Consider the following 55,933-nt stretch of genomic DNA (forward strand, 5'->3'; position numbering starts at 1 on the left):
CGCGGCAGGGCGCGGTGGATGAGGGCCGCCGCCTCGAGTGCGAGCGGCTCGGTCAAGACGTCGCGACCGACGAAGACCGGGAGAACGGCCCTCGCCTCATGGTGCAATGCGCGTGCCGTGAACGATTCGACGGCGTGGACGAATGCATCGATGCCTGCGTGGACGGACACTGCACGCGGAGCAGCCATGGTCAACTCGGGGTCCACCACCGCCATCCGCGGGATCAGGTATGGGCTGGAGATTCCGACCTTCAGCTCACGATCGGGGTCCGAGACGACCGCCACGGGAGTCACCTCGCTTCCCGTGCCTGCCGTCGTCGGCACCGCGACGACCGGGAGGACGGCGCCCGGCACGGCGTTCTCGCCGTAGTAGTCGGGCAGCGCACCACGGTGGGAGCACAGGAGCGCGACCAGCTTCGCCGCGTCGAGCGCGCTTCCCCCTCCATAACCGAGGACGATCGCAGGATCGAACGCGACCGCGGCATCCGCCGCGCGGTGAACGGCGTCGATGGGAAGCTCAGCCGGGATGTCGGAGTAGACCTCGACATGTGCGCAGGCCGCCCGAATCCCCTCCAGCGTCTCGCGGAACTGCTCCGTCGTCACGAGGAACGAGTCCGTCACGACGAAGACAGGTCCACCGAGCATCGCCAGCAGCTCTGGCAGTGCCGCGCGCGCTCCCCAGCCGAACCGCACTTCCGTCGGGAGGCGCAGCAGGCCGAATGCGCCGGTCATGCGGGAATCCCGGTGGTCCGCGCCACGTTCACCATCGACCATCCAATGTCGTTGCCTTGAGAATGTGGGTGCATAATGAACAACTCAACCACATTATGACCGCGGTTCGCCACCTTGCGGGAACCGCTGAGAGCTGAGCGAGTGCGGAGAGCCATACCGTCCACATTCCGAACACTCTGATTGCAATTCGGACGCCCTCTTGCTTTACTAAGAGCACGATGCAGAGTCCAGACCTGTTGCCCGCTGAGGGCGACGAGACCAGCGAGTCGACCACGTCGAGCGATCGCGGTCCGATCCAGTCCATCGACCGCGCAGCCAACGTGCTCGCGCTCTTCGATGAGAACACCCGCACGCTCACGCCAACGTTCGTGGCCGAGCAGTTGGGCCTCAACCGGACGACTGCGCGTCGATACCTCCAGGCCCTCCAGGGTGCCGGCTTCCTGTCAGCAGGATTCGGGCCGGGGCCCCTCATCGACCAGCTGTCCGCGCTCGTCTCGATTCGCCAACAGCTCATCACCCTCGCACCTCCGGTACTCCGCGCACTCTCCGACCGCACGGGCCTGACCGCGGTCATGAGCTTCCTCGGCCGCACGGGTGCCGTGGTCACCCTCGTCGAGGAGGCCACCGAAGGCACGATCCTCCTCACGGTACGCGTAGGCACCGTCCTCGAGCTGCGGGCGGCCCAGTCGCGCGTCCTCTTCGCGTTCCAGTCCGACCCCGAGGTCGTGATGCGAGCACTGGCGGAACTCACGACGGCAGAGGCTCACCTCGAGCAGCAGGAGCTCTCGAAGGTCCGACGCGATGGCTTGGCATGGGCGGATCTCCGCCGTACGGGGCTCGAATCGGTCGCTGCCCCGGTGTTCGGTCACCGGAGCGGGGTGCATGCGGCAATCGCGCTCCTCGGCACGACCGCCCTGCTCACCTCATCCCCCGAAGCGGACCAGCGGGTTCAGATGCTCCGCGACGCCGCCGCCGAGCTCGGCACCATCCTCGGCGGTTGACACCGTCGTGGATGAGCGCGACGCAGAGGTGGACCTGGCCCTGGCCGAGCTCGCTCGCGACGTGGAGCGGGCAGAGTCGGTGCGGGCCGTCAAAGACCTCGAGCGCCACTACGCGCAGGCTCGGCAGGTCGGAAGCTGGAGCACCATGGCGGCGCTCTTCGCCCTCGATGGCACATCGGATCATGGCGACGGTATCGCACGTGGCCGCACGGCGATCCGGCAGGCGCTGAGCGCCGGGCGACCCGACGGACTCCCGTCCGGCGCCGTCGCGGTGGAGCTGATCGATCAGCCGCTCATCACCCTCTCGGCCGACGGCGAACACGCTCGCGGCCGGTGGCTGAGCATCGCCTTCCTCGGGGACGGCGGCGGTCGCACCGGCATCGAAGGCGGTATCTACGAGAACTCCTACGTGCGTGAGGGCGGTGCGTGGCGAATCGCCGAACACCGCTTCCATCTCCAATTCGTCGGCGACCACGCCACTGGGTGGACGAACGTGGGTCAGCGCGATCTGCCGATCGTCCCATTCCACTTCGATGTCGAGGAAGCCGGGACTCCCATCCCTCCGCCGGACGAACCTGCGCCGCCGAGCGATGAGCCGCTCGTCATACTCGAGGATCGCATCGCGACGCTCGCCGACGAGGATGCGGTCCGCAACCTGCAGAACGCCTACGGCTACTACGTGGACCGTCGCATGTGGACCGACGTGGTGGACCTGTTCACGACGGATTGCGTGGTCGAGGTCGAGGGGATCGAGTCCTTTCACGGGCATGACGGACTCCGTCGATTCCTCGAGACGATGGGTCCCGAGGGACTCGGCTACGGGCAGCTCAACGATCGACCGCTCTTCGATACCGTCGTGCGCACCGATCCGCGTCGAGGCGTCGCCGTCAGTCGAGGCATCGAACTCGCGATGCTCGGCGACGTGACCGCGCGAACGGCAGCCTGGGAGGTCTCGGTCTTCCGGAATCGCTTCGTGAAGCGAGAAGGGCTCTGGCGCTTCTCCGAACTGCGTCTGTACCCGGTGATGCGTGCAGATTACTTCGCGGGATGGGGCTCCGGCCACGGCGTCCCGACGAGCGTGACGGTGCCTCCGTTCCTCGCCGAGCGTCGCGCGGCCGAGCACGACGTCGCACCCGTCGACATCGACACGGACGCTGCACGAGGAGAGATGCGCATCGCCGAGGCCCGACGCCGACTGCGTCGATCGCTGGCCTACGACGGCGTGGAGAACGTCTCCGCCGCGTATGGCTTCTACCTCGACGATTTCCAGTGGCCGCAGCTGGCGGCGCTCTTCGCGGCGAGCGGCAACAAGCAGTCTCCGTTCGCCGGCTACTACCTCGGACGTGAGCGGATCGCCGGCTCGGTCACCGCCAACTGGGGAGCACCTCCCTCCACCCGCCCCGGCATCTCCTATCACTGGCGGACCCAACCGGTCATCCATGTCTCCGCCGACGGCCGCTCTGCGCACCTTCGGACGCGGCTGTTCCAGCCGCGCACGTGGAAGGAGCGGAGCCGCCCGGGCGAGTTCTATGCCGCGGGGTTCCACGGCGGGATGTACCCGAACGATCAAGCGGTGCTCGAGGAGGGAGTGTGGCGACTCTGGAGCCTGACCATCGACGAGCCCTACTTCACCTCAATCGATTGGAACGGCGGCTGGGCCAGCGTCCCGCCCCCGCGCCCCGGCGTCACGCCCCGCCCGAGCCCGTTGCTGGAGACGTACCCGCCGGACATCCCGATGACGGCCCTCGGCCGACGCGAAGAGCACTTCCGCGGCGGGACCGGCGAACTCATCGAATGGCCCGGAATCCTCCCCATGTGGTTCCATTACCGGAACCCGGTGAGCGGCCGAACTCCAAGGCATTTCTGGCCCGACTGCGTGCCGAGCGAATACCTCCCGGATTCACGGATGACGGCGCACGGATACCAGATGCCGCCGAATGGGCCGGAGGTCGACGGCGTCGAATTGCAGCCGGAGGTCGACGGCGTCGAATTGCAGCCGGAGGACGCTGCTTCGACGCCGTGACTCAATCGACCGGTGCGCCGAACCGCCCATCAGACCACTGGAAGCGCAGCGCGGGCTCGCGACCGGAGACCGGGTTGGCGTAGTGGTAGCCGACAGGGCCGATCTCGGGGTATGGAGCGAAGGCCAGTCCGCGCAATGGTCCATCGGGGGCAGGACTGAAGGCCGCGATGGTGGCGTCGTCGGGCGCGAACTTGCGCGACAGCCCAGGGCTGACGCCCGCCCACCCGCCGGCCCATTCGGCGACCACGACGTAGTCGAGATCCATGCCGTGAATCCGCCAGATCCCATCCTCGATGATCGCCTGCTCCTCATAGAAGCCGGTCACGATGCTCGCCTCTGTCTCCCATCCGCTGTTGACCTGAAGCATCTTGAGACGGATCTGAACGCGGTCCCCGTCGGGCGACACGCTCATGTACGGCTGCGTCTTCTGGTGAATGGGGAGGAAATCGGGCCGGCGCTGCCGCCGGCCGTATCGAGCGATGAGGGAATCCCGGATGCGCTCGCGACCGATGTACGTGCCGACGAACGAGAGCTCCTTCCAGCCCTCACGGGCGAACAGGTCGGCCGATTCGTCCCAATGCGCCTCATCGAGGAAGTATCCGTACGCCGAGGCCAGGTTCTCGGCGGCATCGAAGGCACGGGCAACGACGAGCGCCCGCTTCGCCTGCTCGAGTCCGCCGTCGGAGGTCTGGCCCGGCACCGGGCGCGTGTCGAGCACCGGGTGGGGGAAGCGGACCGCCGGACCGGGGTGATGAGGATAGGCGGTCGAGTTCGGCGCCAGGCCGGGCAGGTCCCGGTCCCAGCCGATCGCGTGATCGGCCAGGAGTCGGGGCGAGAAGCGCAGCGACGCGAGGACCCATCGTTCGCCGACTCGGCGCAATCGCGCGTCGCTGATCCGCACCCCCCACTGTCCCGAGACGCCATGGCGGCCGAGGATCTGAAGTTCGATGCCGCGCAGCTCGGCGCTCGACCCGTCGGGAGCCAGCGTCACCACGGGCATCAACTGGTAATGGTCGAAGAGTTCGCCATGGCGGAGGCCGGCCGGCCCGAATTCCTCGAGACCCTCCCGGATCGCATGGCGACCCACCCATGCGTGATCCGTGTACTGGAGGACACCGTCCTCGGCGAAGAGGTCGGCGACGTCGTCCCAGAGCTTCCGGTCAAGATAGTGTCCGTAGGCGGCGATCACGTTGTGGATCAGGCTCTCGTCGACCGCCGACTGGGCACGTGCCGCGAGCGTCGATGGGTCCACGTCATCCTCCCCCCGGGCCGGGGGGTTCCGCACGACGGGCCGCCCGGCGTCGTCGGGGGTGAAGTGAAACGGCACGAGCGGCACGGCGTCCGAGACGTTCCGCCACCCATCGGCGTGCGACCCGGCGAACTGCGGATGGTAGTGCAGCTCCGCGATCTTCCAGACGCCGTCCTCGAGGACGTACTCGTTCTCGTGGATGCCGCCGGTCCACGAGGCGCGTCTGCCGAACCTGCCGGTCATCGCCAACTCGTGCCAACGACCACGGGCGCGGCCGTCGGCCGAGACGGTGATGACGGGTGAGAAGAACAACGGCACGTTGAGCCGGTCGGTGGGATAGGACGGCTGCCCGTGGCCCATGACGGAGACGAGGAGCGCGTGGATGGCCGTGCGCCCGGTCGCCTCCCGGGGCGGCAGCACGAGCCTGCCGCCCCGGGAGAACAGCTCGGCCATCGCGGTCAGGTCTCCGGCTTCCGCGTAGTGGGCCCACGCGTGCTGAAGTCTCTTGACCGCACGGACGGCCGCGGCATCCGCGACACCGGCCGCGACGGATCCGCGGTCGTCCGGCGCCACGATCAGCCGACCAGCGTCATCGTCGACCAGGGCATCCGCTCGGCGATGTCGCGCGGATCGTCCTGGCCATCCCACCGTCCCGTGTAGACCGTGGGGAAGGCCCCGTTGAACCAGGCGATCGGCGTGAAGAACATGAGGTCGCGTGCCCGCTGCTGGAGCACCCGGAACGCCTCACCGCGCTCTTCCTGGTCGACCGTCGTGAGCGCTTCCGCTGCCGCGGCCTCGATCTTCTCGTCGCAGACGTCGGAGGGGTTGTAGCCCGAGGTCAGCTTCGGCGCGCAGATGTAGCGAGTGGCGATACCGAGACTGGGATCCGGCCCGATGCTCGCCCGCGAGAAGGCGAGGTCGAAGTCGGAGGTCGAGTACAGCGCCTCGCTGTAAGCGGGGCCGGTGCTCGGCACGAGGGTCGACTCGATCCCGATCTCGTGCAGCATCGACTGCGCGAGTTCGACGGCGCCGACGACCTCGGTGAGGGTCTGGATGTAGACGATCTTGACCGTGAACCGGGTGCCGTCGGCGCCGCGCGGGAACCCGGCGTCGTCGAGCGCCTCCTCGATCGCATCGAGGTCTCGCGGGAAGTCCTCGTCGAAGTCGATGTCGGGGTCACGAGCCCAGTCGAGGGACTCGGGGAAGAACCCGGTCGCAGCCTCACCGACACCGGACATGCCGACCTCGACCAGCTCCTCGCGGTCGAGTGCGGCGAACACGGCCGCGCGAGCCTCAGGGGAGGCGAGTGCCGGGTTGCGGGCGTTGAAGGTCATCGTCACGACCTGCGGGTAGTCGCCGTGCTGAATCAGCTGCAGATCATCGGCGTCGGCAACGCGTCCCTGATGCGACGGCTCGATGATGGCCTGGTCGATCTCTCCGGCACTGAGCGCCTCCATGCGGCTGTTGGGGTCGGGGATGACCGTGTAGACCGCCTCCGCCACCCGCGGGACGGGACCCCAGTACTCGGTGTTCGCCGCGAGCGTGACCGATTCGCCCGGGCTGTACGTCTCGTACTTCATCGGGCCGGTGCCGACCGGCGCCTTGTTCGCGGGGTTGAGGAGGTAATCGGTGCCCTCGTAGAGGTGCCGCGGAAGCATGTACTGGGTCGCGACGGTCTCCAGCAGCGGGCCGTAGGCCTCCGCGAGCGTGAGCACGACCGTGTCCTCGTCGACTCCCTCGACCGACTCGATGTGCGACGCAAGCGCCGCCCCGTACGTCTGGAGTGGAACGATCTCCTCATAGTTGAAGACGACGTCCTCCGCGGTGAACGGCTCTCCGTCGTGCCACGTCACGCCGTCGCGCAGCTCGAACGTGAGTTCCAGGCCGTCTTCGCTGAGCTCCCAACTCTCCGCAAGGCCCGGGTTGAGTGACCCGTCCTCGGGCGAGAGGAAGATGAGCGGATCGAAGAGCTGCGCACTGAACAGGCTGGGCACCGTCCCGGCCGTCAGCTGCGCGTTCATGCCGACGGCCATCGGGTCACCGTTGAGGGCGCGCACCCAGACACCCTGGGGCTCGGTGCTATCGGATCCGGCATCCGGTTCACTGGCGGTGGTGGCGACGCATCCGCTGAGCGTAAGCGCCCCCGCGACGAACGCGGCGACGATCGCGCCACGTCGTACTTGGAATTTCGACATCGTTCTCCTGCTTCCTTGCCTGAGTGGGGGGTGGTGGTTCCGTGCTGGGTGACGGGGTCAGTCGATCGAGAAGATGCTGCGCGCGATGTGGCGCACGCCGCCGTTCGCCTGGATCGCGTCATCCCGTTCGTTCATGTAGTAGATGGCGCCGACCTGGCCGGGCTCGACCTCGAATGCGTTGGGGTAGCCGAGGTCCCAGCTGCCGCCGTCATCGCGGATGATGATCTCCGGACCCCAGGTCGCCCCGCCGTCGTCGCTGACCACGGCACGGATGCCGTAGGGCTTCTGCCGATAGCCGTAGACGACAACGAGCCGACCATCCGACAGGACGACGAGGCTCCCCGGGGCGCCGAAATCGTTGACCCGGGAGAGGAACTCCCACGTGAGCCCGCCGTCGTCGCTGGAGTGCACCTCGGTCCACATGACTCCCCGTGGGTCGCGCTGGCTGCGAAGCGTGCACAGGATGCGGCCGCTGGGCAGCAGCACTCCGCGCGGGTAGAACCACCGGTGGCCTCCGAAACGATAGGTGCTCGTCCAGTCGCCGTCGGCGGCGCCGAACGGGTCCTCCTTCGGCGTGATGAAGGAGAGGAAGTGGAACTCGGTGCCATCGTCGGTGCTGCCGTAGACCAGCGGTCGCCGGGTCCAGCCATCCTTGCTCACCGAGGTGAGGAAGAGGAGCGCCCGGCCGTCGGGCCGCACCAACGCCGAGTTGATCCCGAGGAGCGAGTCCAGACCGTCGAGCGGCAGCTCTGCGGCGGGCGACCAACTGCGGCCGGCGTCCTTCGACACGCGCACGTACGAGCGCCCCTCGGGCTTGCCGAAGTCGGTCGTGCTGTTGCCCAGCAGGGTGTTGCCGTCGAGGTAATCGATCGGTCCGAACTCCGAGAGATCGGCGGGCCGCCCGGTGTCGCTCGCTCGGATCGACGGGTAGACGTCGAACGCCGGCTCGCTCCAGGTGCGGCCCCGGTCGGTGGAGCGCACGGTGACGATGCGGGTGCCGCGCCCCTTCCGCTCGCCGAGCTGGTCGTGACTGACGTTCGCGGCATCGCCGTAGTCGGCATCCAAGGTCATGACGCACTGGACGAGCTCCCCCGAGCCGGTTTCCCAGAAGCCCATCGTGTAGGGCCAGGCGGTGAACTCGTCGTCGCGGCGATACACGACGTCATGCTCGATCTCGCGCGGCACACGGGGCTTGGCGAACTGCCGGATCATGGTCATGCCTCCGAGCGCGCGTTCGTGTAGACGCGCGCGGCGTTGTCGTGGAGGAACCTGCGTGCCTCTTCGTCGGTCAGGAATTCGGCTGCGGCGCGTGCCATCGCGGCCTTCTCGGTGTAATCCCAGAGCATGCTTTGACCGACATCAGAACCCCAGACGAGCCGGTCCGGACCGAATTCGTCGACCATGCGCCGAACCACGTGCGCCGCGCGCACGCCCTCGGCCTCGAACCGCTCCATGTTGATCTCGGTGATCTTGAAAAGCACGTTCGGTGTGTCCTGGAGGAGACCGATCGTGGAGTCGATCCCGAAGTGCGGTGCGCGAGGCAGCACGACCTCGCGACCGGCGGTCTTCGCGAGGCCCACTTCGTATTGCGTCATCCCGTAGGGCATCCCACCGTGATCGAGCAGGATGGGCAGGTCGGGGAATTCGCGGGCGATGATCTTGATGAGCGGCAGCATGTACGGCAGCTGATTCATGAAGAGGATCAACGTCATCGGGGTGCCGAGTTCGGCGCAGACGCGCCACACCTCCATCGCCTGCGCCGAACTCATCCATGCGGTGTCGAGGAACCAGGGCCGCAGACCCGCGAGGCGGAACCCCCTGACGCCCTGGTTGGCGACCATGTCGCGATACACATCCGGCGTGGCCGGGTCCTGTGCGTCGAGGATGACGACCGGGTGAAGACGGCCGGGGTACTTCTGGGCGGACGACAGGATGTAGCTGTTGTCGTAGCCGTACAGGTGCCCGCGCTGGACGAGGGCTGCCTCCGCGACACCCTGCTCGTCCATCATTCTGATGAGGTCCTCTGCCGTGACCCGGTAGTCGGGCTTCTTGGGTTCGGGGAGGTCTGGGCGCAGCGGCTTCGGCGGATAGGTCTCCCAATCGTCCGAGATGAGATGCGCGTGGGTGTCGAAGAGGGGCAAGGCCATGGCGTTCATGCTTTCGGTGGGCGGTTGGCGGATCGATTGGTGTCGGTCGGCGTGGGGCCGGCTTCGGGGCCGGCCCCACGCGCACGGAGCTGGAGCGATCAGTCGACGGGCGTCATCTCGAGCCAGGGCATCCGCGACGTCATCGGCGGCCGCTCGTTCTGGCCGTCCCAGCGCGTCGTGTTGACGGTGCCGTTGGCCCCGTAGTACCAGGCGAGCGTGCCGTAGAACATGAGCTCCTCGGCACGCTCCTGGAGGTCCTTGAGAGCTTCGCCGCGCACCTTCTGGTCGGTCGTCGCCAGTGCCGCGTCCGCCGCCTCGTCGATCTCCGCATCGCAGATGCCCGAGGGGTTCGATGCCGCGAGCTTGTTCGGGTTGCACACGTACCAGCGGGTGATACCGACGCTCGGGTCCGGCCCAAGGCTCGTTCGCAGGAACGCCATGTCGAAGTCACTGTTCGTGTAGGTCTGCTCATTGAAGATGGCCCCGGATGTCCCGAGGACCTCCGTTGCAATGCCCACCTCGGAGAGCATCGACTGCGCCAGTTCCACCGTGGCGCCCACCTCGGTGAGGGGGGTGATGTAGTTCAGTCGGAGGGTGAAGCGCGTCCCATCGGCACCGCGGGGGAAGCCGGCCTCATCGAGCGTCTTCTCGATGGACTTGATGTCGCGCGGGAAGCGCTTGTCGAAATCGACATCGGGGTTCACCGCCCAGTCGATCGAGTCCGGGAAGAATCCGTTCGCCGGTTCCGCAAGCCCGGAGAGGGCCGTATCGGCGATCTCCTGCCGATCCAGGGCCGAGAAGATCGCGGCCCGAACCTTTGCATCCTGCAGGTACGGGGACTGGGTGTTGAACATCGCGACCACGACCTGTCCGAAGAGGCCGCCGTCGAGCAACTCCGTGTTCGGGTCGTCGGTGACCCGCTCCTGCTCAGCCGGGTTGATCGCCGCCTGGTCGATCTCCCCTGCGAAGAGCGAGACGGCGCGGGTGTTCGCATCGGGCAGCGTCGTATAGACCAGTCGATCCACCTCGATGTCGCCGCCCCAGTAGTCGGGGTTCCTGACCATCGTGACCTGCTCACCCGACGAGTACGACTCGAACATGAAGGGGCCGGTGCCCACGGGCTCGTTGTTCGCCGGATTGGAGAGGTAGTCGGTCCCCTCGTAGATGTGCTTGGGAATCATGAACTGCATCGCGACCGCCTCGAGGAGGGGGCCGTACGGGGCACTCAAGCTCACCACGACGGTCGTATCGTCGGTGATCTCCGTCGATTCGATCCGCTCGGCGAGAGGGCCGCCGTAGACCTGGAGGGGCACGATCTCGTCGAAGTTGAATTTCACATCCTCCGCGGTGAACGGCTCACCGTCGTGCCAGGTGACTCCCTCGCGCAGCTCCAGCGTGAGCTCGAGGCCGTCGTCGCTCAGTTCCCAGCGCTCCGCGAGGCCTGGGGTCAGCTGGTAATCATCGGACAGCATCACGAGGGTGTCCATCATCTGGGCGCTCATGAGCTGGGAGATCGGCGCGCTCGAGAACTGCGCGTTCATCCCGAAGGTGACGGGATCGCCGCCGACGGCTTGGACGTAGATGCGTTCGACACCGTCGTCCGCCTTCTCAGTGGCGCCACCGCCGGTGTCACCCGTGCAGGCGGTGACCGCCAGCGCGCTTGCGAGGATGAGCGCGAGCGCCCCACCTCTCTTCCCTGTGTTCTTCATCTCGTTCTCTTGCCTCTCTGCCTGAGTTCGGTGATATCGGTGTTGGATGTGCGTCAGTGGGGCCGCCTGCGGAGCACCGGAGCAGCCGCGAGCAGGGTCTGGGTGTAGGGATGCTCCGGCGCGGAGAAGATCGTCTCCTTGCGCCCCTGCTCGACGATCTCGCCGGAGCGCATGACGTAGACGTAGTCGGCGACCTTCTGCACCAGCGGAAGGTCATGGGTGATGAAGACATAGCCCACGCCCAGGCGGTCCTTGAGATCGACCATGACCCGCAGTACACCGGCCTTGACCGAGGCGTCGAGTGCGGAGACGGCCTCATCGGCGACGATGATCTGCGGGTTGAGCGAGATCGCACGTGCGATCAGAACGCGTTGGCGCTGACCCCCGCTGAGTTCGTGCGGGTACCGGTCGAGAAAGGGCTGGGCGGGGGACATGCCGACCAGCTCGAGCACTTCGAGCACTTTGGCCCGCACGTCTGCGGATCTGCGGGCCATCCCGTGCAGCCGGATGACCTCACCGATCGTCCGCTCGACGCGCTTGCGGGGGTTCAGCGAACCCGCGGGATCCTGCAGCACCGCCTGGACGACCTGGCGGTAGCCCCGGTACTGCTCGCCGCGGAGCGTGCTGATACGCGTACCGTCGAGCTCCACCGTTCCGGTCGAGGGTGGAATGAGGTCGAGGAGGATGCGGGCGAGCGTCGACTTGCCGCTGCCCGACTCCCCGACGATCGCGATGAACTCGCCGGGGCGCGCGCGGAGCGTCGCATCCTTCACCGCATGAACGGCGCCGGAGGAGCGCCGCGATCGGAACGTCTTCGAGACGTTCTTGGCCTCAAGAAGCATGAGCGACCTCCGCATTGAGTTCGTGCCGCAGCGACGCCGGGATCGAGTACAGCTCGGTGTCGGGTTCGCTGATGCTGTGCACGCTGCGCAGCAGCGCCTGGGTGTAGCGGTGCTGGGGACTCTCCAGGACCTGCTCGGTCGTGCCCTCCTCGACGATCTGTCCCGCGTACATGACGTAGACGCGGTCGGTCATTCCCGCGACGACTGCGAGGTCGTGCGAAATGAGGATCATCGCCGTGCCGAGGTCGGCGACCGTCGTGTCGAGCGTGCGGAGGACGCGCTGCTGCACCGTGGCGTCGAGCGCCGTCGTGGGCTCGTCGGCGAGGATGAGGGCGGGACGCTTCGCGATGGCGATCGCGATGAGGACACGCTGCCGCATCCCACCGCTCAGTTCGTGGGGGAAGCTGTTCGCCACCTGCGCGACGTTCTCCAGCCCCGCCTTGTCGAGGAATTCGTGCACCGCAGCCAACTGCGCACGGTGGTCGCCGCTCACGCGGACCAGCGGGATCGATTCAGCGACCTGGCGACCGATCCGCATGACCGGGTTGAGGAAGGTGAGGGGGTCCTGGAAGATCATGCCGACGCGCTCGCGCCGGATCTCGTTCCACTGAGCCACCGGGGCCCCGATCATCTCGGTGCCGGCGAATCGGATGGACCCGTTCACCCGGACGAGCGGCGAGGTCGGCAGCAGTCCAGCGATCGCGCGTCCGGTGACGGACTTGCCCGATCCCGACTCCCCCACAATGCCGACCCGTTCACCGTCGTGAACGACGAGGTCGACATGTCGCACCGCCTCGATCTCACTGCGCCGCCCGGTCGGCAGGAACACGTTGAGGCCGGTGACCTCGAGGAGCGGACTCGTCGCAGTGCTGTTGGACGCGGTCACTTGACCCTCCCGACCGTCGGGTTGAAGGAGTCATTGAGTGCGTCGCCGAGCATGTTGATCGCGAGCACGACGAGGACGATGCAGGCGCCCGGCAATATCGCGAGCCACCAGCCGTCGCGCATGTACGATTGCGCGGAATTGAGCAGCGCTCCCCAACTGGGGCGGCTCGGGTCGCCGATTCCGAGGTACGAGAGCCCCGATTCGATCAGGATGGCACGGCCGACCGTCATCGTGGTGGCAACGAGCACCGGCGGCATCACATTCGGGATGACGTCGGACCAGATGATCCGCACGCCGCGAAAGCCCGCGGCCTTCGACGACTCGACGTAGCCGAGCTGCGAGACGCGCATCGCTTCGGCACGCACGATGCGGGCAACGCCCGGCCACATCGTGATGGCCAGAATGATGACGATGAAGAAGACGTTCGCGCCGAGGAGGGCCGCGATGACGAGGGCGAGGACGATGCCGGGCAGAACCTGGAAATACTCGGCGAGCTTCACCATGATCGCGTCCATGACGCCGCCGTAGTAGCCGGCGAGACCTCCCACGACGAGCCCGATCGTCATGCACAGGATCGCGACCGTGAAGCCGACGAGCAACGAGACCCGGCCGCCGTTGACCAGCCTCGCGAGGAAGTCGCGGCCCAGCTGGTCGGTTCCCAGAAGGTGCTCGGGCGAACCCGGAGGCAACAGCTTGGGGAAGCCCGCCGCGATCGGGTCGCCGACGAAGAGGGGCCCGAAGATGGAGAGCAGTACGAAGAACATGATGACGGGGATGAAGACCCGGGTCGACGGCTTCGTGAGGAAGACCCTCCACCCCGAGCGCTCGGTGGGACGGTCGCGCACCACCGCGGTGATCTGCTCGGTCGGGGTCGCGAGTCGTGTTTCCTCATCGAGCTGGGGGTTGGGAATCGACGTCTGGTCCGAGAGCGTCATGCTGCGACCTCCTTCTTCTTCGGTGAGAACCGCGCGCGCAATCGTGGATCGACGAGGCCGTAGACCACGTCGGTGAGGATGTTGACGATGAGGATGGTGACGGTCAGTACGATCACGATGCCGAGGACGACCATGTTGTTCTGCCGGTCGATCGAGTCGATGAACAGCAGTCCCATGCCGGGCCATCCGAACACGCGCTCGACCAGGGCGGAGCCGGCGAAGATGAAGCCGAGGCTGTAGCCCGAGATCGTCACCATGGGCAGAAGCGCGTTCGGGAGGGCGTGGCGCCACAACACCTGTGACGACGTGAGTCCCTTCGAACGAGCGGTGTCGATGAAGTCCTGCCCGAGGGATTCGATCATCGACGACCGCATGATGCGGGTCTTGTAGGCGAGTTCGGTCGACGCCATCGTGATGACCGGGAGGATCGCGTACCGCCAGTCGATGCCGCTCTGGCCGAACGGGGCACTCCCCTGTGTCGGGAGCCATCCCAGGGTGATCGAGAACAGCAGGATGAGCAGCATGCCGAACCAGAAGTTGGGCACCGAGAACAGGCCGACGGCGAGTCCGGAGATCCCACCATCAAGCCAACGCTTGCGAGTGCGAGCCGCGACGGAGCCGAGCAGGATGCCGCCCGTCGTCGAGATGAGGAACGCGGGAACCGCGAGAGCCAGCGTCTTGCCGGCTCGACTCATGATGATGTCGAGCACCGGCTCGTTGTTGGTGCCGACCGAGAGCCCGAGGTCGGCCGTGAGCACGTTGCCGACGTAGGTGAGGTATCGCTCGAACACCGGCCGGTCGAGCCCGTAGGCGACCGTGAGTCGTTCGCGGAGTTCGTCCGAGAGGGCGACGTCGCCGACCAAGGCCTGGATCGGATCGCCGGGAGCGATCTCCAACAGGAAGAAGAGCGTCGTGATGACGGCGATGAAGAGGATGAACGACGAGCCGAGCAAGCGGCCGTAATGCACCAGACGTGCCTTCATCGACGGACCCCCCGCTCCACGGGACCCTCGGCCACGCGCTGGGGGCGAACAGCCTGGGGCGCGATCGACGATCGCGGATCCGCGGTGCTCTCGGCCATCCGATTACCTCCTTGTGGTCGGAATGCGTGCTGCTGGTTCATAATACGGTCCATCATTCTTGTTTGTCCAGCCTCAACTGAAGTACGCATACAGCCCTCTCAAGGCGTGCACGCAAGGGAGGAACCGCAGGGTGCCCGCAGCAGGATCGCTCAGGCCGCAACCCTGGCACTGGCTCGTTGAATCACGATGCACCCACATGTTTCGCGATATGACCGCCGGCAGCCGATTGCGGTATCGCAGCGGTAGCCATTCGTTCTCGACGAAGACCGCCTTACGGCGCAGCCGGATCGACGTCAGGCGGTCATGCCGCCTTCCACGGGGAGCACGACGCCCGTCACGTGACTCGCCCGGTCGCTCAGCAGCCACGCGACAGCGTTCGCGACCTCCGCGCCAGTGCCGACCTTCCGGAGCGGCATCGCCGCAAGGCGCTTCGGGATGGCATCGGGATCGGCGGCGCGCATCTGGTCGAGCATCGCCGACTCAGTCGGTCCGGGTGCTACAGCGTTCACCCTGATGCCGAGCGGTCCATTGTCATGCGCCGCAGCGCGTGTGAGGCCGATCACCGCATGCTTCGACGCCTGATAGGCGCCGAGTCCGGTTGCGCCCTTGTACCCGCCGACGCTCGATGTGTTCACGATCGAGCCCGACCCCTGTGCGCGCATGACTCGCAGCTGCTCGCGCAGGCACAGCCACACGCCTTTGACGTTGACGGCCATCAGTCGGTCGAAGTCCTCCTCGCCGACCTCGTGCAGGAGGCCGACCTGACTGAGTCCGGCATTGTTGAAGGCCGCGTCGAGTCGGCCGAAACGCGCGACCGTGTCATCCACCATTCGCGCGGTGTCGGCCGCGATGGTCACATCGGCGCGGACGAAATCGGCCTCGTGACCGGCATCCGTCAGATCGGTGGCCAACCTCTCGAGTGGTTCCTCCGACCGAGCGGCGAGCATGAGTCGGGCGCCCTCCTGCGCGAAGACTCGAGCGGCTTCGACACCGATCCCCGCGCTCGCGCCGACCAGCAGCAGCGTCTTCCCGTCGAGTAGTCCCATGGTCATTCGGCTCCTTCGGTCGGTGCGGATGCTCCTGGGGCTCCGCGCGCGTCTTACGTCGTAGCACCTTCAGGTTGTCTCGCATAGCCCACAGTTCGCCCTGCGGAAACTGCAGCCGTCGCGGCGCTGGCGAGCAGGGTGGCGTCGTTGCTCATCATCGTGAATGTGAAGCCCGCATCGACGGCCGCCTGCACGGACGTGACCGTGGCGCCGCCGGCGTTGCCGATCGGAACACCGGAGGCGACGGTATCGCGGACGGCACGGGCGATGATCCCGGTCACGTGGGGATCATCCTCCGACGTGCCTTCACCCGTCGACAGATCAGCGGCACCGATGAGAAGGGCGTCGACTCCCTGGACGCGGGCGATCGCGCCTGCGTTGCGAGCGGCTTCAGCAGACTCGATCTGCGGTATGAACACGACTTCGTCGTTGCCGTAGCGGAAGTACTCCTCGCGCGGCAGCCCGCCCCACGCGCCGGCTCGGCTCGTGCTCCCGACACCGCGCGTCCCGTGGGGTGGGAAGCGGGCGAGTTTCGCGGCCTCACGTGCCTGCGCGACGTCGTCGACGTGGGGCAGCATGATGCCCTCTGCGCCGGCGTCGAGAACCCTCTGGACGATGCCACCGTCAAGGCCGGGAACGCGCACGATCGGCGATACTCCGGTGAGCAACGCGACGCCGATGTGCCGGTAGGCGGACTCCAGGCTCATCGCGGAATGCTCGAGATCGATGACCGCGAAGTCAAACCCGGCGAGCGCGACGATCTCCATGCTCTCGACAGCCGGCAGCTTCACCCATGTACCGAGCGCCGGGCCATCCGACTTCCGCAGGGCAGCGCGGAAGAGACTGTGGCGGAGCGGCAGTGTGGACACCGCTAGTTCCCCTCGGGGATGCCCGACCCGGGCTTCGCCGGATAGTCGGCCGCGTTGAGCACCCATCCGGATGTCGAGAAATCGACGCGTGGAGGGGAGAAGATGTCGATGAGCTGCTGGTGGTCACCGACCCCCTGGGTGGTGTGGATCGTCGGCGGTGGGATGATGCAGATCGAGGGCGTCGCGATGCGCCGACTCTCGTCGGGCCGCCACTGCGAGGAGTCCGGCCCCCACGGGTACCGGATGTGGTGCACGAAGTCGCCTTGCACCGCGAGGGACACCTGCTCGAAGTCGTCATGATGGTGCGGCGAGAGCTTGTGCCGGTCTCGCGGCCCCGGCTCTTCGGCGAGGAAGTTCACCATGACGTTCGTGGTACGGAAGATGCGGCCAAACCGCCCCTCGCTGATCGGGGCGTCCGCCAGGCGGTAGACCCGCAGGCGGAATCCGCCGACCGGATCGGGCCACTCGCCCAGCGGAGCCGCACGCGCGTCGGGTTCGGCATAGGCGTGGACGTTCAGCACACTGCCGCGGAGGTCGTCGGCGATGACCGAGAAGACTCGGATGACGACGCCGCTCTCGAGAACCTCGACGCTCGAGTCACCCGGCGGGATGACGACGAACGCCTCCTCGTCGACCACGGCCACCGAGCCGTCTGTGGAGATCCGCACCGGCGCGCTGCCGGAATACTGCAGCAGGGCATACTCGTCGGGCTGACCGACGCGCATCAAAACGTCACCTGCCTTCGCCGACGTGTAGGAGATGACGAGAGTCGCGCTGCGGGCATTCCACGTGCGACTCCCGCGTTCGGTGACTTCCGTGGGCTCGTGCGAGAGGAACTCGATCCACTGGGCCGGCTTGATCGGCGTCGAAGGGTCGACGGGATTCACGGGCGCAGCCACTGCCAATCGGGAGCGGATGTCGTCTGCGGCGTATTGGGTGCTCATCGAATGGCTCCTCGGTAGACGGTCAGAGGGTGACACCGGCCAGGCCCTTGAGGCCGAGCATCCGGCGTGCATCATCGGGGGTGGCGATCTCGCGACCGAGATCCTCGACGACGCCGCGGATCTTCTCCACCTGCTGGGCGTTCGACTCGGCGAGGCGCCCCTTTCCTATCCACAGGCTGTCCTCGAGCCCGACCCGCACGTGGCCCCCGAGCCAGGCGGAGTGGGTGGCGAACTGCATCTGATCGCGGCCTGCGGCGAACGCCGAGAACTGGTAGTCATCCCCGAAGAGCTTGTCGGCGATCGTCACCATGTGGGTGAGGTTCGCGTGGTCCGCGCCGATGCCGCCGAGGATGCCGAAGACCCCTTGGATCATGAACGGCGGTGCGGCAAGGCCTTTGTCGGCGAAGTAGGCGAGCGTATACAGGTGACCGATGTCGTAGCACTCGAATTCGAACCGTGTGCCGCCTCCTTCACCCAATTCGCGCAGGACGTACTCGATCTTGTCGAAGGAGTTGATGAACGGATGCGAGTAGGTGCCCTGTACATAGGGCTTCTCCCACTCGTATCGCCATTTCGTCACCTTGTCTGCGATGCCGGAGTAGACGAAATTCATCGAGCCCATGTTCAGGCTCGCGAGTTCCGGGCTGAACCGAACGGCGCCGGCCAGGCGCTCCTCGATCGTCATCTGCGATGAGCCGCCGGTGCTCATGTTGATGACGACGTCGGTCTCGGCGAGGATCGCCGGGATGATCTCCTCGAACACCGAGGCCTCGAAAGCGGGGCGGCCGTCGGGGTGCCGAGCGTGGAGGTGAATGATCGCCGAACCCGCCGCGGCCGCCTCGAGCGACGCGGTGACGACCTCCTCGGCCGACAGTGGCAGGTACTCGCTCTGCGATGGGACGTTGACGCTGCCGGTCACCGCCGTGGAGATGATCACCCGATCTGCACGCCTCACGGCTCAGGCCGCCCGCGGGGTTTCTTCGAGTCCCAGGAGATACGCCGTGTTGTGGCAGATCATCTGGCGGATGTCCTTCTCTTTCACCCCGTGGTCCAGCAGCTGCTGGATCACGTAGATATACCCGTCGACCGGATACGGGTTGTCTCGCTGGCCGAGATCGGAGTCGATGACCGTTCGTTCCGGCCCGATCTTCTCGATCCAGTCGACGAGGCGGCTGATCGGCCACCCGGGGGCTGCGACACCGGGGTGGTACATCGACATCTCATGTTCGACGTAGGCGCCATAGGAGAGGAGCTCCTCGACGTCGCCATCCGAGGCGCCGATGATGAAATCGGGGTGGTGGACGAGGAGTCGCTGAACGCCGGACTTCTTCGCGGTGGCGAAGAACGCCTTCTGCGAGACGACGTCCAGATGTCCGCCGGTCAGCATGATGCCCGCGTCGGCGACGAGCTGAGTCACACGAACGCTCTCGGCCGATACCTCTCCAGAAGCGTCGAAGATCGACTCCTCCCGCTCTTCGAGATCGTCTGAGAGGGTGGGGAATCCGTCGTCGTGGCTGTGCGCTTCGATGTGCCGTGCCGCCGACACGGTCGGACCCCACACGGCGCGGCCACCCATCTGGATGGCCACCGCGACAGCCGAAGGGTTGACTCCGCCGACCTCGGAATTGAGGGCCACACCCCCGTAGACCGGCGTCGGCGCGTCCTTCAACAGATCACCCATCGCCAGGAGATCCATGACCGTGTTGTGGTGATGGGACTTGATGAGAAGCGCGCGGAGATTGATCGAAGCCGCGTCATATGACGCCTCCACGTGATTCAACTTGCGTGGGAACGGGCTCGGACCCGAGTGCACGTGCAGGTCGACGGCTCCGTCGACAACTGCGAGAAGCGCGGGCGACGGCGTGGGGCGGGTGCCGGGGGCGTTCATCCGACTGCCCTTCTGTCCGGATTGTGACTCATGAGGTTCATATTACGGATCCACGATTGTCTTGTCCACCGAGCCGATTCCCCTACATGGCACCGATTTCCGGGCAGCCACGGGGAAGAGCGGTGGATTGACGAGTCGGATGCATCGCACCTAGTGTTCGTATTATGAATCTTCTGGTTGCATATCGCTCAATCACCGGTCACTCGACCATGCCCAGGTGAGCGATGCGCAATGAACGCTTGTCCGAAGAAAGCCGCCATGACGCCGAGATCACCACGCTCGCCGAGACCGAGAAGGGCTCGATCCAATCCATCGATCGGGCGGCTGCAGTGCTGGGCATCCTCGACGAGCACACGCGCGCCCTGACCACGGGCGCCGTCGCCGAGCGGCTCGGACTCAATCGGACGACGGCCCATCGCTACCTTCAAGCGCTGCAGAGTTCGGGTTTCCTCGACGCCGCGTACGGGCTGGGTCCGATCTTCGAGCAACTGTCGGCCGTCATCTCAGGACGTCAACAGATTCTCGACTTCGCCCCCGAGATCATGCGGTACCTCTCGGACCAGACGGGGCTCACCTCTGTGCTGAGCTTCCTGGGGCGTACGGGCGCCACCGTCACGCTCGTCGAGGAGGCGAGCGCCGGGACGATCATCTTGACGGTTCGCCTCGGTACTGTGCTCGAACTGCGCGCCGCGCAGTCCCGCGTCCTTCTCGCCTTCCAGTCCGACCCGACCGTCGTCCAGCGCATGCATGCGGCGCTCTCCGTGGCGGAGATGAGCGCGGAGGCGAGGGAGCTCGAGCAGGTACGACGCGAGCGGGTCGCGTGGGCAGACCTCGGGCGCATGGGACTCGCCTCCGTCGCCGTGCCCGTGTTCGGTCCCCACGACATCCAGGCCGCGATGGCGCTCCTCGGGACGAGTGAGTCGCTTTCTCCCGACGAACGGTCGGCGACGACCTTGACGCAGCTTGCCGACGCCGCGGAGCAGCTGAGCAGCCTACTGGCGACCTAGCGGGAGCGGGGTTCCGGCTGCTCACAGCGGCCGTCCCCGCCTCGCTCACCCCGCCGTCATCGCGACGACCACCGGCGGGGGTTGGCCTCACTCATAAGTCGACTGACCCGTCACAGGACCCACACCCGAGGTCAGCTCGGCTGGGCGGCAGGCTGCACCGAGATCGAGGGCTCCCACTCGGGTTCGCCGATGGGGTCGTCGTCGGTCTCGAGCTCCTCGACGGGTTCGGGTGCCGGCTGGGGCAGGCCGCCGAGGCGGTCGACCTGTTCGGTGAGTGCGTCGAGGACCGAGCGCAACTGGATCTGGGCCACTTGGGCGTACGTGCGCACGTACTCGATCTCGGGGACGGCTGGACCCTGGTGCGAGGCAAGCGTCGCGGTTGCCTGACCGGCGCTGTTCTCGGCGCGCTCCAGGATCTCGCGGTATTGGTTCCGAGCGGTGAGCACCAGATCGCGGGCGTATCGCTCGGCGTCAGCGACCGCCTTGTCGGCGATCTGCTGCGCCTGGGTGAGCAACCCGACCGCTCCGGCGGTGATCTCCTCCTCATCGGCGGGGATCCCCGACTCGCGGAGCTTGGTGTTCTCGGCCCGCAGTGCAGCGAGCTCCTGCTCGGCGCCGGCCACCGCCTCCCGGACCTGGGCGATCGACTGAGAGAGTTCTCCCATGAACCTGTCGACTTCGAGTCGGTCGTAGGCGCCGCCCCTCATCTTCATGGTGAACGACACGGGCTGGGCGACCGGCAGGCTGCCCACTGCGTCGGCCAGGGCATTCTCGGGCCGCGTGCCTGGCGTTGGGGCAAGGCCGTCGGGGTCGGTCCCGTTCTGCGTCATGCGTGGTCCCCCTATGCGCTCTGCGGCAGCCGAGCGGGCTGCGGGTTGTGGGTGTGGTGATGCACGGCGTGGCTCTCTTCGTCGAGGGTAGCGAACTGCTCGATCCGGACGTCGTCGTGCGGGATGCCGGCTTCACGGAGCCGCGAAACCGTGTGCCGCACCATTTCGGGCGATCCGCACACCAGGGCGAGGAGTCCGCGCAGCGGGCCGCTGTCGGCGGCGATGTCGCCGACCAGGCCCTTGCGGCCGGGGTAGCTGGGGTCGTCGGAGACGACTGGCGTGTAGCTGAACCATGGCCTGCCCGCGAGGTTCCTCAACAACCGGTTCTCGTAGAGGTTCCACGGCAACCGCGCTCCGTGGAACAGGTGGACCTGAGGGGCCCATCCGGTGGACTTCCAGTCCTGGTCGATCCGCTCCAGGTGCGCTCGCAGCGGCGCCAGCCCGGTTCCACCGGCGACCATGATCAGGTCGCGCTCGCGCTCGGCGCCCTCCAGTGTCAGCTCCTGGCCCACTGGGGCCCCGAGGCGCACCGTTTCGCCGACCTCGAGGGAGCGCACGATCGTGCTGCTGACCTGGCCACCCGGCACCATCTGCACGTGGAATTCGAGCGTTCCGTCGCGTCGGGGCGCGTTGGCCGGGCTGAGATAGCGCCACAGCCGTGGCCGGGAGGCGATCTCGACGGCAACCGACTGGCCCGGCACGAAGGCCAGCTCACTCTCGGGACGGACTTGGATCACCGCGAGGTCGAGGCCCCGCCGCTCCACCGAGACGACGTGGCCCGACCAGTATGCCGGACTGGTCTGTTCCGATGCTTCGGCGGCTTGGACCATGACGGTGGCGATCACGCCGTAGGCCTCGGCCCAGTCGTCCGCGACGTCTTCCGTCCATCGCTCACCCAGGAAGTGCCTCAAGGTCGCGAGCAGGGATGCACCGACGGCGTTGTAATGCGAGGCGATGACATCGAAGCGCCGGTGGTCGCGGCCGAGCTGCTGGATGAACCCAGTCACTTCGTCGAGCTGATCCACCCGCGAGACGATTCGGCCGAGAGCGCCGACGAGCTTGTCTCGCTGCGTTGCCATCGAGACCGGGAACATGCTCCGCAGTTCGGGGTGGGACAGGAACAGGTGCGAGTAGAAGAACAGCGGCACCTCGTCCCCGAGGCCTTCGGCCAGTGCCCACGTCTCCTTCAGTGCGGCAGTGTCCACCGCGTTACGCGCCCGCCGGGTGGGCCTCGACGATGTCGGGTTCGGTGCCGCCGATCGCCGCCACCACCCGGTCGATGATGGCGGGCTCGACGCCGGCTTCCGTCAGCGACGTCACCAGGTGGGCGGCCACCGAGGCGAAATCCTCGGGCGAGATGCGCATGCCGGCATGCGCTGCACGCAGGTCGCGCCCGTCGTAGCCGACCGGTCCGCCCATGACCTGCGACACCAGCGCCACCTGGTGACGCTTGAGCCGAACCATCTCGATGCCGTCGAAGTACCCGCGGAGCCCGTCGTCGCCGAGCACGAGCTGGTAGAACCGGTCGACGACTGCGGCGATCGCGGGTGCGCCGCCTACCGCGGCGTAGTCACTGGGAGCTTCGAGGTCGGCCTGATTCGTCACGTTCATCCAATCGCTGGCAGGGCAGAGGCCATCATTCTTAGCAGAATCGAGCCGCCGGGCAGTTCCGGTTCTCCACAGGCCACATGCTCCGGATGCCGCGTGGTCACGTGATCTGTACGACGCGAATCCGGATGCTGACGGCCGCAGCCTGATCCAAGCTCTCCATGAGCGTGTCGGCGACCTGCCGTGCGGTTCTGGGCGTGTCGCTTTCGCGTCGGGTCGCGATCCGGGCGTTGACGACGGTGGTCCCATCGGTGTCGCTGACGTCGACCCTGCTGGGAGGTTCGAGCTTGCCGGTGGCGAGCGCCGCGACGAGGTCGGGCAGGCGTGCGGTGAGGGCGGTGGGCGGGAAGACCCGTTCGACTCCCGCGACGGCGAGGACCCGCTCGGTGAGAACGTCGCTCGGACCTGCGTCCACTGGATCTGCTGACGTCATCGCACCTCCTTGGTGGCGACGTAACCATGGAGGTCCTCGATGGTCACGTCGACGGCGGCGATGTCGAGTTCCGTGTGCCGGCCCAGCGCGGTGGACACGACGTCGCGAAGTGCGGTGGACAGCTCGGGGATCGGTCGGCCCCAGCGGACGCTGGCGGTGAGATGCACATCGACGGATGCACCGGGGCGGTCGGCGTCACCGAGGAGCTCGCACTTGCCCACGATGAGGCCATCGAGGTCGTCGGCGGCGGCGCGGATGAGGGCCAGGACGGCGCCTTCGGTCACGGTGATGCGCACGCGCGGGTCGGGGTGGCGGAGGGGAAGGTCGCGACCGGCACGCATCTCTCGGTGGATGTTGTGCATGATCGCCTGCAGCCAGGTGTCCGGCGGGGCGGGGAGTGTCGCGGCATCCTGCGCGAGGAGATCGCCGGAGAGCCGAGAGACCCGGGCGAGTGCACGGAGTTCGTTGAGACACACCGGGCAGGTCTCGATCGTCGGGTCGTACGGGGTTCGGTCGGCGGCGAGGTAGTCGCCGAGCTCTTCGACGGTCTTGCCGCATTCGAGGGTGGGTTCCGGTTCGTTCATCGCCACCCGTCCATCTGCGCGGTGATGTTCGTACGCGCACGCGCGAGCTTACCTCTCACGGTGGCGGGCGACAGGTGCAATTCCTCGGCCATCTCGTTGTAGCTCAACTCTGCGATCTCCCGGAGCAGCCAGCATTGGCGTTGGTCTTCGGGCAGCTTGTCGAGAGCGACTGAGAGGGCCCTGAGTTCCGCGTTCCGCACGGCCACGTTCTCGGGGTGCGTGTCGGTGGGTACCGGGACTTCGCGCGGGGGGAGGGCGGCATCCGTCGGTCGTCGCCTGATGTGGGCGAGCGCCTGTCGGCTGGCGATTCTCATCAGCCACGACTTCACGGAGCCGCCATTCCGGAGTGTGGGGAGTTGTCGCCACGCGACGATGAACGCCTCCTGGACGACATCGTCGGCTTCCGTCCGGGACCCGACCATCCGCGAGGTATAGGCACGCATGAGGGGCCCGTGCCGCTGCACGAGCGTCTCGAACGCGGCCGTATCGCCATCGACCGCTCGTGCGACGAGGATCTCGTCATTGACGAGGCGCAGTCGATGGGATGAGGGGTTCTCCCGTTCGGATGCTGCCACCCCACCCTCCTCGAGGACGATTTGTGACGAATGCGCTCCACCGCGTCTCTTACCTGTAGAGCGACGGTATCGCTCCGACGCTGAGCCACAAGGTGATTGCGTTTCGCCTACTCCACCGTTAAGAGGACTTTCCATGGCTACCGAAGATCAGTACTCCGCCACCAGCGGCAGCTCCCAGATGCCGGCTGCACCGACGTCCACGGCCGCAAGCGGTTCGCGCGTCGACCGTTCGTCCGCACAGTCCCGAGTCTCCGCCGGGGCGGCCGCTGCAGGTCGCACCACCATCGCCGACGGCGTCGTCGCGAAGGTCGCGGGGATCGCCGCCCGTGAGGTCACGGGCGTGTACGCGCTCGGCGGCGGCAGCGCGCGCGCGTTCGGCGCCCTGCGTGATGCGGTCAATGCGACCGATCTGACCCAGGGCGTCAAGGTGGAGGTCGGCGAGACGCAGGCCGCCGCCGACATCACCATCGTGGTCGAGTATCCTGCTCCGATTCAGGACGTCGCGAGGAATGTTCGTGCCGCCGTCAGCGGTGCGATCAGCTCACTGGTCGGGCTCGAGGTCGTCGAGGTCAACGTCGCGGTCAACGACGTGCACCTGCCCGGCGACGGCAGGGACGAGGAAGAGTCGCGAGTCTCATGACGACCACCATCGCCGGTGCCCTGATCGGCGCCATCCTGGCGATCTCCATCATCCTGTTCGGGTTCTGGGGATTCCTCCTCGTCGCCGTGTTCATGGCTGTCGGGGCGGTCCTGGGCCGCATCGCGTCGGGGAAGCTCGACGTTCGCGGACTCGCCGACGTGTTCACCGGCCGGCGCACGTCGTAATGGTCACGGCAGCTGCAGCGTCCCTCGGCGGTGGCCCCGCGCTGGTCGCCGCCGAGGCGCCGCCGCCGAGCCTTCCCGGCCGGATCGATGTCGAGGAACGTGTGCTCGTGAAGGTGGCCCGAGAAGTGAGCGCCGACACGGTGGGCGTCGACCGCGGCCAGGTGTCGGTGGATGTCGCGGAATACCGTGGCGGGATCGCGGTGCGGATCTCCACCCCGCTGCCGATCCCGGCTCTGGACGACACGATGGCCATCCAGGCCGGGAAGCCCGTGCTGGAACGGGTCGCTTCGATCCAGCACGAGCTCCGTGACCGCCTCGCGCGCGTCATCGGACGCGATGTCGTGCGCGTCAACATCACGGTGACCGGCGCGGTCATCGCGCAGAAGAAGCGAGTGAAATGAGCACCCCCGCATTCCGACGCATCGTGCGCCGGGAGACCCACTCGCCTCGCACGGTTGCCATGATCATCGCTGTCGTCATCCTGATCCTCGCGCTGGTGTACATCGGCGTCGAGATCATGCTGCACCTCCTCGCGCAGCCGGCCCTGCTGGTCGGGCCCGAGGCGGCATTCGCGTGGATCGCCGCACTGCCCAGCGCGCAGCCCTCGTGGGCAGTGGTCGCCGGCGGAATCGTGCTGGCCGTCATCGGTCTCGTCTTCGTGTTCCTGGCCGTGGCTCCCGGGCGCCTGCCCAAGCACCAGATGGCCTGGACCGATCGGGCCGTCGTCGTCGACAACGGGGTGATCGCGTCGTCTCTCGCTCAGCACCTCAGTGACGAGACCGGCATCGCCCGCGACAACATCTCCGTCGGAGTGTCCCACCGGAGGGTCGATGTGACGGTGACGCCTGGTCCGGGAGTTCCGCTCGATGCGGAACGCGTCCGGGAACTGGCGGAATCCGAGATGGCGACCTATCAGCTCACTCCGTCGGTGAAGACGCGGGTTCATACCCTTCGACGTCAAGAGAGCGAACTCAGCTGATGAACAACACCAACCGAGCCGTCAACCGCATCGTCCTGCTCATCGTCGGCATCGTGCTCCTCGTGCTCGGAGTCGCCGCTGTGGTCGTGATCGCATGGCCCGTAGCCGCGCCGTACTGGACCTGGACCGGCGAAGCCGCCGGTGCCTCGATCGAGCAGGCCATCGAAGCGACGATGATCGGCGAGACCACCCTGAGTTGGATCACCCTCGCCGCACTCGCGCTCATCCTGCTGCTCCTGGTGGTGCTCGTCGCCATTCTGTTGCGAACGATCGGCGGGGGCCGCTCACGCACGGTTCTCCGCTCCAGCGGCCAGGAGAACCCCCTCGGCCGGGTGATCGTCGGAGAAGGCTTCGTCTCCGACGCGTTGAAGAACTCCCTCGGGGAACGTGACGAGATCCTCTTCTCCAACGTCACCGCCAACGACATCCGGAAGCAGCCCGTCATGCACGTCAGCGTGACACCGCGCCAGAACACGTCCCCCCGGCACGTGGCCGAAGACGTCGATCAGCTCGTCACGAACCTTGCCACCTTGACCGGCCGGGACATGCCGACGTTCATCTCCATCCACTCCGGGTTGCGCGCGAGATTCGCCAACGATCAGCGCAGGCTCGCGTAGGGCAGCTCGGACGGGCATCAGGCCGACCGGAGCGGAGCGGTTCGTCTCCGCCGGATTCCGCATTCCGACGCGCTCTTCCTCGTCGTCGAAGACGAACGACGACTCGTGTTCACCAACGCGGTGGACAGCACGCGGCGGCCGGCTTCGCCCGAACCGGTACCGATGACCGCCGAGATCACGTTCGCGGAACATCCGGAGGGCACCGATGACCGCGTCGGCGTCCGCCGCCGTTGCATCCGGTGGTCGCGAGGTCAAGGGCGTTCCCGTGTTTGCTCGCGGCCCCCAGACTGGGCTGCGAGAAGCTGAACGGGGAACGACCGCCGTGAACGGGGAACCATGCGTGTGATCAGGGTCATCATCGATCGACGGGAGTATTCCCTTCCTGCCGAGCAGAGCATCGAGGCGATCATGGGATCGATCACCGAACGATCCGGTCAACCCCCTGCCCCGGATGACCCGTCTCCTCGAAGATGAGGGGAAGGAGGTCGACCGATGAACCGCAACACCGCATCACATCGGGGTGGCGGGCGCTTGGACGGCGGGGACGCGCTGCACGAGGCCAAGCACCCCCGCGTCGCCATTGCCGGGCCCTACGGCCATCCATTCCATCCCATCCTGGTGACCATCCCGATCGGCGCGTGGATCGCCAGCGTCGTGTTCGACGTGATCTCGCTCTTCGCCGACGACCCGTCGCCGTACGCGCTCGGTGCCACGGTGCTCGTGGTGATCGGGCTCGTGGGGGCCGTCCTCGCCGCGATCTTCGGGCTGCTCGACCTGCTGCAATTGGCAGCCGGCACGCCGGCGCGACGAACCGGGCTCACGCACATGGCGTTGAACCTCGGCGTCGTCGTCGTGTTCCTGATCAGCCTCATCATCCGCCTCGCCGCCGAGCCGGGCGACGTGAGCATCGCGGCCATCGTGCTCAGCGTGCTCGGTGTGCTGGTGCTCGGGGTGTCCGGATGGCTCGGCGGCAAGCTCGCCTACCATTACGGCGTCCGAGTTGCCGACGAGCATGAGCAGCTGACCGGTTTCCGCCGGGAGGGCTGACCACATGTCACGCAACGTCCGCACGATGGCCTGCTCGCCGCAGGCCGTGTTCGAGGTGCTCGCCGACGGGTGGCTGTACCCGTCGTGGGTCGTCGGCGCATCCCGCATGCGCGACGTGGACCGGGCGTGGCCCGCCGAGGGAAGCGAGCTCCATCATTCCGTCGGCGTGTGGCCGATGCTCATCGACGATGACACGGTGAGCCTCGAGTGGAACCCGCCGCTGCGCGCCGTCGTGCGCGCGAAGGGGTGGCCGATCGGCGAAGCCTCCGTCACCATCGACGTTCGCGAGCGAGGCGACGGATGCGTCGTGCGCATCCAGGAGGAGCCGGTCAAGGGTCCCGGCAGCTGGGTCCCACGGTTCCTCACCGAGCCGCTGCTGCACGTCCGCAACCGGGAGACGCTGCAGCGCCTCGCGTACCTGGCTGAGGGTCGCGAAGACAACAGGACGCCCTGATGCCCGTCGCCGTGGTCGTCGGCGGATCGGCCGGGCTCGGCCGCGCCATTGTGCGACGGCTCGCCGACGACGGCTGGTACATCGGCGTGCTCGCTCGCGAGGAGGCGCGCCTCGCGGCCACGGTCGACGAGGTCACCGAGCGCGGGGGGCGCGCGACATCCGTCTCCGTGGACGTGGCCGATGCCGATGCCGTGGAGGCCGCCGCCGCCCGCATCGAGCGCGACCTCGGACCCATCGAACTCTGGGTCAACGGCTCCATCACCGCAGTGCACGGCGAGTTCCTCGACGTCGATCCGACCGACTTCGAGCGGGTGACGGATGTCACGTACCACGGCCTCGTCAACGGCACGCGCGCGGCCCTGTCGCGCATGATCCCGCGCGATCGGGGACATGTCATCCAGATCTCGTCGGCGGTCGCGCACCGGGGCATGCCACTGTTCTCCTCATACTGCGCGGCGAAGGCGGCGAGCCGGATCTTCACCGAATCGGTGGTCAGCGAGTTGCGCCATCATCACAGTCACGTGCGCATCTCCCAGATCGACATGCCCGCGCTCGACACCCCCTTCTACAGCTGGGTGAAGAACCTGCTCCCACGACGGTCGCGGCCCATCCCGGTCGTCTTCGAGCCCGAAGTGGGCGCCCGAGTGGTGGCCTCGGTGGTTCGGCACCCGCGACCGCGGACCTGGGTGGGAGAATCGACCGTGTTCGCGATTCTCGGCAACCGTCTCGCGGGCGGTCTGATGGACCGCTTGGTCGGGAGGTTCGGCTACCGCGCGCAGGAATCGCACGGCGAGCACGCCCCCATGCTGCCGCCGAACCTCCATGAACCGGTGCCGGCGGATGTCGCGACGCGAGGCGTCTTCGGCCGTCAGGCGGTGTCGTGGTCGCCGCAGGTGTGGGTGGTCACCCATCGGCGCGCGGCATCCGTGCTCGCGGTGGCCTCCGGAGCCGCGGTGGCCGGCCTGGCCATCGGTCGGAGGCGCGCGGGATGACCGACGTGGACGCGGTGGTCGTCGGCGCCGGGCCGAACGGGCTGGCCGCCGCCGTCACCCTCGCACGGGCGGGTCTGCGCGTGCACGTCTTCGAACGGAGCGCGACCATCGGCGGCGGCGCCCGGACCATGGAACTCACGCTGCCGGGCTTCGGCCACGACGTGTGTTCGGCGGTGCATCCGATGGCCCTCGCATCGCGGTTCTTCAGGGACTTCGAGCTGGCACGGCGCATCGACCTGCGCCAGCCGCCGATCTCGTACGCGCATCCGCTCGACGGCGGCCGCGCCGGGCTCGCCTACCGCGACCTCGACCGCACGGTCGACGGGCTCGGACACGACGGTGTGGCGTATCGGCGTCTGATGGCGCCGCTCGTGGCGCGAGCCGACGAGGTCGCGTCGTTCACCGGGAGCAACCTGGTCGGCCTGCCGGCGCATCCGCTGACCGCGCTCCGGTTCGGGCTGCGCGCCCTCGAGCAGGGCTCGCCGCTCTGGAACGCGCGGTTCGAGGGCGACGTCGCACCGGCGATGCTCACCGGCGTGGCGGCGCACACCGTCATGCCGATGCCGGGTCTCGCGTCGGCGGGTGCCGGCCTGGCGCTCGGCACCTACGCCCACGCGCGTGGATGGCCGATCCCGGTGGGCGGCAGCCAGGCGATCGTCGATGCGCTCGCCGCGGACCTCCTGGCCCACGGCGGCACGATCACCACCGACGCCGAGATCACCGACTTCGGCCAGCTGCCGTCGGCGCACGCGGTGCTCTTCGACGTCACGCCGAAGGCGCTCCTGCGAATCGCTCGAGCCCGCATCCCCGCGGGATACGCCCGATCGCTGCGCCGCTTCCGCTACGGCAACGGCGTCGCCAAGGTCGACTTCGCGCTCTCGGCTCCGGTGCCGTGGACGAATCCCGACCTCGCCGGAGCCGGCACCCTGCACCTCGGCGGCACCCGTGCCGAGATGGCCCGATCCGAGCACGGCGTGGCGAGGGGCCATCACCCTTCATCTCCCTACGTGCTCGCGTCGCAGCCGACGATCGTCGATGCGTCGCGCGCACCTTCCGGCCAGCACGTGCTCTGGACCTACACCCACGTGCCGCGCGGCTCGGATCGCGACCAGCGAGAGGCGGTCACCCGGCAGATCGAGCGCTTCGCGCCGGGTTTCCGAGACGTCGTGCTGGCCGCATCGAGCAAGACCGCGCTCGAGGTCGAGGCGTACAACCCCAACTACGTGCTCGGCGACATCGCCTCGGGCACGCCGTCGATGGCGCAGCTGCTGCGACGGCCGGTGCTCTCGCCCGACCCGTGGCGCACGCCCGCCCGTGGGGTCTACCTCGCGTCGGCGTCGACACCGCCCGGACCCGGGGTCACCGGGCTCAACGGATGGTACGCGGCGCTCAGCGCGCTTCGCCACGAGTTCGGCATCCGCGCGCTGCCGAATCTCTCGTTCGAGCCCTCCCCTTCTCAACCCGCCCGTGGCGTGACGTGACACCAGTGACCGCATCCCCCGACCTCGGCCGCTACGGCGTGTGGCGTCCGAGCCGCACCACGACGCCCGAGATCGCGGCAGGCCTCGAGCAACTCGGCTTCAGTGCCCTCTGGCTCGGTGGCGCGACCGACGATCTCGAACTCCCCGAGCAACTCCTCGACGCCACCGACCGACTCAACGTCGCGACCGGCATCGTGAACATCTGGCGTTCGACGCCCGACCAGCTCGCGGCATCCTTCCACCGGCTGGAAGCGCGCCACCCCGGTCGCCTGCTCCTCGGCATCGGAGTGGGGCATCCGGAATCGGCGGAGCACTACCGCAGCCCGTACTCCGCCGTCGTCGGCACCCTCGACGCCCTCGAATCGCTCGGTGTGCCGCTCGAGCGGGTCGCACTCGCGGCCCTCGGCCCGCGCATGCTGCGCCTCGCCGCCGAGCGCACCGCCGGCGCGCACCCCTATCTCACGACGCCCGAGCACACTCGCTCGGCTCGCGAGGCGATGGGCCCGGGCTCCCTCCTCGCGCCCGAGCAGAAGGTGATGCTGACGACGGATGCCGCGGCGGCCCGCTACGTCGGACACAAGTTCGTCGGCCCGTACCTCGAGCTCACGAACTACAGGGCGAACCTGCGGCGGATGGGCTTCGACGACGCATCACTCGCCGATGGCGGCACCGACGACGTCATCGACGCGCTCGTCGCCCACGGCGAGGCGGCGGAGATCGTCGCGCGGCTCGACGCGCACCTCGAGGCGGGCGCCGACCACGTGGCGATACAGGTGCTACCCGGCCGCGACGACCCCCTGCCGACGCTGTCGGCGGTCGCCGCGGCCGTCGGGTTCTGACGGCCGTTCGCTCCCGTCGGGCGAACGCCCCGCTCCCGGAATTCCGCGGGAGCAGCGGTTGTCAAGGCCTTCTTGCTGGGGCGAATCGCGATATAGCTTGACGGCTGTGAGTCCAGCAATCATCGAGAGTCCGTCCGTCGCGGCGCACACGCCTCCGACCACCCGCACGCCGGTCGGGGTCTACCTCTTCGTCGGGTTGACGGTCGTCATCGCGTTGGGCGCCGTCCTGCTCCAGCCGTGGCTGCCCGCGAGCGACCTGCTGCGCGACAGCCAGGATGTCGCGGCGAGGCACGGCAGTTCCCACGCGGCGTACGGACTCATCTCGAACGTGGGCATCCTCATGATGGCGGTGGCGTCGGGTGCCGCGCTCGTCGGTTGGATCGTGCTGGGCGGGCGGACGAGCGCCCTCCGATCGCTCCTTGCCTGGAGCGCCGTACTGGGCCTCGCCTTCGTGCTCGACGACCTGCTGCTCCTGCACGAGACCGCGGCGTTCCTTCCCGGTGCCTCGATCGCCATCGCCGCCGTCTACGGGCTCGCCTTCTTCCGCTATCTCTGGCGTTTCCGCAGCACGATCCGGCGAGAGCTCGATGCCGGGCTGCTCGCCGCCGCCGTGGTCGCGCTCGCGGTCTCCGCACTCGTCGATGTCGTGATCGACCCCACGGAATGGTCGGTGTTCATCGAGGACGGCGCAAAGCTCCTCGGGGTCGTGGCGTGGTCGGTCTTCGTGGTGCGGGCGACCCTGGTCGCGCTCACCCGAGTTCGACCGCACCGGCGAGTCGTGGCGCTGAACTGAGGTCGTCGAGCACCGCGTCGAGCGGGTCGCGGCGCGGATACTCGAACGAGGGCTCCCGCGGAATTCAGCCGCCGACCGACGCCCGCTCGAGGGCCCCGAGCCCATCGCCCGCCGAAAGGGTGAGCGTCTCGAGCAGCTGCGCGACGGCGTCGGCCTCGCCCTCGATCTGGACACCCGCGGCGGCCAGGTCCCGCGTCGGCGCACCCCCGATGCCGATGAGCTCCCTGACGTCGGCAACGGAACCGCGAACGTTCGCGTCGGCGGAGTCACCGTCCGGTGGCCCGATGCGGAGGCGCTCGTCGCTCACCACGACCCGGAACCGATCTCCATCGATGTCGAAATCGACCCCGACGTCGAGTCCACGGGCCTTCGCGGAATCGAAGTGCACGAGCATCGACATGGCGACCGCGGCAGGGGTCGTGGAGAGCTCGCTGCTCCGACTGGGAGACAGGCGACCCCATTGGGCCAGCGCGAGCACTGCGGGTTCCAGCGCGGCACCCCACTCCGTCAACTCGTAGACCCACGACGCCGACGGTGGGGGAAGACGGTGACGCTCGACGACCCCCGACTCCGTGAGGCGCTGCAACCGATCGGTCAGCACACTGCTGCTGGCGCCGCTCAGTCGCTCTTGGATGTCGGTGAACCGACGAGGCCCGAACATCAGCTCCCGGACGACAAGCAGGGCCCAGCGTTCGCCGACGAGGTCGAGGCTGTGGGCCAGCGCGCAGCTCTCGTTGTACGAGCGAGTGGATGCGGCCATTCCCCAATTATAGCTAGTTCGTTCGAAGTAGGTACTTCCTTTTTCGCAGTAGATCCTTCTAAAGTGACAGGATGGAATCCCCACCACGCTTCTCCGAGCGACCGTGGCTCGCCTTCGCCGTCGCGGGAACCGCCATCTACCTGACCGTCCTCGATCTGTTCATCGTCAATGTGGCGATCGAGTCGATCGGCGCTGACTTCGGCACCGACACGGCGGCGGAGCTGTCGTGGGTGTTGACCGTCTACGCGATCATGTTCGCCGCCGTCCTCGTACCCGCGGGCACACTCGGCGACCGCTTCGGCAGGAGGCGGCTGTTCCTGGTCGGGTTGGCGCTGTTCCTCGTCGGGTCGCTGCTCGCGGGCGTGGCATCCGGTTACGCCATCCTCCTCGTCGGCCGGGCGATCCAGGCGGTCGGCGCAGCGGTGGCCACCCCGAATTCCCTCGGGGCGGTGCTGCCGATGTTCGCGCCGCAGCGACGCCCCGTCGTCCTCGGCGTGTGGGGCACCATCGCTGCGTCGGGCGCAGCATCCGGCCCTCCGCTCGGCGGTCTGCTCGCGCAGGCCGACTGGCGATGGATCTTCCTCATCAACTTGCCGGTCGGACTCCTGGCACTCGTGGCCGCACCCCGGGTGATGAAGGAATCACGGACGACGGAAACGTCCACCCGGACGGATTGGATCGGGGCGCTGGCCTTGGCGGGTGCGATCGGATCCATCACCTTGGCCTTCGCGCAAGGTCCGGAATGGGGCTGGGGCCTGCCCGTCGTCGGCAGCATCGCCACCGCCATGCTGCTCGGAGCGGTGGTCGTGCTCCGAGCGCGAAGCCACCCCCACCCGATCATCGAGCCCGCCCTGTTCCGCCGGCCAGGTTTCGGCGCCTCGCTGTTGGCCACGGCGGCGTTCTGGGGATCCTTCGCGGGACTGCTCCTGGCCAGCAGCCTCTACCTCACGGCGGTCCGCGGATACGACGTGCTGGAGGCCGGCCTGAGGCTCGCTCCAGGGCCGGCGATCTCCGCCGTCGCCGCCGCCGTCGCCGGCCGGCTGGCAGGACGGATCGCTCCGATCGCACTGGCGGTGAGCGGCACCGCAGCCCTCGCGATCGGCGCCGTGCTCCTCGGCCTGAGCCTCAGCGACGACGCCTCGTACCTCTGGGCCTTCCTTCCCGGATCGCTGCTCGCCGGAGTCGGTGCCGGCACCGCCATCCCCAACCTCCTCGCGCTCGCCCTGGTCGGTATTCCGCCCAATCGGTACTCCACCGGGGTGGCGGTCTACACCGTGTTCCGCCAGATCGGCGCCGCCGTCGGTACCGCCGTATGGGTGGCATCTGTGGGAACCGCCTCGCTCGCCATTGCGGCGAACTACCGGCTCGGATGGTGGGCCGTCGCCGGCTTGGCGGTCATCGCGCTCGTCTCCCTGGCCTTCGTCGCGAGGCCTGCCCGCACCCCACCGGATGTCTCGGGACCCGTCCCCGAGACCACCGGCATCGACGTTCGACAGCCGTGACCCCGCACCACCAACAACTGGAGGAAGCCATGCACACCCCCTGGCAGATCGACGGACTCTCGAAGCGCACCTCGGGCTTCGACTTCCTCGTCGGCGAATGGTCGGTCGACAACCGCCGACTGCGGAAGCCGCTGACGAGCGACGACGAGTGGTACTCGACGCCCGCGACCGCCCGCTCGACCACGCTCCACAACGGCGCGATGAGCATCGACGAGATGTGGTATCCCGAACTGCAGTTCGCCGGCGCATCCGTGCGCGTGCACGACGCCGTCGCAGACGACTGGACGATCTACTGGGTGAACAGCCAGACCGGGCACCTGCAGCCTCCCGTGCGGGGCCGCTGGATCGACGGGGAGTTCACCGCCACCGGACCCGACACCTACGACGGCCGCAGCATCATCGCCCGGTACCATTGGCACTCGATCACGGAGGACTCAGCCGTCTGGGAGCAGGCCTTCTCGGTCGACGAGGAGCGCACATGGGAGACCAACTGGGTGATGACCTGGAGCCGCACGGCCTGACTCCGGTCTGGCACCGCCGCATCCCCGACGAGGAGCTGCTGAGTGCCATCGCCGATGTCGCCGCCGACCGCGCGCGCGTCGAGCGGATGCGGAACGAGATCGAAGAGGGCTTCGAGCTGCTCCGCGGCACCGAGAAGGCGGTGTCGGTCTTCGGCTCCGCCCGCACCGGCCCCGACCACCCCCATTACCAGCTCGCCCGCCGCATCGGAGCCGGTCTCGCCGGTGCCGGGTTCACCGTCATCACGGGCGGTGGGCCGGGCGTCATGGAAGCCGCGAACCGGGGCGCGATGGAAGCCGGCGGGGCATCCGTCGGACTCGGCATCGAACTGCCGCACGAACAGGGGCTCAACGCCTACGTCGATCTCGCGCTCGACTTCCGGTACTTCTTCGCGCGCAAGCTGATGTTCGTGCGCTACGCCTCGGCGTTCGTCGTGCTGCCGGGCGGCTTCGGCACGCTCGACGAGACGTTCGAAGCGCTCACGCTCGTGCAGACGGGCAAGATCCACGACTTCCCGGTCATCCTCGCCGGATCCGAATACTGGAACGGCCTCGTCGCGTGGATCAGGGAGCAGCCCGCGGCATCCGGCTATATCGCGCCCGACGACCTCGACCTCATGACCGTGTCCGACGACGCCGACGAGATCGTCGAACTCGTGCAGGCCGGGTGGGAGCGCCAGCAGGCCCTGAACGAGTCGAGCAGCACGGACTGACGGTCAGGGTCCCGCAGGTCAGGGGCGCCGGCGCCCTCGTCGCTTCGCCGTCCACGCGAGGTACCCGCCCATCGCGCCGAGCATGCCGAGCCCGGTGCCGACCATCGTGCCCTCCCACGCGCGCCACTTGCGTTCGCGTGAGACCACGTTCCCGATGCCCGAGATGAGGGAGGCGGTGATCATACCCACCACCAGTCGGTTGCCGATCCGTTCCACGCGGCCGACGATGGGTTCGAGCTCCGCCGCCCGCAGATGCACCTGGATGCCCGCCGCGTCGGCTTGGTCGATGATCCGGCGCAGCACTCCCGGCAGGTCGAGGGCGAGCTCGCCCATGTCCGCAGAGGCTCGTGCGAATCGTCTCGCGAACACCAGCGCGCTCATGCGCTCGCGCGCCAGCCGCTGAGCGTAGGGTTCGAGCGCCTCGCCGAGCCGGAACTCGGGGTCGAGCTTCACGGCGAGCCCTTCGATCTGCAGCAACGCCTTGAACAACAGCGCCATCTCGCGCGGCAGCCGCAGGTGATTGTCGCGCAGGATCCCGAACAGCTCGGCCATCATCCGCGCGAACGGTGTTTCACGGAGCGACCGCAACCGGTAGCGGGAGAGGAAGACCCGCAGGTCCTCGCGCAGGGTCTCCCGGTCGACGTAGGCCGCGCTCACCGAGACACCCACGAGCGCGGACGCGAGCAGGTTGTGGTCGCCGCGCACCAGGGCGATGAAGAGGTTGCTGAGGTGACCGCGCAGCTCCTCCTCCACCGCTCCCACCATGCCGAAGTCGATGAGGGCGATCGTGCCGTCGTCGTGGATGAAGAGGTTGCCCGGGTGCAGGTCGGCATGGAAGAACCGGTCCTCGAAGGTCATCTTCAGCACGATGTCGGCGCCGCGGCGGGCCACGTGCTTGCGGTCCACCCCGGCAGCGTCGAGGACGGTCGCATCGCTCACGTTGGCGCCGTGCATCCGCTCGAGGGTCAGCACCCTCGACGTCGTGAACTCCCAGAACACGCGCGGGATCAACACGTCGGACACGCCCTCGAAGTTCTCGGCGAAGCGCTCGGCGTTGCGGCCCTCCTGCAGGTAGTCGAGCTCCGCGCGGATCGTCTTGGCGAACTCGTCGGCGAGCCCGGCCGCGTCGTACTCACGGGCGAGGTCCCAGCTGCGATTCGCGCGCATCGCGAGGTTCTGCACGATCTCGACGTCCTGCTGCACCTGGGCGACCGCTCCCGGGCGGCGGACCTTCACCACCACCGGCGTACCGTCCTTCAGGGTGGCGACGTGCGCCTGGCCGATCGAAGCCGACGCGAGCGGCTGGTTCTCGAACGAGGCGAAGAGCTCCTCGGGCTCGCCGCCGAGCTCCCGGCGGATCACGTCGCGGATCAGGTCGACCGGCACGGGCGGTGCGGCATCCTGCAGCTTGACCAGTTCGTCGATGTAGGCGGGCGGGAGCAGGTCGGGGCGCGTGGAGAGCACCTGGCCGAGCTTGATGAACGTCGGGCCCAGCTCCTCGAGGGCACGGCGCAGGTGCGCGGGCGACTCGAGGGTCTCGGTGGCGGATGCTGCGGCTCCGCGGCGTCGGAACGGCATGAGCCGATCCAGCCCGATCAGACCACCGAGGAACCCGAGGCTGTGGCGTCGGAGGATCGTGGCGATCTCGCGGTATCGAGCGGTATGCCTCGTGTCGGCCTGGCCGGTGGTCATGTCGACCCCTCGTCGTCTCTGGGCGTCCTTCCGGGTCGTTTCAACGTACACCGGCGCCGTTCATACGCCGCAGGCATGACCCCTCGATTCGAGAAGTCGCAGATGCACGGTGGCACCATGCATCCGGGCCCGTTCGATCGGATGCCCCACTCACGCGCCTGCGGCTGGCGGGCGCTCAGCGAGCAGAGCGCGGACGCCCGCGAGGAACGCCTCCCGATGCGATCCGAGGTCGTCGCCGGTGACCTCCACCACGTGCCATCCGGCGGCGATGAGCGCGCGGCGACGGCGCAGGTCCTCCTGCCACCGTCGCCGATCCGTGCGGTGGATGTCGCCGAGGTACTCGATGGCGATCCGGCGGTCGGGGTACGCGAGGTCGGGATGCACCACCGTGCCGTCGGGGAGCTCGACCGCCGGATTCAGCACCGGCTCGGGCAGTCCGGCGTCGACGAGCGTGAGCCGGAGGTGACTCTCCTTGGGCGACTCCGCACCCACGCGCACCTGCGGCAACGCGGCCGCGAGCTTCGCCCGCCCCCGCCGGGACCCCCACCGCTCCGCGGCATCGCGCAGCTCGTCGATCGTCGCGAGTGCCGGTTCGCGCACCTCTCCGCGACGCCGCCCGGTCACGATCGCGTCGCCGACCGCGACGAGGTCGTACGTCGACAGCCCGGATGCGAGTTGGCACCAGACGTCGGCCGGCGCGACGACCCGGAAGCCCTCATGCAGGAGCATCCGCGGGGCGACGGATGCCACGTGGCCGACGACGCCGCGGCCGCGAGCCCTGGTGGCGCCCGGCGGGGCGAGCACGTGCACCTCGGACGGTTCCGCGGGCAGCGGCAGGCGAAACAGCGCCGCCGCACTTGCGTGCGAGAACGCCTCGCCCGTGCGGAGCAACGGCTCGTACGCACGGCAACGGCCGACGACATCCGAGAGATCCAGCCCAACCGAGCGGGCCCCCGTGAACGGCCGCTGCACGTCGGTGGCCCAGAGCCGCCCACGACTCGCGTTGTGGAACTCGTGGTCGCGGACACGGAAAGCGGCGCCGTGCAGATACGGGGCAAGCGAGGCGCGTCGGGTCATCCGCCCACCCTGCCGAACGCGGAGCGGGGACGCGCGAGCCTCTCCACAGGCAGGACGTCACGCGAGGGCGCCCAGTCGAAAGGGCGCGAATGCAGGGTCGCACCATGCAAACGCGACTTCTGGATCTCCGGACGAGTCGGACGGTCGCGACGATCCGACCCCCGGACGAGAATCGGACCCCCGCCGTCGTGGCGAGGGTCCGATCCCCGGGGGAACTCTTGGGGCGTCAGTCGCCTTCTGGGCCCTTGCCCTGGCTCTTCTCGTCGGCGACCTCACCGGCACCGTCGGCGGCGTCGCCGGCGCCGTCGGGCGCCTGGCTCTTCTCCTCGGCGGTCTCCTGCCCGACCTGCGCGTGCTCGCCGGCCGTCTCCTGACCATTCACAGCGTGCTCGGCGGCGTTCTCGAGACCGGCCTGGCGCTTCTCCTCGGCGTTCTCGAGCGCCGCTTCGCGCTTCTCCTCGCCCTTCTGGCGTGCGTCCTCGGCGGTCTGCTGGCCGAATTCGCTGTTCTCGAGGCCGGTGTCGCTGACGTTGTTGCCCGGGTGACCGGTGACCTCGTTGAACACCACCTGCGCCGGCTCGGGCAGCACGCCCGCTGCGCCGGCGGCGCCTGCGCCACCGACACCCACCAGCGCCGCAGCGCCCGCTCCGATGGCGATCTTCGCCGCGAGGCCGAGGCCCATCAATCCGCTCAGTGCCACTCTTCTTCTCCGTGTTCCCGGCACCGACACCCGGTTCGCGGGTGCCGGCGCCGAATTCGTCGCGTACCGTTCGTCTGCCGAAGCCGAGATCCTCGCCGCTCGCTCGAGGTCGAGGCGAGCCGCGAGCGCAGCCGATGGCTGCGGTGCCGGCTCGAGTGAGGCACGCCGGAACACCGCGACGGCATGTGCCACGACCGCGAGGTCGTCGCGGGCTTCGGGTACCTGCCCGCGAATCACGACCGCAGCGTCGTCGTCGGTGATCCGGTGTGCACTCATCTCACTCCCTGCTATCGACGGATGCCGCTCCAGGGGTACGGCCTCCAGAGAACTTCTTTCGCAACGACTCGAGCGCCCGCCGCTGGAGTGCCTTCACGGCCCCCTGCCGCTTGCCGAGCACCTCGGCGACCTGGTCTACGGTGAGGTCGCCGATGATGCGGAGGACCATGACGTCGCGCTGGTCGGGCGGCAGCCCCTCGAGCAGGGCCCGCGTCGAGGCATCCGTCAACTGCTGGATCGCTGCCTGCTCGGCGCTCGGGCTGCGGCGCCGGTCGAGCTCATCGTCCCACTCGACGTGATGACCACGCTTCGCGCGTCGGCGCAGCTCGTCGACGAGGCGGCGGTAGGCGATCGTGAACACGAACGTGCGGAATGCCGCCGCATCGCCGCGGAACCGGTCGAGCCCGTCGAAGACGGCGAGGAAGACCTCGCTCGTGAGGTCCTCGGGTTCGTGAGAACCGCGCGCCCGCAGGAACGCCACGACGGCCGGTGCGTGGTCGACCCAGAGATTCGTGCATGCCCACTGGGCCCCCGATTGCGCGGCGAGGAGCACCGCCTCGAACGCGTCGTCGGAGGCGAGGTCTCCGGGCATGCGACGCGACGACGATCTCGGGCGGGAGGTCGATCGGGACAGTGCGCTCTCGGGGTCAGCCATGTCGGGGTCAGAGTGTAGAGGACTCCGCGCGATCGCCGTCGGGATCGTCCACAGGCGGCCCGGAGCGGTCCGGCGTCCCGCTGTTCCGGTATGGTGCGGACGGTGACCGCGTTCTGGGTCTTCCTCATCGGGCTCCTCGCCACCATCGGCGGAGCCGAGCTGCTCGTGCGCGGCGGCACCCGCCTCGCCGCACGCCTCGGCATCTCGCCGATGGTGATCGGCGTCACCGTGGTCTCCATCGGCACGAGTACCCCCGAGCTCGCCATCGGCATCGACTCCGCGCTGCAGGGCAGCGGTTCGCTCGCACTCGGCAACATCGTCGGGGCGAACACGCTCAACCTGCTGCTCGTCATGGGTCTCGCGGCACTCATCCGGCCCCTCACCCTGCGTTCGCAGGCCCTGCGCCTCGACCTCCCCGTGATGGTGGCGGCGGCGGTGCTCGTGTTCGCCGTCGCGATCGACGGCGTCGTCACCCGGCTCGACGGCGTGGTGCTGCTCGCGCTCGGCCTGCTGTACACGATCCTCGTCGTGCGGGCGGCGCGCCGCGAGACGGTGGCGACGCGTGCGGAGTTCGAACGGGAGTTCGGCGGGCCCCGGGTCAGGACTGTGGCATCGAGCCGCCGCACGATTCGAGACGCGGTCTGGCTCGTCGCCGGCATCGGCATCATCGTCGTCGGCGCCGACTGGCTCGTGAGCGGCGCGGTCGACCTCGCCAGGGGCTTGCGCGTGAGCGAGGCGGTGATCGGCCTCACGATCGTCGCCATCGGAACGACGGCACCCGAACTCGTCACGGCGATCGTCGCGACCGTCCGGCGCGAACGCGACATCGCCGTGGGCAACCTGATCGGGAGCAGCATCTACAACATCGGGCTCATCCTCGGAACGACGAGCGTCGTCGCCGTCGGTGGCATCCGGGTGGATCCCGATCTCCTCTGGGTGGGCCTCCCGGTGATGGTCGCCGCGACCGTGGCCACCGCCCTCGCTTTCCTCACCGGCGGGCGCATGCGCCGACCAGAGGGCGCGGTGTTCGTGGTCGCCTACGTGGCGTATCTCGGCACCTTCGTGTTCCTCCGTACCTGACGGATCGAGGGCAAGGAGGGCATTGCACCCATGGGACCTTCGGCACGGCCGCGCATCGGCCTCGCGCGTACCGTCGCATCCGGAACTGCGAGGGAGGCATCATGAGCCCCATCGACGACGGCATCAATGAACTCGAGGTGCGGATCCCCGATCGCGGCGTCGAGTTCGCCGCGACCATGGCCGTGCCGCCCGAACCCACCGGATTCGTCGTGTTCGCGCACGGCAGTGGCAGCAGCCGGCACAGCCCGCGCAACCGGTTCGTCGCCGAGACGCTGCAGCAGGCGGGGTTCGGCACGCTCCTCGTCGACCTGCTCGCGGTGCAGGAGGAAGCCGACCGGGCGAACGTGTTCGACATCCACCTGCTCGCCGACCGGCTCGTCACGGCGGTGCGCTGGCTCGGCGAGCAGCCCGAGGCCACGGGGCATCCGATCGGCTTCTTCGGAGCGAGCACGGGGGCGGGCGCGGCGCTCGTGGCCGCCGCCGATCCCATGGTCGACGTCGCTGCGGTCGTGTCGCGGGGCGGCCGACCCGACCTCGCAGGGGCGAAGCTCGCCGACGTGCGCGCGCCGACGCTGCTCATCGTCGGAGGCGACGACACGCAGGTGATCGAGCTGAACCGCCTCGCGCTTGCGCAGCTGACCTGTCCCGCCGAGCTCGAGATCGTGCCGGGCGCGACGCACCTCTTCGAGGAGCCCGGCACGCTCGAGCAGGTCGCCGATCTCGCCCGCGAATGGTTCCTGCGGCACGTCTCCGGCGAGCCCCGTTAGCCGGCCAACAGCTGCTCCATCCGCTCGATCTCGGCCGTCTGGCTCTCGACGATGGCCTCGGCGAGCGCGCGAACCTCGTCGTTGCGAGCGTCCTCGATCATGTGGGTCATCTGGATGGCGCCCTCGTGGTGATCGATCATGCCCTCGAGCCAGAGCCGATCGAACTCGGCACCGGTGGCGTTCTCGAGGGCCGTCATGTCCTCATCGCTGAGCATGCCTCCCATGTCCATGCCCATGTCGGACATGCTGTGACCCATCGACGTGCCGGCGCCGGCGGCGTCGAGCCAGCCCTGCATCTGCTCGATCTCGGGCGCCTGGGCGTCGCGGATCTGCTGGGCGAGCTCGAGCACCTCCTCGTCGGTTGAGCGTTCGAGCGCCAGATCCGACATGTCGACCGCCTGCTGGTGGTGCGGGATCATCATCTGGGCGAACATGATGTCGCCGGGGCTGAACTCGCCGGAGTCGGATGCTCCGCCCATCGGGCCCTGCCCCTGGCCCGACATGTGGTCGCCCATGCCGCGATCGTCGTCGTCGGCTTGGCCGCCGCGCAGGTTGATCGTGCAGCCCGTCAGGACGAGTGCTGCGGAGAGTGCGAGCGCGGCCACTCCGGCCACGCGGTGGTTGCGTGTGAACATGTGGTGCTTCCTTACCTCGTTGAAGTGTCTCGATGGCGCGGCGGCGAACGAGTGGATGGCGCGCCGGCGCCGCCCGTTCGCGTGACGCGCGTCACGTTCTCGAGATCCCCAAGCGGGAGAGGTCGACGTCGAGCGGATGTCGGTCGCGGACGTCGTGAGGGAGCAACGCGCTCGGCCATCGTCGTGGCGGGTCGCTCAGGGCCGGCAGCATGCGGCACCGACGAACGAACATGACGAGTGACAGCACCGCGAAGCCGGCGAAGACGACGATCATTCCGACGGCGCCGGTCGTGTCGAGGAGCGCGGTCGAGGGTGCCGCGGCGGCGGGCTCGACGGGCAAAGCGGCGGCCGGGTCTGCTCCAGCGGACGTGCTGACGTGACCGGCGTGACCGGATGCCTCGGCATCTCCGGATGCCGCGGCATCGCCTGCCGCGGCAATCGTCATCACCGAGCCATCCGCCATGATGTGGCTCGCCGCGGCCGACTCGGCCGGCGCGATGCAGATGGCGTGGAGGAGGGGCGCCGAGGCGACCAGGAGCGCCGCCACGACCCAGGCGACGGCCGTGGGGATCCTCGACGGAACTCCCATGGCATCAAGGATGCGCCTGCGGCCTATGCGCGCGCTGGGAACTGCTCCTGGGCGGCACGACCGCTGCGACGGAACATGATGGCCCCCGCCCGCGCCTCAGGCCTGGCGCTCGAACGACCGGAGGTGGTTCTCGGAGCCCGAGAGCAGCCGCTCGAGTACGCCCACCACGTCGGCCTCGTCCTCGGCCGCGATGGCGGCGCTGAGGTCGGTGATGTCCTTCTCCTCGATGACGATCCCGACCTGGATGGCCTCGGCGAGGCTGGTCGAGCCGCGCGCAACAAGGTCGTCGTAGAGCGCCTGCAGGTCGGGGTCGGTGAAGACGCCGACCTCCGCCGAGCGGGGATCGGCGATACCGCGGTCCGTCAGCAGGGGCGCGACGAGTTCCTGATGGGTGGTCTCGCTCTCCACGATGTTCGTGAAGATGTTCGACCCCCACAGGTCGCCGAGGGTGACGTACACGTCGTGGGCGAGCTTCTCCTCCTCGATGAGGAAGAGCAGCGCCGTCGTGGTGTTGTACGCGGGCGCGGCCTCGGGCTCGGGCGTGGCGACCGCGTCGTCGGTCGGCGGCACCTCGGCGGGTGTCGTCGCGACCGTCGTCGGCGCGGCATCCGGCGCCTCGCCCTGGCCGTTCGCGAGGGCGATGGCGACACCGACACCGGCGAGCACCACGGCGCCCGCGACGATGCTCGTGGTGATGATGGTCTGCTTCTTCATGACCGTGCTCTCCTTTGGTATCGACCGGGGTCGCCGGTCATTGCAGCACCGAGTGGCGCTCGCCGCGCTTGGGCGGCACATAGGTGCAGGTGTCACCGGCGCAGAGCTGCGGCTTCTCCCTGCTGAACCGGCGCTGGAGCTCGCATCCGACGCAGATGCCGAACGCGCTCTCGATGAAGAGCAGGCCCAGGCAGACGCTGCACATCGCGAGCTGGATCTCGGCGCTCACACCGAGGAAGCCCATCGCCGTGCAGGAGACGAAGGCCAGCACCAGGCCGATCACCCAGGCGAGCTTCTTCTGCTGCGCGCCGACCCATTCGGGGCGCTGGCGCCGCACGATGAGCGACCCGATGATGAGGCTCGGCGTGTACCGGGTGCCGACGAACAGCCGCATCGACATGTCGAGCAGGAACGTCATGCCGAACGCCCGCAGCAGCTGCAGGTCGCCCGTCAGGGCCCCCGTCATGACGGCGATGATCCCGAACAAGAACAGCAGTCCAGCGGATGCCCGCACGGCACGTTCGTTGACGACCGGAATATCGATGCCGTCGACGTATTCGCCGATGACGGGAACCGACGTGTCGGCGTCGGGCTTCGCCGACCTCGCCACGGAGGTCAACTCACCGGGAGAACAGGCGCGAGAAGAAGCCGGGCTCCTTCGCGTGCCCCTCGCAACGCTGGTTGCGCGGAACGCCTCGCATGACCTGGTCGACGTGCTGGCCGCAGCCGGCCCACGTCGTCTTGCCGCACTTGCGACAGGTGACTGCACTGCACATGGGTGGTTCTCCTCGGGTTGTGATGGGGGTTGGAGTCGGGCTCGGGCTCGATCCGACGGCTCAGCGGACTACTCGTGGGAGCCGTCGCACCACTGCGCGGCGGGAACGAGGTCCTTCACGCTGTCGACGTGCTGGCCGCAGCCGCTCCAGGTGGTCTTTCCGCAGGTGCACGGGATGGGGCTGCACATGGGTGGTTCTCCTCTGTGTTGGTGGGTGATTGGGTGGTCAGAACATGACGTCGGCGCAGGAGCATGTCTCAGGGCCCTGTTTTCGACATCGGTGCGGCGTGTCCTCCTGTTTCGCCGCACGAGCGTCGGCCTACGACACGAGCGCGGGAACCGCGGATCGTGCCTGCGTTCCGGCGCTCCAGGTCAGGTAGCCGCCGTCGAGGTTCACGGCCTCACGGCCGAGCTGCGCGAGCAGTCGAACGGCGGTGTGACCGCGCTGGCCGACCATGCAGTGCGCGATGAGGCGCCCCTCGGGCAGCTCGCCGTGGCGCGAACGGATCTCGTCGAGCGGGATGTTGATCGAGCCGGGGATCGCCCCGTCGGCGTACTCGCTGCGCGTGCGCACGTCGACGAGGGTCGCGCCCGCGTCGAGTTCGGCCTCGAGTTCGTGCCACTGGATCGAGGGGGTGAGGCCCTCGGCCGCGTTGAGTGCGACGTAGCCGAGCATGTTGACCGGGTCCTTCGCCGAGGAGAACTGCGGCGCGTAGGCCAGCTCGAGGTCGGCGAGCTCGGAGGCGGTGATGCCGCCGGTCATCGCGGTGGCGATCACGTCGATGCGCTTGTCGACCCCGTCGCCGCCGATGCCCTGGGCGCCGAGGATCTCATCGGTCGCGGCGTCCACGACGAGCTTGAGCGACATCGGCTCGGCACCGGGGTAGTAGCCGGTGTGCGAGGCGGGATGGGTGTGGAAGACGCGGATGTCGCGCCCAATGCCGCGCAGCAGCTTCTCGTTCCAGCCGGTGGCCGCGACGGTGACGCCCATCACGCCGACGACGGCGGTGCCGAGCGCGTTGCGCACGTGGATCCGCTTGCCGGTGATGGCGTCGGCCACGAGGCGGCCGTGGCGGTTGGCGAGCCCGGCGAGCGCGACGAGGCGCTGCTCGCCCGAGATGGCGTCGGTCTTCTCGACGGCGTCGCCGATCGCGTAGATGTCGGGGTCGCTCGTGCGGAGCTGGCCGTCGACACGGATGCCGCCGCGCTCACCGATCTCGAGGCCGGCGGCCGTGGCGAGCGAGGTGTCGGGCCGCACGCCGATCGAGGCGAGCACGAACTCGGCGGGAACGACGGACCCGTCGGAGAGAGTCGCGGTGTCGGGGCCCAGCTCGGTGACCTGCGTGCCGAGGCGGATGTCGACACCGGCGGCCCGGAGGCGGTCGGCGACGGGCCCGGCCATCTCGGGGTCGAGCGGCGGCAGCACCTGCTCGCCGAGTTCGACGAGGGTCACGGCGAGGCCGCGGTGCACGAGGTTCTCGACCATCTCGAGGCCGATGAAGCCGGCGCCGATCACGAGGGCGCTGTGCGGAGCAACGGTGAGCTCGGCCATCGCGGTGTCGACGTCGTCGATGTCGCGCAGGGAGAGCATGCGTTCGCCGCCTGGGAGCGGGGGTCGCACGGGCGTGGCGCCGGGCGAGAGCACGAGCGCGTCGTAGGCCTCGACGGCCTCCTCGCCGGTGGTGAGGTCGCGGACGCGGACGGTCTTGGCGTCGCGGTCGATCGAGACCGCCTCGGTGCGCACGCGCACGTCGAGGTTGAAGCGGCTGTGCAGCGACTCGGGGGTCTGCAGGAGCAGGCTCTCGCGCTCTTCGATGATGCCGCCGAGGTAGTAGGGGAGTCCGCAGTTCGCGAACGAAACGTGGCCGCCGCGCTCGAGCACCGTGATGCGGGCGTTCTCGTCGAGCCGGCGAAGGCGAGTTGCGGCGGACATCCCGCCGGCGACTCCGCCGATGATGAGGTAGCGCTTCTGGGTCATACCACCATAGTATGGATACCCCAGGGGTATTGTCAAAATACCCTCAGGGTATTCACGGGTACGTGGGAACGGACCGATTCCTCAACCCGTGCGGATCGTGCCCATCATGCCGAGATCCTCGTGATCGAGGATGTGGCAGTGGTAGACGGTCTTCCCGGTGAGACCCTCGAACGCGATGCGCACGATGGTGCGGCTTCGCGCGGGAACCTGCACCACGTCACGCCAGTCGACGCCCTCCACCGGTTGCCCGCCGACCTCGAGGAGCTGCATCGGCCAGACGTGCAGGTGGAAGGGGTGATCCATCGGGCTCTGGTTCACGATGGTCCACTCCTCGAGGGCTCCCGGGGTCACCTCGGTGTCGATGCGCTCGTGGTCGTATTCTCGTCCGTCGATGGTGAAGCGGATGCCGCCACCGCCGGGGCCCATCCCGAGCGTCAGCGTCCGTTGAGCGGTCATCTGCTCGGCGCGAAGGTCCCTCGTCGTCGGCAGCGGAACCTGGAACGGCGTGGCGGTGGCCGCTTCACCGACGGCCGTGAACGTGAGCAGGTCGGCACCCGTCGTCGCACTCGGCGGGCTGCCGAAGGCCCGCATGCTGCCGCGATCGAAGGGCAGGGTCTGCAGCACGCTCGTGCCCTCCGCGGCGGTCACCATGACATCGGCCCGATTGCCGGGCGTGAGCACGATCTCGTCGACCTCACGGGGCTCGGCGTAGCGTCCGGCATCGATGCCGAGCAGTTGCATCCGCTGTCCGTCGAGACGGAGTCGCAGGTAGCGCGAACTGCACGCGTTGACGATGCGCCAGCGCTCGCGCTCCCCCGGTCTGGCCTTGAGCGTCGGCCCGAGCTGGCCGTTCACCGTCACGAGGTCGCCCTCACGCCCCAGCGTGCGTTCGCCGCCGGATGCCGCGTGCACGACGTCTCCGTCGAAGGCGATGTCGTGGATGACGAGCAACCGTTCCCGCGCGGCGGGGATCGGCTCGTCGTCGTCGACGATGATCGCCCCGTACAGGCCCGCGAACAGCTGCTCGGCGGTGGTGCCGTGATCGTGCGGGTGATACCAGAAGATCCCCGGCGGATGATCGGCCCCGAGCTCGTAGACGTAGTCGAACGTGGCCCCGGGCTCGATCCTCAGGAAGACGTTGTCGCTGTTGCCCTCGGGCGAGACGACGAGGCCGTGCGTGTGCAGGTTGGTCGGCGCATCCAGCTGGCTCCGGAAGCTGAGCGCGATGCGGTCGCCCGGCCGCACGCGAAGGGTCGGACCCGGGAGCGTGCCGTTGAAGGTGAGGGCCCGCACCTGCCGACCCGCCACCACCACGTCGGCGAGAGCTGCGGTGAGGGTGAGCTCGAGCCGGCCGTCGGAGCTCTGGAGCACCTCGGGCTCGGAGAGCGTCCCGATGTCGTCCGGTGGCGGCGACGCGGTGGGTGAGGGGGTCGCCTCGGGCGTGCTCGTCGCGGGCGCGTCAGGTGCGGTGCGCGGTCGCTGACTCCACAGCAGGAAGCCGGCGCCGGCGAGCGCGGCCGCGCCGACGCCGCCCAGGACGAGCGCGTTCCGACGGGTGATCCCGCCGTTGGGTCGTCCGGCGTCGGGGGTCGCGTCTCCGTCGTCCATGACCTCACCTCCATTCGCAGGCTACAAGGGGCCGTCGACGAACGACTGGGACCTTCGGCCGGTCGCTACTCCTCGGCCTCGTCTCGCTCCCATTTCGTGCCCTCCAGGTCGCGGCGGAGCGTGCCCGTCACGTCGTCGACCGCGGCGCCGACGGTGGGCGCGAACCGCTCGGGAGGGAAGCGGTCTTCGAGGCCGTAGGCCCGGAGCACGTCGATGACCGGGTCCTTCATCTCGGCGAGCACGAGCGTGATGCCGTGCGAGCGGAGGAAGTCGTCGAGTTCCACGAGCTCGTCGATGGCGGTCGTGTCGATGTCGGTGATCGGTTCCGCGGCGAGGATGACGGTGCGGATGCCGGGACCGGCGGCCCGCACGCGCGAGCGCACGAAGTCCTCGAAGATGCCGCCGTTGGCGAAGAACAGCGGTGCGTCGAAGCGCAGGATCAGCACGCCGGGGATCCGCTCGCCCTCGGGATACCGGGAGAGATCGTGGTACCCACGCAGACCGGTCACCCGGCCGAGCTCGGCGCGGTAGGGCCGCCACGAGTGGATCACGAAGGCGAGCAGTGACAGCCCGATGGTCACGGCGATCCCCTCGAGCACCCCGAACACGAGCACGCCGAGGAACGCCGCCGCCGAGAGCAGGGCGTCCGTCCTATCCATGCGCACGAGGCGGAGGAACCCGCGCAGGTCGATGAGACGCGCGGCGGCGACGATGACCACCGCGGCGAGCGTCGCCGCGGGCAGGAACTCGGTGAGGCCGGGAACGAGGAGCATGAACGCGACGATCAGCACCGCGCCGACGATTCCGGTGAGCTGCGACTTCGACCCGGCCTGCTCCGCCACGGGTGTGCGTGACGACGAGGCGGAGATCGGGAACCCGCCGAAGATGCCGCCCGCGATGTTCGCGGCTCCGATCGCCGCCATCTCGCCGCTGCCGCTCACGGTCTCGCCGCGCCGCGCTGCGAACGTGCGCGAGAGCACGGCCGTGTCGGTGAAGGCGACGAGGGCGATGCCGGCAGCCGGCAGGGCGAGCGCCGCGACATCCGCCCACTCGAGACCGCCGAGGGCGGGGGCCGGAAGACCCTGCGGCAGCGCACCGACCACCGGCAGTGCACCCGAGAGGCCGAGGACGGCGGTGAGCGCCGTCGCGCCGACCACCGCGACGAGCACGCCGGGCACGGGTGAGCGCAGCCAGGTGAGCACCACGATGACGGCGAGCGAGCCCAGCCCGAATGCGAGGGCCATCACCTGCACCTCGCCCGCGGAGATCCCCCCGACGATCGAGATGAGATCACGGAGGGGCGACGCCGAGTCGATCGAGAATCCGAGCAGCTTCGGCACCTGCGAGATGAGCACGAGCACCGCGACCGCATTGAGGTACCCCACCCGGATCGGCTTCGAGATGAGGTCGGTCACGAAGCCCAGGCGCAGGATGCCGCCGAGCAGCAGGATCGCCCCGACCATGATGGCGAGCAGACCCGCGAGCGCCACGACCCGGTCGTCGTCGCCGAGGGCGAGCGGGAGGATCGCCGCGGCGATGATCGGAGCCAGCGCGGAGTCGGGCCCGAGCACGAGGATGCGGCTCGGGCCGAAGACGGCGTACGCCAGCAACGGCACGATCGTGGCGTAGAGGCCGGTCTCGGGTGGCAGGCCGGCCACCTGCGCGTAGCCCATGCCGGCGGGAATGAGCAGCGCCGTCACGACGACGCCTGCCCGTAGGTCGGACCAGAGCCAGTCGCGCCGGTAGTGCAGCGCCGTATCGACGCCCGGTGGCAGCCACCGCCTCAAGCCCTTCGCCGCCATGTCGACTCCTCGCGCTCCATCATCGCGGATCGCGAGGTCGCGCGCAGGGAAGGCGAGGGGCCGCCTGGCGGCGGCCGCGGATGGCGGGGCGCCGGATGCTACGCGGTGGCGGTGGCGTCCTGGGCGTCGAGGGTCTTGCGCACCTCGTCCATGTCGAGGCCCTTCACCGCGGTGATGAGCTGCTCGAGCTGTGCTCCCCCGAGTGCGCCGGGCTGCGAGAAGACGAGGATCTGGTCACGGAAGGCCATCAGCGTCGGGATGGACGTGATGTTCGCCGCCGCGGCGAGCTGCTGCTCGACCTCGGTGTCGACCTTGCCGAACACGATGTCGGGGTGGGTGGTCGAAGCGGCTTCGAAGACCGGTGCGAACATGCGACACGGACCGCACCACGCGGCCCAGAAGTCCACGAACACGATGTCGTTGTCGGCGATCGTCTTCCCGAAGGACTCGACCGTCAGGTTGGTGGTTGCCATGGGTTGCCTCTTGGTGGTTCGGTGGGTCGGGATTCGACCCTCGTACCAAGTGTATCAATACCCCAGGGGTATTTATTCCCACCGAGGAGCGGCGCCCGTCGGCCCCGGCTCACACCGCCGAAACCCGCAGCGGAACGCCCTGCGCCCCGACCTCTGGCATGCGCGTGGTCTCGATCTCGCCCGCGAGCTCGATGCTACGGGTTCGTGCGAGCAGTTCCTCGAGCGCGATCCGCAGGCTCAACCGCGCGAGCGACATCCCGACGCAGCGGTGCCGACCCCGGCCGAACCCGAGGTGCTGCAGGATGTTCGGGCGATCGAGCACGAACGCATCGGGGTCGGGGAAGACGCGTTCGTCGCGGTTCGCCGACGCGTAGACGAGGGTCACGGGTTCGCCCGGTTCGATCGTGCGGCCGTGCAGCGTCACCGGCTCGACCACCGTGCGCGCGAATCCGCGGTACGGCGTGTACAGCCGCACGAACTCCTCGACGGCGGCGGGGATCAGCTCGGGCTGATCGCGCAGGAGCTGTTGGAGCGCCGGGTCGCGCGCGAGGTGCACGCAGATCCCGCCGAGGAGGATCGGTGGCGCGACCATGCCGACGACGAGCGATTGGCGGAGCGCGGCGACCACCAGCTCTTCGCTCAGCGGTTCGCCGTCGACCTCCTCCGAGAGGAGCGAACTCGCAGGGTCCTCCTCGACCGGGCGCGGGTTCCGCTTGCGGTCGGCCACGAGGGCGCGGGCCATGTCGTACATCTCGTTGCTGCGAGCCGTGACGAGCTCGACGTCCTGTCGTCGCCAGGCGTCGACCCACTCGCTCGCGACATCCGCCAGCCGGTACACCTCGTCGCGGCCGAGGTTGAGCCATTCCGCGGCGGTGAACGCCGGGTACAGGGTCCCGAAGCCGCGGCAGATGTCGCTCGTGCCGGCCTCGATGAACGGCGTGATCTCCCTCGCGGCGTGCTCGCGGAGCTTCGGCTCGATGCGTGCGAGGCGCGAGTGGTGGAGGGTGCGGTCGAGCGCACGGCGGAACGGCGAGTGCGCCGGCGCATCGAAGTTGAGCGGCGGTCGCCGGATGCCGCGAGGGTCGCTCGGCACCACCGCTCGCACCGACGAGATGAACAGGTCGGAGTTGCGGGCCGCGGCCTCGACGTCCTCGAAGCGGGTGAGCGCCCAGAAGCCGCCGTACTCGCTGGAGTGGGCGACCGGGCATTCCGACCGCAGGCGGCGGTACAGCTCGTGCGGGCTGTCGAACGTCTCAGGTGCGCGGGCATCGAAGTCGTCGGCGATCGCCGGATCGGGCGCGCCGCCGGGCTCGGTCGTCGTCATCTCGCTCCTTCGCGTTGGTGCCGTCGTCGCCGGTCAGCCTACGCTGCACTGCCCCGAACGGCAACGTCACTGTCGTTCGTTTGCGCCGGGAAATCCGCGAGCTTCAAAGCTCTGAACGCCCTGTTTGCCCATCCCAGCGCCGCGATGCTTGTCCAACGAACGAAAATAGACGACACAATCATTGACGCTCGGGCACGGATCGTGAATACTGTCCGACGACAGCACGCCGACCGCCGTGCCGCAGCACGCGGCGGCCCCATCAACGGAGATAGGACCCTCGTGCGTTCCAGGAACACCTTCGCCGCCGTCGCTTTGACGGCCGTCATGATCGCAGGCCTCAGCGCGTGCGCCCCCGAGTCATCATCCGCCCCCGACCCTTCGCCCACGTCCGAGGCCGTCCAGGGCGGCGACGCCACGATCATCCTCGGCGTCGAAGCCGTGCGCGGCCTCGACCCCGCCTTCCTCTTCAACCTCACCCCGTCGGGCGACGCCAACCGGATGTCGGCGATCTACGACGTGCTCTTCTGGTCGGACGCCAAGACCGGCGAGGTCACGCCCCAGATCGGCGAGTCGCTCACGCCCGACGACGACGGCACCGAATGGACCCTCACGCTCAACGAGGGCGTCGCCTTCACCGACGGCACGCCGCTCGATGCCGAGGCCGTCGTGTTCAACTACGAGCGCATCCAGGACCCCGCCACGAGCTCGCCGCTCGCCGGACTCCTCGCGGACGTGACGTTCGACGTCGTCGATGAGACGACGCTCACCATCACGCTGCCCGAGCCGAACCTGCAGTTCGACAAGGTGCTGGCGACGAGCCTCACGCACATCGCGTCGCCCACGGCGATCGCCGAGGACCCCGACTTCGCCAACAACCCCGTGGGCGCGGGCCCGTTCGTGCTCGAGGAGTGGGTGCGCGACGACCACATGACCCTCGTGCGCAACGACGACTACTTCGTCGACGGCCAGCCCTACCTCGACTCGATCACGTTCAAGCCCATCAAGGACCCGACCCAGCGGATCAACGCCGTGACGACCGGCCAGGCGCACGCCGCGATCCCGGGCTCGGAACTTGCATTCAAGGAGAGCGCGACGACGAGCGGACTGGACGTGACGTCGGCGCCGACCGGCGGCGGCCCGCTCATCATGTTCAACCTCGAGCAGGCACCGTTCGACGACCTCCGTGCGCGCCAGGCGGTGCAGCTCGCGCTCGACATCGCGGACCTGACCGCGGTCGTCGACCCCGGCTCCACGGCACCCGACAGCTTCTTCGGACCGGAGTCCGCCTTCCACCCCGAGAAGAGCGCATTCGTCGAGGCCGACCAGGAGGCCGCGCAGGAGCTCTTCGACGAACTCGCCGAGGAGGGCGCCCCCGTGTCCTTCGCCATCACGATGCCGGCGAGCGGGTTCTTCACGCGTACCGCCGAGTACCTGCAGAGCCGCCTCTCGCAGTTCGAGAACGTGACGGTGACCATCGACACGGTCGACAACGCGACGCTCGACGAGCGCGTCTTCCGCAATCAGGACTACCAGATGTCGGCGCAGATCGTGCCGGTCACCGACCCCGAGCCGAACCTCGCGAAGCTGCTTCGCACCGACGGGCAGACGAACTACATGGGCTACTCGAACCCCGACGTCGATGACGCGCTCGATGCAGGACGGGACTCGACCGATGCCGGCGAGCGCGCCGAGGCGTATGCCGAGGTCGAGCGACTCGTGGTCGAGGACGTGCCGGTGCTCCCGATCCGCAACCAGGAGGCCTACACCGTGCACGCCGCAGCGCTCCAGGGCCTGACCCTCCACGGCGACGGGTCCCTGTTGTTCGACCGTCTGTGGTTGGCGGCTGACGGTCAGTGACGACGCTCCAAGGGGGGCGGATGCGGCAGGCCCGCATCCGCTCCCGTTCCCTCGGCGGCCGCCTCCTGCATCTCGGGGCGGTGCTGCTGCTCGTGACGCTCGTGGGCACGGCGCTCACCGATCTCATGCCCGGATCGCCGGCCTCGATCATCCTCGGACCCACGGCGACGGATGAGGCCATCGCCTCGCTCAACGCCGAATACGGGTACGACCGCCCGCTGCCCGAGCGGTACCTGCAGTGGCTCGGCAGTGCCCTGACCGGAGACCTCGGGGTGTCCATCCAGTCGAACCAGCCCGTCGTCGAGGTCCTCCTCCAGCGGCTGCCGGTCACCCTCGAACTCACGGTGCTCGCGCTCATCCTCTCGCTCGCCATTGCGATCCCGGCCGCCGTGTTCGCGGCATCCCGTGAGAACTCGGTGTTCGACCGCGTCTTCTCGGGCGTCGCGTCGGGCTTCATGTCGGTGCCGGTCTTCGTGGTCGGGGTACTGCTCGTGTACGTGCTGGCGGTCGCGACGCGATGGTTCCCCGTGGCGGGCTGGGCACCGCTGACCTCGGGCGTCGGTGCCAACCTCCACTACGTGTTCGTACCGGTGCTGGCGCTCGCGCTCGGCGAGTTCCCCGCCTTCTACCGACTGCTGCGCAGCGACGTGATCTCGACGCTCCGCGAGGACTTCGTGCAGACCGCCACCGTGCGAGGCCTGCCGCGGTCGTACATCCTGCGCCGCCACGTGCTGCGCCCGTCGTCGTTCTCGCTCATCACCGTCGCCGCGGTGGCATTCGGCCGGCTCGTCGCCGGCTCGGTCGTGGTCGAGAGCCTCTTCGCCCTTCCCGGACTCGGCAGCCTCGCGCTGCAGTCGATCCCAGCGAAGGACATCCCGATGATCCAGGGCATCGTCGTGCTCGTCGCCGTGACCTACGTGCTCGTCAACGCGATCGTCGATGCCGCCTATGCCGTCCTCGACCCACGGATGCGACGCTCATGACCACGACGCTCGAAGACCCGGTGATCCTCCCGGTGCGCCCCGCCCGATCCGCCCGCTCGCAGCGTGCACGGCTCGGGCGACGCATCGGCTTCGCCCTCGCGGTCGGCTGGATCGCGCTGCTCCTCGTGCTGGCGGCCATTGCCGACCTGCTGCCCATGCCCGCCATCGATGAGCCGGTGGGCCCGCCGAGCGTGCCCCCGTTCTCGGGCGATGGCCCCCTGCTCGGCACCGACGCCATCGGCCGCGACATGGGTTCGCGACTCATCCACGGCATCCGCATCTCGATGGCGGTCGGAGTGGGCGCCACCGCCATCGCCATCGTCATCGGGGTGCTCCTGGGACTCATCGCGGCCTACGCCCGCGGCGTCGTCGAGTCGGTCGTGAACGTGCTCACCGACACCGTGCTGTCGTTCCCGCCGCTCCTGCTCCTCATGGCCCTCGCCACGGTCGTCACGCCGGGCGTGCCGACGCTCGTCTTCGCCCTCGGGGCGCTGTTCGTGCCGCCCTTCGTGCGGCTCACCCGGGCCTCGGTGCTCGGCCAGCTCGGGCGGGACTACATCACCGCGGCACGCTCGCTCGGCGCCGGACACCTGCGCATCCTGTTCCGCGAGCTGCTGCCGAACAGCATCCAGCCGATCATCTCGTACTCGGTCGTCGTCATCGCCCTCATCATCGTCATCGAGGGCTCGCTGAGCTTCCTCGGCGTGGGCGTGCCGGCGCCGGCCCCGAGCTGGGGATCGATGATCGCCTCCGGCAAGGACAACCTGGCCCGTGCTCCCTACCTCGTGATCGCGCCGTCGCTCATGATCTTCCTCACCGTCTTCGCGTTCAACACGGTCGGCGA

General features: G+C 68.5%; 58 protein-coding genes (2 of these 58 cut by a window edge). 22 read left to right on the plus strand and 36 right to left on the minus strand.

Annotated elements, in window-relative coordinates:
• A protein-coding gene (locus AB0K73_RS02735) for an iron-containing alcohol dehydrogenase (protein WP_360510725.1) crosses the window boundary here: on the minus strand, positions 1-731 show its 5' portion. It extends 538 nt beyond the left edge of the window; the window shows 731 of its 1,269 coding nt (coding positions 1-731); its start codon is at positions 729-731; the stop codon falls past the left edge of the window.
• Between the two features lie 218 nt (positions 732-949).
• Here AB0K73_RS02735 and AB0K73_RS02740 point away from each other — a divergent pair, with 218 nt between their 5' ends.
• Positions 950-1,732: a helix-turn-helix domain-containing protein gene (locus tag AB0K73_RS02740; RefSeq protein WP_360510724.1), complete on the plus strand. Its 783-nt coding sequence runs from the start codon at positions 950-952 to the stop codon at positions 1,730-1,732.
• 7 nt (positions 1,733-1,739) lie between these two features.
• Complete coding sequence (locus AB0K73_RS02745; RefSeq protein ID WP_360510723.1) at positions 1,740-3,755, plus strand: nuclear transport factor 2 family protein; 2,016 nt, start codon at positions 1,740-1,742, stop codon at positions 3,753-3,755.
• 1 nt (position 3,756) lies between these two features.
• Here the strand turns inward: AB0K73_RS02745 and AB0K73_RS02750 are convergent, their stop codons facing one another.
• The 14 genes from AB0K73_RS02750 to AB0K73_RS02815 all read right to left on the minus strand — a co-directional run bounded on the left by AB0K73_RS02750 (position 3,757) and on the right by AB0K73_RS02815 (position 19,547).
• Complete coding sequence (locus AB0K73_RS02750) at positions 3,757-5,577, minus strand: nuclear transport factor 2 family protein (protein ID WP_360510722.1); 1,821 nt, start codon at positions 5,575-5,577, stop codon at positions 3,757-3,759.
• A 2-nt stretch (positions 5,578-5,579) separates the two neighbouring features.
• Entirely contained in the window at positions 5,580-7,199 is a 1,620-nt protein-coding gene (locus tag AB0K73_RS02755; protein WP_360510721.1) for an ABC transporter substrate-binding protein, read from the minus strand.
• Positions 7,200-7,256: 57 nt separating this feature from the next.
• Positions 7,257-8,411: a sialidase family protein gene (locus AB0K73_RS02760; protein ID WP_360510720.1), complete on the minus strand. Its 1,155-nt coding sequence runs from the start codon at positions 8,409-8,411 to the stop codon at positions 7,257-7,259.
• A gap of 2 nt (positions 8,412-8,413) precedes the next feature.
• Complete coding sequence (locus AB0K73_RS02765; RefSeq protein WP_360510719.1) at positions 8,414-9,346, minus strand: amidohydrolase family protein; 933 nt, start codon at positions 9,344-9,346, stop codon at positions 8,414-8,416.
• Between the two features lie 98 nt (positions 9,347-9,444).
• The gene (locus AB0K73_RS02770; RefSeq protein ID WP_360510718.1) at positions 9,445-11,055 is read right to left on the minus strand and encodes an ABC transporter substrate-binding protein; all 1,611 of its coding nucleotides are present in this window, start codon (positions 11,053-11,055) and stop codon (positions 9,445-9,447) included.
• A 53-nt stretch (positions 11,056-11,108) separates the two neighbouring features.
• Positions 11,109-11,897, minus strand: a complete 789-nt coding sequence (locus AB0K73_RS02775; protein WP_360510717.1) for an ATP-binding cassette domain-containing protein — start codon at positions 11,895-11,897, stop codon at positions 11,109-11,111.
• Positions 11,887-12,783, minus strand: coding sequence for an ABC transporter ATP-binding protein (locus AB0K73_RS02780; protein ID WP_360510716.1), 897 nt, complete (start codon positions 12,781-12,783; stop codon positions 11,887-11,889). The genes AB0K73_RS02775 and AB0K73_RS02780 overlap by 11 nt, the downstream gene beginning before the upstream one ends.
• The gene (locus tag AB0K73_RS02785; protein ID WP_360510715.1) at positions 12,780-13,718 is read right to left on the minus strand and encodes an ABC transporter permease; all 939 of its coding nucleotides are present in this window, start codon (positions 13,716-13,718) and stop codon (positions 12,780-12,782) included. The genes AB0K73_RS02780 and AB0K73_RS02785 overlap by 4 nt, the downstream gene beginning before the upstream one ends.
• Entirely contained in the window at positions 13,715-14,701 is a 987-nt protein-coding gene (locus AB0K73_RS02790) for an ABC transporter permease (protein WP_360510714.1), read from the minus strand. The genes AB0K73_RS02785 and AB0K73_RS02790 overlap by 4 nt, the downstream gene beginning before the upstream one ends.
• Before the next feature lie 392 nt (positions 14,702-15,093).
• The gene (locus AB0K73_RS02795) at positions 15,094-15,852 is read right to left on the minus strand and encodes an SDR family NAD(P)-dependent oxidoreductase (RefSeq protein WP_360510713.1); all 759 of its coding nucleotides are present in this window, start codon (positions 15,850-15,852) and stop codon (positions 15,094-15,096) included.
• Between the two features lie 47 nt (positions 15,853-15,899).
• Entirely contained in the window at positions 15,900-16,715 is an 816-nt protein-coding gene (locus tag AB0K73_RS02800; protein ID WP_360510712.1) for an aldolase/citrate lyase family protein, read from the minus strand.
• A 2-nt stretch (positions 16,716-16,717) separates the two neighbouring features.
• On the minus strand, positions 16,718-17,659 hold the full coding sequence (locus AB0K73_RS02805) for a hypothetical protein (protein ID WP_360510711.1): 942 nt from the start codon (positions 17,657-17,659) through the stop codon (positions 16,718-16,720).
• Between the two features lie 22 nt (positions 17,660-17,681).
• Positions 17,682-18,596, minus strand: coding sequence for a 3-keto-5-aminohexanoate cleavage protein (locus AB0K73_RS02810; RefSeq protein WP_360510710.1), 915 nt, complete (start codon positions 18,594-18,596; stop codon positions 17,682-17,684).
• A 21-nt stretch (positions 18,597-18,617) separates the two neighbouring features.
• Positions 18,618-19,547, minus strand: coding sequence for a DUF6282 family protein (locus AB0K73_RS02815; RefSeq protein WP_360510709.1), 930 nt, complete (start codon positions 19,545-19,547; stop codon positions 18,618-18,620).
• 239 nt (positions 19,548-19,786) lie between these two features.
• On the opposite strand from AB0K73_RS02815, the gene AB0K73_RS02820 reads away from it, so the two are divergent.
• Positions 19,787-20,554, plus strand: coding sequence for a helix-turn-helix domain-containing protein (locus tag AB0K73_RS02820; RefSeq protein ID WP_360510708.1), 768 nt, complete (start codon positions 19,787-19,789; stop codon positions 20,552-20,554).
• A gap of 131 nt (positions 20,555-20,685) precedes the next feature.
• On the opposite strand, the gene AB0K73_RS02825 is transcribed toward AB0K73_RS02820, so the two are convergent.
• From AB0K73_RS02825 to AB0K73_RS02850, 6 genes are all read right to left on the minus strand, one after another.
• Complete coding sequence (locus AB0K73_RS02825; protein ID WP_360510707.1) at positions 20,686-21,384, minus strand: hypothetical protein; 699 nt, start codon at positions 21,382-21,384, stop codon at positions 20,686-20,688.
• 11 nt (positions 21,385-21,395) lie between these two features.
• Positions 21,396-22,589 (minus strand): globin domain-containing protein, encoded by a 1,194-nt coding sequence (locus tag AB0K73_RS02830; protein ID WP_364774806.1) that lies wholly within the window; start codon positions 22,587-22,589, stop codon positions 21,396-21,398.
• A 4-nt stretch (positions 22,590-22,593) separates the two neighbouring features.
• The gene (locus AB0K73_RS02835; RefSeq protein WP_360510706.1) at positions 22,594-22,989 is read right to left on the minus strand and encodes a group 1 truncated hemoglobin; all 396 of its coding nucleotides are present in this window, start codon (positions 22,987-22,989) and stop codon (positions 22,594-22,596) included.
• A 103-nt stretch (positions 22,990-23,092) separates the two neighbouring features.
• Entirely contained in the window at positions 23,093-23,425 is a 333-nt protein-coding gene (locus AB0K73_RS02840; RefSeq protein WP_360510705.1) for a hypothetical protein, read from the minus strand.
• Positions 23,422-24,009 (minus strand): Asp23/Gls24 family envelope stress response protein, encoded by a 588-nt coding sequence (locus AB0K73_RS02845; RefSeq protein ID WP_360510704.1) that lies wholly within the window; start codon positions 24,007-24,009, stop codon positions 23,422-23,424. The genes AB0K73_RS02840 and AB0K73_RS02845 overlap by 4 nt, the downstream gene beginning before the upstream one ends.
• Positions 24,006-24,584 carry an RNA polymerase sigma factor gene (locus AB0K73_RS02850; RefSeq protein WP_360510703.1) on the minus strand — a complete coding sequence of 193 codons (579 nt, stop codon included), beginning with the start codon at positions 24,582-24,584 and terminating at the stop codon, positions 24,006-24,008. Before AB0K73_RS02850 ends, AB0K73_RS02845 begins: the two co-directional genes overlap by 4 nt.
• A 133-nt stretch (positions 24,585-24,717) precedes the next feature.
• Between AB0K73_RS02850 and AB0K73_RS02855 the strand changes: the two genes are divergently transcribed.
• The 11 genes from AB0K73_RS02855 (at position 24,718) to AB0K73_RS02905 (ending at position 32,611) form a co-directional block, all read left to right on the plus strand.
• Positions 24,718-25,224, plus strand: a complete 507-nt coding sequence (locus AB0K73_RS02855) for an Asp23/Gls24 family envelope stress response protein (RefSeq protein WP_360510702.1) — start codon at positions 24,718-24,720, stop codon at positions 25,222-25,224.
• The gene (locus tag AB0K73_RS02860) at positions 25,221-25,409 is read left to right on the plus strand and encodes a DUF2273 domain-containing protein (RefSeq protein ID WP_360510701.1); all 189 of its coding nucleotides are present in this window, start codon (positions 25,221-25,223) and stop codon (positions 25,407-25,409) included. The genes AB0K73_RS02855 and AB0K73_RS02860 overlap by 4 nt, the downstream gene beginning before the upstream one ends.
• On the plus strand, positions 25,409-25,810 hold the full coding sequence (locus tag AB0K73_RS02865; RefSeq protein WP_360510700.1) for a hypothetical protein: 402 nt from the start codon (positions 25,409-25,411) through the stop codon (positions 25,808-25,810). The genes AB0K73_RS02860 and AB0K73_RS02865 overlap by 1 nt, the downstream gene beginning before the upstream one ends.
• The gene (locus tag AB0K73_RS02870) at positions 25,807-26,388 is read left to right on the plus strand and encodes a DNA/RNA endonuclease G (RefSeq protein ID WP_360510699.1); all 582 of its coding nucleotides are present in this window, start codon (positions 25,807-25,809) and stop codon (positions 26,386-26,388) included. Before AB0K73_RS02865 ends, AB0K73_RS02870 begins: the two co-directional genes overlap by 4 nt.
• Positions 26,388-27,005: a hypothetical protein gene (locus AB0K73_RS02875; protein ID WP_360510698.1), complete on the plus strand. Its 618-nt coding sequence runs from the start codon at positions 26,388-26,390 to the stop codon at positions 27,003-27,005. The genes AB0K73_RS02870 and AB0K73_RS02875 overlap by 1 nt, the downstream gene beginning before the upstream one ends.
• A gap of 492 nt (positions 27,006-27,497) precedes the next feature.
• Positions 27,498-28,052 (plus strand): DUF2231 domain-containing protein, encoded by a 555-nt coding sequence (locus AB0K73_RS02880; protein WP_360510697.1) that lies wholly within the window; start codon positions 27,498-27,500, stop codon positions 28,050-28,052.
• Between the two features lie 4 nt (positions 28,053-28,056).
• The gene (locus AB0K73_RS02885) at positions 28,057-28,506 is read left to right on the plus strand and encodes an SRPBCC family protein (protein WP_360510696.1); all 450 of its coding nucleotides are present in this window, start codon (positions 28,057-28,059) and stop codon (positions 28,504-28,506) included.
• On the plus strand, positions 28,506-29,498 hold the full coding sequence (locus AB0K73_RS02890) for an SDR family oxidoreductase (protein ID WP_360510695.1): 993 nt from the start codon (positions 28,506-28,508) through the stop codon (positions 29,496-29,498). Before AB0K73_RS02885 ends, AB0K73_RS02890 begins: the two co-directional genes overlap by 1 nt.
• On the plus strand, positions 29,495-30,979 hold the full coding sequence (locus AB0K73_RS02895) for an NAD(P)/FAD-dependent oxidoreductase (RefSeq protein ID WP_360510694.1): 1,485 nt from the start codon (positions 29,495-29,497) through the stop codon (positions 30,977-30,979). Before AB0K73_RS02890 ends, AB0K73_RS02895 begins: the two co-directional genes overlap by 4 nt.
• 5 nt (positions 30,980-30,984) lie before the next feature.
• Positions 30,985-31,818 (plus strand): LLM class F420-dependent oxidoreductase, encoded by an 834-nt coding sequence (locus tag AB0K73_RS02900; RefSeq protein WP_360510693.1) that lies wholly within the window; start codon positions 30,985-30,987, stop codon positions 31,816-31,818.
• Positions 31,819-31,924: 106 nt separating this feature from the next.
• A complete protein-coding gene (locus AB0K73_RS02905; protein WP_360510692.1) occupies positions 31,925-32,611 on the plus strand; it encodes a hypothetical protein in 687 nt (228 codons plus the stop codon).
• A 64-nt stretch (positions 32,612-32,675) separates the two neighbouring features.
• On the opposite strand, the gene AB0K73_RS02910 is transcribed toward AB0K73_RS02905, so the two are convergent.
• Positions 32,676-33,371: a winged helix-turn-helix transcriptional regulator gene (locus tag AB0K73_RS02910; protein WP_360510691.1), complete on the minus strand. Its 696-nt coding sequence runs from the start codon at positions 33,369-33,371 to the stop codon at positions 32,676-32,678.
• A 71-nt stretch (positions 33,372-33,442) separates the two neighbouring features.
• Between AB0K73_RS02910 and AB0K73_RS02915 the strand changes: the two genes are divergently transcribed.
• Genes AB0K73_RS02915 through AB0K73_RS02925 form a run of 3 tightly spaced genes read left to right on the plus strand, consistent with a single transcriptional unit; the run spans position 33,443 to position 36,104 of the window.
• A complete protein-coding gene (locus AB0K73_RS02915; RefSeq protein WP_360510690.1) occupies positions 33,443-34,873 on the plus strand; it encodes an MFS transporter in 1,431 nt (476 codons plus the stop codon).
• Between the two features lie 29 nt (positions 34,874-34,902).
• A complete protein-coding gene (locus AB0K73_RS02920; protein ID WP_360510689.1) occupies positions 34,903-35,394 on the plus strand; it encodes a hypothetical protein in 492 nt (163 codons plus the stop codon).
• Positions 35,352-36,104 (plus strand): TIGR00730 family Rossman fold protein, encoded by a 753-nt coding sequence (locus AB0K73_RS02925; RefSeq protein WP_360510688.1) that lies wholly within the window; start codon positions 35,352-35,354, stop codon positions 36,102-36,104. Before AB0K73_RS02920 ends, AB0K73_RS02925 begins: the two co-directional genes overlap by 43 nt.
• Positions 36,105-36,122: 18 nt before the next feature.
• Here AB0K73_RS02925 and AB0K73_RS02930 read toward each other — a convergent pair whose 3' ends face one another.
• From AB0K73_RS02930 to AB0K73_RS02945, 4 genes are all read right to left on the minus strand, one after another.
• On the minus strand, positions 36,123-37,796 hold the full coding sequence (locus AB0K73_RS02930; protein ID WP_360510687.1) for an AarF/ABC1/UbiB kinase family protein: 1,674 nt from the start codon (positions 37,794-37,796) through the stop codon (positions 36,123-36,125).
• A 150-nt stretch (positions 37,797-37,946) separates the two neighbouring features.
• Complete coding sequence (locus AB0K73_RS02935; RefSeq protein WP_360510686.1) at positions 37,947-38,873, minus strand: hypothetical protein; 927 nt, start codon at positions 38,871-38,873, stop codon at positions 37,947-37,949.
• A gap of 226 nt (positions 38,874-39,099) precedes the next feature.
• Positions 39,100-39,849, minus strand: coding sequence for a hypothetical protein (locus AB0K73_RS02940; RefSeq protein WP_360510685.1), 750 nt, complete (start codon positions 39,847-39,849; stop codon positions 39,100-39,102).
• A 1-nt stretch (position 39,850) separates the two neighbouring features.
• A complete protein-coding gene (locus tag AB0K73_RS02945; RefSeq protein ID WP_360510684.1) occupies positions 39,851-40,504 on the minus strand; it encodes a sigma-70 family RNA polymerase sigma factor in 654 nt (217 codons plus the stop codon).
• A 102-nt stretch (positions 40,505-40,606) separates the two neighbouring features.
• Here AB0K73_RS02945 and AB0K73_RS02950 point away from each other — a divergent pair, with 102 nt between their 5' ends.
• Positions 40,607-41,584 (plus strand): calcium/sodium antiporter, encoded by a 978-nt coding sequence (locus AB0K73_RS02950; RefSeq protein WP_360510683.1) that lies wholly within the window; start codon positions 40,607-40,609, stop codon positions 41,582-41,584.
• Between the two features lie 101 nt (positions 41,585-41,685).
• Positions 41,686-42,351 carry a dienelactone hydrolase family protein gene (locus AB0K73_RS02955; protein WP_360510682.1) on the plus strand — a complete coding sequence of 222 codons (666 nt, stop codon included), beginning with the start codon at positions 41,686-41,688 and terminating at the stop codon, positions 42,349-42,351.
• Here the strand turns inward: AB0K73_RS02955 and AB0K73_RS02960 are convergent.
• From AB0K73_RS02960 to AB0K73_RS03005, 10 genes are all read right to left on the minus strand, one after another.
• The gene (locus AB0K73_RS02960; RefSeq protein WP_360510681.1) at positions 42,348-42,986 is read right to left on the minus strand and encodes a DUF305 domain-containing protein; all 639 of its coding nucleotides are present in this window, start codon (positions 42,984-42,986) and stop codon (positions 42,348-42,350) included. The two genes, AB0K73_RS02955 and AB0K73_RS02960, sit on opposite strands and share 4 nt — an antisense overlap.
• A gap of 91 nt (positions 42,987-43,077) precedes the next feature.
• Positions 43,078-43,575 (minus strand): hypothetical protein, encoded by a 498-nt coding sequence (locus AB0K73_RS02965; protein WP_360510680.1) that lies wholly within the window; start codon positions 43,573-43,575, stop codon positions 43,078-43,080.
• Between the two features lie 96 nt (positions 43,576-43,671).
• A complete protein-coding gene (locus tag AB0K73_RS02970) occupies positions 43,672-44,289 on the minus strand; it encodes a DUF2202 domain-containing protein (RefSeq protein WP_360510679.1) in 618 nt (205 codons plus the stop codon).
• Between the two features lie 37 nt (positions 44,290-44,326).
• Positions 44,327-44,899, minus strand: coding sequence for a DUF4395 domain-containing protein (locus tag AB0K73_RS02975; protein WP_360510678.1), 573 nt, complete (start codon positions 44,897-44,899; stop codon positions 44,327-44,329).
• Positions 44,900-44,909: 10 nt separating this feature from the next.
• Positions 44,910-45,065, minus strand: a complete 156-nt coding sequence (locus tag AB0K73_RS02980) for a hypothetical protein (RefSeq protein WP_360510677.1) — start codon at positions 45,063-45,065, stop codon at positions 44,910-44,912.
• Between the two features lie 318 nt (positions 45,066-45,383).
• A complete protein-coding gene (locus AB0K73_RS02985; protein WP_360510676.1) occupies positions 45,384-47,042 on the minus strand; it encodes an FAD-dependent oxidoreductase in 1,659 nt (552 codons plus the stop codon).
• Positions 47,043-47,123: 81 nt separating this feature from the next.
• Positions 47,124-48,650 carry a multicopper oxidase family protein gene (locus AB0K73_RS02990; RefSeq protein ID WP_360510675.1) on the minus strand — a complete coding sequence of 509 codons (1,527 nt, stop codon included), beginning with the start codon at positions 48,648-48,650 and terminating at the stop codon, positions 47,124-47,126.
• Between the two features lie 65 nt (positions 48,651-48,715).
• Complete coding sequence (locus AB0K73_RS02995) at positions 48,716-50,452, minus strand: SulP family inorganic anion transporter (protein ID WP_360510674.1); 1,737 nt, start codon at positions 50,450-50,452, stop codon at positions 48,716-48,718.
• 98 nt (positions 50,453-50,550) lie between these two features.
• Positions 50,551-50,925: a thioredoxin gene (gene trxA, locus AB0K73_RS03000; protein WP_360510673.1), complete on the minus strand. Its 375-nt coding sequence runs from the start codon at positions 50,923-50,925 to the stop codon at positions 50,551-50,553.
• A gap of 109 nt (positions 50,926-51,034) precedes the next feature.
• Positions 51,035-52,249, minus strand: coding sequence for a cytochrome P450 (locus tag AB0K73_RS03005; protein WP_360510672.1), 1,215 nt, complete (start codon positions 52,247-52,249; stop codon positions 51,035-51,037).
• Positions 52,250-52,528: 279 nt separating this feature from the next.
• Between AB0K73_RS03005 and AB0K73_RS03010 the strand changes: the two genes are divergently transcribed.
• The 3 genes in view from AB0K73_RS03010 to AB0K73_RS03020 are tightly spaced (at most 20 nt apart) and all read left to right on the plus strand, a layout consistent with a single transcriptional unit that may run on beyond the window.
• A complete protein-coding gene (locus AB0K73_RS03010) occupies positions 52,529-54,106 on the plus strand; it encodes an ABC transporter substrate-binding protein (RefSeq protein WP_360510671.1) in 1,578 nt (525 codons plus the stop codon).
• Positions 54,107-54,126: 20 nt separating this feature from the next.
• Entirely contained in the window at positions 54,127-55,089 is a 963-nt protein-coding gene (locus AB0K73_RS03015; RefSeq protein WP_360510670.1) for an ABC transporter permease, read from the plus strand.
• Positions 55,086-55,933, plus strand: partial view of an ABC transporter permease gene (locus tag AB0K73_RS03020; RefSeq protein WP_360510669.1) — the 5' portion only. The gene runs 40 nt beyond the window's last position; the window shows 848 of its 888 coding nt (coding positions 1-848); it begins with the start codon at positions 55,086-55,088; its stop codon lies beyond the right edge, outside the window. The genes AB0K73_RS03015 and AB0K73_RS03020 overlap by 4 nt, the downstream gene beginning before the upstream one ends.

Origin of the sequence: Agromyces sp. NPDC052230 (assembly GCF_040679595.1) — a bacterium.
Taxonomy (GTDB): Bacteria; Actinomycetota; Actinomycetes; order Actinomycetales; family Microbacteriaceae; genus Agromyces.

Excerpts from the sequence above, each read along its gene's own strand:
- AB0K73_RS02740 (WP_360510724.1), top strand. The coding sequence starts at position 950 with ATGCAGAGTCCAGACCTGTTGCCCGCTGAGGGCGACGAGACCAGCGAG.
- AB0K73_RS02755 (WP_360510721.1), bottom strand. The coding sequence starts at position 7,199 with ATGTCGAAATTCCAAGTACGACGTGGCGCGATCGTCGCCGCGTTCGTC.
- AB0K73_RS02760 (WP_360510720.1), bottom strand. The coding sequence starts at position 8,411 with ATGATCCGGCAGTTCGCCAAGCCCCGTGTGCCGCGCGAGATCGAGCAT.
- AB0K73_RS02765 (WP_360510719.1), bottom strand. The coding sequence starts at position 9,346 with ATGGCCTTGCCCCTCTTCGACACCCACGCGCATCTCATCTCGGACGAT.
- AB0K73_RS02770 (WP_360510718.1), bottom strand. The coding sequence starts at position 11,055 with ATGAAGAACACAGGGAAGAGAGGTGGGGCGCTCGCGCTCATCCTCGCA.
- AB0K73_RS02775 (WP_360510717.1), bottom strand. The coding sequence starts at position 11,897 with ATGCTTCTTGAGGCCAAGAACGTCTCGAAGACGTTCCGATCGCGGCGC.
- AB0K73_RS02785 (WP_360510715.1), bottom strand. The coding sequence starts at position 13,718 with ATGACGCTCTCGGACCAGACGTCGATTCCCAACCCCCAGCTCGATGAG.
- AB0K73_RS02790 (WP_360510714.1), bottom strand. The coding sequence starts at position 14,701 with ATGAAGGCACGTCTGGTGCATTACGGCCGCTTGCTCGGCTCGTCGTTC.
- AB0K73_RS02795 (WP_360510713.1), bottom strand. The coding sequence starts at position 15,852 with ATGACCATGGGACTACTCGACGGGAAGACGCTGCTGCTGGTCGGCGCG.
- AB0K73_RS02805 (WP_360510711.1), bottom strand. The coding sequence starts at position 17,659 with ATGAGCACCCAATACGCCGCAGACGACATCCGCTCCCGATTGGCAGTG.
- AB0K73_RS02815 (WP_360510709.1), bottom strand. The coding sequence starts at position 19,547 with ATGAACGCCCCCGGCACCCGCCCCACGCCGTCGCCCGCGCTTCTCGCA.
- AB0K73_RS02825 (WP_360510707.1), bottom strand. The coding sequence starts at position 21,384 with ATGACGCAGAACGGGACCGACCCCGACGGCCTTGCCCCAACGCCAGGC.
- AB0K73_RS02840 (WP_360510705.1), bottom strand. The coding sequence starts at position 23,425 with ATGACGTCAGCAGATCCAGTGGACGCAGGTCCGAGCGACGTTCTCACC.
- AB0K73_RS02845 (WP_360510704.1), bottom strand. The coding sequence starts at position 24,009 with ATGAACGAACCGGAACCCACCCTCGAATGCGGCAAGACCGTCGAAGAG.
- AB0K73_RS02855 (WP_360510702.1), top strand. The coding sequence starts at position 24,718 with ATGGCTACCGAAGATCAGTACTCCGCCACCAGCGGCAGCTCCCAGATG.
- AB0K73_RS02860 (WP_360510701.1), top strand. The coding sequence starts at position 25,221 with ATGACGACCACCATCGCCGGTGCCCTGATCGGCGCCATCCTGGCGATC.
- AB0K73_RS02865 (WP_360510700.1), top strand. The coding sequence starts at position 25,409 with ATGGTCACGGCAGCTGCAGCGTCCCTCGGCGGTGGCCCCGCGCTGGTC.
- AB0K73_RS02870 (WP_360510699.1), top strand. The coding sequence starts at position 25,807 with ATGAGCACCCCCGCATTCCGACGCATCGTGCGCCGGGAGACCCACTCG.
- AB0K73_RS02875 (WP_360510698.1), top strand. The coding sequence starts at position 26,388 with ATGAACAACACCAACCGAGCCGTCAACCGCATCGTCCTGCTCATCGTC.
- AB0K73_RS02880 (WP_360510697.1), top strand. The coding sequence starts at position 27,498 with ATGAACCGCAACACCGCATCACATCGGGGTGGCGGGCGCTTGGACGGC.
- AB0K73_RS02885 (WP_360510696.1), top strand. The coding sequence starts at position 28,057 with ATGTCACGCAACGTCCGCACGATGGCCTGCTCGCCGCAGGCCGTGTTC.
- AB0K73_RS02890 (WP_360510695.1), top strand. The coding sequence starts at position 28,506 with ATGCCCGTCGCCGTGGTCGTCGGCGGATCGGCCGGGCTCGGCCGCGCC.
- AB0K73_RS02895 (WP_360510694.1), top strand. The coding sequence starts at position 29,495 with ATGACCGACGTGGACGCGGTGGTCGTCGGCGCCGGGCCGAACGGGCTG.
- AB0K73_RS02910 (WP_360510691.1), bottom strand. The coding sequence starts at position 33,371 with ATGGCCGCATCCACTCGCTCGTACAACGAGAGCTGCGCGCTGGCCCAC.
- AB0K73_RS02915 (WP_360510690.1), top strand. The coding sequence starts at position 33,443 with ATGGAATCCCCACCACGCTTCTCCGAGCGACCGTGGCTCGCCTTCGCC.
- AB0K73_RS02920 (WP_360510689.1), top strand. The coding sequence starts at position 34,903 with ATGCACACCCCCTGGCAGATCGACGGACTCTCGAAGCGCACCTCGGGC.
- AB0K73_RS02925 (WP_360510688.1), top strand. The coding sequence starts at position 35,352 with ATGGGAGACCAACTGGGTGATGACCTGGAGCCGCACGGCCTGACTCCG.
- AB0K73_RS02930 (WP_360510687.1), bottom strand. The coding sequence starts at position 37,796 with ATGACCACCGGCCAGGCCGACACGAGGCATACCGCTCGATACCGCGAG.
- AB0K73_RS02935 (WP_360510686.1), bottom strand. The coding sequence starts at position 38,873 with ATGACCCGACGCGCCTCGCTTGCCCCGTATCTGCACGGCGCCGCTTTC.
- AB0K73_RS02940 (WP_360510685.1), bottom strand. The coding sequence starts at position 39,849 with ATGAGTGCACACCGGATCACCGACGACGACGCTGCGGTCGTGATTCGC.
- AB0K73_RS02945 (WP_360510684.1), bottom strand. The coding sequence starts at position 40,504 with ATGGCTGACCCCGAGAGCGCACTGTCCCGATCGACCTCCCGCCCGAGA.
- AB0K73_RS02955 (WP_360510682.1), top strand. The coding sequence starts at position 41,686 with ATGAGCCCCATCGACGACGGCATCAATGAACTCGAGGTGCGGATCCCC.
- AB0K73_RS02960 (WP_360510681.1), bottom strand. The coding sequence starts at position 42,986 with ATGTTCACACGCAACCACCGCGTGGCCGGAGTGGCCGCGCTCGCACTC.
- AB0K73_RS02965 (WP_360510680.1), bottom strand. The coding sequence starts at position 43,575 with ATGGGAGTTCCGTCGAGGATCCCCACGGCCGTCGCCTGGGTCGTGGCG.
- AB0K73_RS02970 (WP_360510679.1), bottom strand. The coding sequence starts at position 44,289 with ATGAAGAAGCAGACCATCATCACCACGAGCATCGTCGCGGGCGCCGTG.
- AB0K73_RS02980 (WP_360510677.1), bottom strand. The coding sequence starts at position 45,065 with ATGTGCAGTGCAGTCACCTGTCGCAAGTGCGGCAAGACGACGTGGGCC.
- AB0K73_RS02985 (WP_360510676.1), bottom strand. The coding sequence starts at position 47,042 with ATGACCCAGAAGCGCTACCTCATCATCGGCGGAGTCGCCGGCGGGATG.
- AB0K73_RS02990 (WP_360510675.1), bottom strand. The coding sequence starts at position 48,650 with ATGGACGACGGAGACGCGACCCCCGACGCCGGACGACCCAACGGCGGG.
- AB0K73_RS02995 (WP_360510674.1), bottom strand. The coding sequence starts at position 50,452 with ATGGCGGCGAAGGGCTTGAGGCGGTGGCTGCCACCGGGCGTCGATACG.
- trxA (WP_360510673.1), bottom strand. The coding sequence starts at position 50,925 with ATGGCAACCACCAACCTGACGGTCGAGTCCTTCGGGAAGACGATCGCC.
- AB0K73_RS03005 (WP_360510672.1), bottom strand. The coding sequence starts at position 52,249 with ATGACGACGACCGAGCCCGGCGGCGCGCCCGATCCGGCGATCGCCGAC.
- AB0K73_RS03015 (WP_360510670.1), top strand. The coding sequence starts at position 54,127 with ATGCGGCAGGCCCGCATCCGCTCCCGTTCCCTCGGCGGCCGCCTCCTG.